Raw genomic sequence first — 57,671 nt, forward strand, 5'->3', positions numbered from 1 at the left:
TGCTGGAGGTGCAGCCGGGCATCGAGGCGATCGGCGAGGCGGGCGACGGCGAGGAGGCGGTGCGCCGGAGTGGTCAGCTCCGTCCCGACGTGGTGCTCATGGACCTGCGGATGCCGGTGCTCGACGGAATCGCGGCTACCGCACGCCTCCGAGCCGAGCAGCCCGACGTGCAGGTGCTCGCCCTGACGACGTTCGACGACGACGAGGACGTCTTCGCCGCGCTGCGGGCGGGGGCGGTCGGGTACCTCCTCAAGGACGTGTCGTCGGCGAGGCTCGTCGAGGCGATCGTCGCCGCAGCACGGGGGGAGTCGGTGCTGCAGCCGTCGGTGGCCGCGAAGGTCGTGGCACGAGTGGCTCGGATGCCGCAGGAGACTCCGCCGCCGGAGCATCCGCTCACCGAACGAGAGGTCGACGTGGTGCGGCTGCTCGGCGAGGGCCGAAGCAACCGCGAGATCGCCGGCGCCCTCTTCCTCGCCGAGGGCACCGTGAAGAACCTCGTCACCAGCGTGCTGTCGAAGCTCGAGGTGCGCGACCGCACGCAGGCGGCGCTCCGCGCGCGGGACTTCGGCATCCTCTGAACCTCTGCCTCTGCCTCTGGCATGCATGAGTCGGTCACCCCCGAACGTGACCCTGCGCATGACCTTCGGCACCTGCCGCAGCCCATGCTCCTCGTCGAGGATTCCTGTGTCCGAACAGTGGAATCGCAAGAGGAGTCGAGATGAACCACGAAGAGACGACCGTGCACCGACCGTCCGCGCTCCGGTTCGCGCTGCACGGGATCGAGATGGTGATCGCGATGGTGGTGGGCATGGTCGTGCTGGGTCCGGTCTGGTCGTGGGCGTGGCCCGGTCTCAGCGAGAACACGACCGCGCAGGCGCTCGTGATGGCCACCGACATGTCGATCGGGATGGCCGTCTGGATGCGGATCCGCGGCCACGGCCTGCCGGCCATCGCCGAGATGTCCGCCGCGATGTACCTGTCGTTCCTCGTGGTGCTGCCGTTGCACTGGACCGGCCTGTTGTCGGCCATGGCGTTCATGACGGCCGGCCACGTGCTCATGTTGCCGGCCATGCTGGTCGCGATGCTGCGACGCCGCCACGAGTACGGGTGGTGAGCCGCATGCGTGCCTTCTTCAGGGTCGTCGTGCTCGTGCTCGCCGCCGCGGCGCTGCCTGTGGCGCTCGGTGCTTCCTCCGTCATCGGCGCGCTGGGCGCTCTCAACGCCCCGCGCACCGACGGCGCCACGGCATCCCCCGCGCCGCTGGAGCACGACCCGGCCAAGCCCACGGCCGTCGTCGTGGTCGGTGAGCGGGGCGCCGTCGTGTCCGACACGCTCGCCCCCTTCGAGATCCTCGCCACGACGGGAGCGTTCAACGTCTACACCGTGGCATCCGAGGCGCACCCGGTGCCGCTGACCGGCGGGCTCGACCTCGTGCCCGACCTCACCTTCGCGGGTCTCGAGGATCTTCTCGGCGGGTCGGCCGACCTCGTCGTGGTTCCCGCCATGCCCGACGTCGGCCGGCCCACGACGAAGCCCGTCACCGACTGGCTCGAGGCCCAGGCGAACGGTGGAGCTCTGCTCCTCAGCGTCTGCAACGGAGCCGCCGTGGTCGCCTCGGCCGGTCTCCTCGACGGCCACGAGGCCACCGCGCACTGGCTGCGCCTCGACGAGTGGGAGCACACCTACCCAGCCGTCGACTGGGTGCGGGGCACGAGGTACGTCGACGACGGCGACGTGGTCAGCACGGCCGGCATCCTGTCGGGCATCGACGGCACGCTGCATATCGTGGAGCGCCTGGCCGGAGCGGATGTCGCGGCTGACGCCGCGAGGGCGATCGAGTGGCCGCACTACGACTCCGACGGTCCGGCTCGCATGGAGCACGCGCGGCTCGCGCCGTCGGATGCCGTCGTGGCGTTCAACACCGCGTTCGGCTGGGACCGACCGCGAATCGGCGTCCAGCTCACCGACGGGGTCGGCGAGCTCGAGCTCGCCTCGGTGTTCGACACCTACGGGCAGTCGCTGGCAGTGGGCACGGTGGCGGTGGGCGACGGGCCCGTGCGGTCCCGCCACGGACTCACCTTCGTGCCCCGCGCCGACACCGGGGCAGGACTCGATCGTCTCGTCGTCCCCGGCACGACCGACCATGACGTCATCCCGGGGATGGAGCCGGTGTATCCCCACCATCAGCCGGGCTTCGCGTTCGACGCCGTGTTGCGGGACCTTGCGCGGACGACCGACGTGGCAACCGCGCGGTGGGCGGCGAAGACCCTCGAGTACCCCATCGACGGCCTGACACTCGACGGTCCGACGTGGCCGTGGGCGGAGACGTTCCGGCCGCTCGCCCTCGCGGTCCTCGGCGTGCTCGTGGCGCTCGGGGTGTTCGCGCTCCTGCGCAACAGGAGTCGCAGGCGCCGGCGGACGGGTGCGTAGCGACGCCGACGGGTGACCCCGATGCGGTGAAGTGGCCGGCCCGACAGGGGGCGGCTACTTCACCGTATGCGTCAGTGGCCCCCGACCGCTTCGGTGACGAGCACCTCGGCGTTCGCCTTGTCATATCGGCCGCGGGCCTCGGCGATGTCCTCCTGGTGCCGCTCGGTCCAGACGACGAGCGATTGCACGGTCGCGTGCAACGAGCGGCCCAGGTCGGTGAGCTCGTAGTCGACGCGCGGCGGCACGACGGGATGCACCGTGCGCCGCACCATGCCGTCGCGCTCGAGCTGGCGCAGCGTGACCGTGAGCATGCGCTGGCTGATGCCGTCGATGAGCCGCTTGAGCTCGGTGAACCGCATCGTGCGGTCGTCGAGCAGGGCGATCACGAGCAGCGACCACTTGTCGGCGATGCGGTCGAGGATCTGCCGCACCTCGCAGTCTTCACGAGCGTCCCACTGGAACGCGTCGTTCCAGTCGGTTCCCTCATGGGTACCGAGTGACTTCGAAGTGCCGTCTTCCCTCATGCCTCCATAGTGACGCAGGATGTGGTCAGGCACAAGAAGTAACCAAGGGAGCACTTGCATGAGCACCGACACGGCACCACTCACCGGGCAATCCGGCGACCACCGAATCCGGGGCCGCGCGCTCGGGCTGCTCGTGGTGCTGTGCGGGGCAGCATTCCTCGAGGGTGTCGACATCGCGATGTTCGGCGTCGCGCTCCCGGTCATCCGAGCCGACCTCGGCCTCGCCACGGGCGAGCTCCAGTGGGTGGTGAGCGCGTACATCCTCGGCTACGGCGGCTTCATGCTGCTCGGCGGGCGCACCGCCGACCTGCTCGGTCGCCGCCGCGTGTTCCTGGTGTCGCTGACGGTGTTCATCGTCTTCTCGGGGCTCGGCGGGCTCGCCACCGAGTCGTGGATGCTGCTCACCGCGCGTGCCGTGACCGGCATCGCGGCGGCCTTCATGATGCCGGCCGGCCTGTCGATCATCACGACGAGCTTCGAGGAAGGGCCGCTGCGCACGAAGGCGCTCCTCATCTATGCCGGCATCGGCGCAGCCGGGTTCTCGATGGGGCTCGTCGCCGGTGGACTGCTCACGATGCTCGGCTGGCGCTGGGGGTGTTCTTCGCGCCGGTGCTGGTGTCCATCGTGCTGCTCCTGCTTGCGGTGCCGTTCGTGCCGCGCGATCGCGTGACATCCGACCGACCGAAGCGGGGGCGAGCGGATGTCGCGGGCGCCGTGACCGTGACGGGCGCGTTCCTCACGCTCATCGCCGCGATCGAGCAGTCCTCGCACGCCGATCCGATCGTGACCGCCTCGCTCGCCATCACGAGTGCCGGGCTCTTCGCGGCATTCGTCGCCATCGAGCGCCGCGCGCAGGAGCCGCTCGTTCGCCTGTCATTCCTGCGCCGGATGCCGCTGCTGCGCGCCTACGCCGGCGCCGCCTCGCTCGCGGCGGGGTTCATGGGGTTCCAGTTCCTCGTGGTGCTGTACCTGCAGGAGCAGCTCGGATGGACCGCGCTGCAGTCGTCGCTCGCGATGCTCGTGCTGGGCATCGACGCGATCCTCGCGCCCACCCTCACCCCTCGGCTCGTCGCCCGGTTCGGGCTGTGGCCGGTGACGCTCGGCGGACTCGCGTTCGCCGCGGCATCCTTCCTGCTGTTCCTCCCGGTCGGTCCCGACTGGACATATGCGGCGATGTTCCCGAGCTTCCTGGCCCTCGGCCTCGCGTTCACGTTCGCGTACGGCCCGCTGACGGTCGCGGCGACCGACGGGGTCGCCGACGAGGACCAGGGGCTCAGCGGCGGACTGCTCTACACGGCGTTCCAGTTCGGGGCGGCGATCGGGCTCGCCGCGACGAGTGCGGTGCTCATGGCCCTGGCGGCCGACGGGACGGCTCCCCTCGAGGCGACTCGCATCGCGCTCGGTGTTCCGCTCGCGGCATCCGCTCTCGGGATCGTCGTCGCGATCGGCGCGGTCGTCGCGTCTCGGCGACGCCGCGCGTGACGGTCGTCCGGTTTCGGTCGCGCCGAAAATTCCGAAAAGGCTTGCGGAGGTCGAGGCGGCCCAGCTAGCGTCGCAGTTCGTGAGTCGCGCTCACCGGTGAGTCGCGACGGGAGAGGTGTGGACGACGTGGTCTGGGCATCGAGGAGACGAGGACGGGTGGCGCGCGGGGCGCTCGCCGCCGCCGCCACTGCAGCAGTGATCGGCAGCACGCTGCTGGCGACACCGGCAGTCGCCGACAATGCCGACATCGGGTATCCGACGTTCGCGGGGAGCGCGAACCCGGTGCCCGCGACGGGCGTGGACTATGAGCCCGGCGGGCAGCTCCAGGCGATTTTCGAGGCCGACGCGGCATCCGGAGCCGGCACGAGTGCCGAAAACGATTTCTGGATCGACGAGATGCTGGCTCGCACCGGCACGGCCGGCAGCCACGGCGACGACAACCAGTGGCTGTTCACCCGTGGGCGGGCCGCCTTCATGAAGGAGCACACGCCCGGCACCCTCGGGTTCGGCGGCCAGCTCGCGTACTGGGAGGCCATCGACGGCCGCGGCGGCTACACGATCACGGCACAGGTGGGCGGCGCGAACGTCGCGCTCACTGAAGACCCGACGTTGCGCAAGCAGACGCCGAGCTACTGGCGGAGCGTGCACCGCAACGCCGGCGTGGGGCTCGAGGTCGTACAGACGAAGTTCATCACCGACGCCAACGTGCTCACCACGAACCTCGAGCTGCGCTCCACCGGCCCCGCGCTCGACGTCACGGTCCGTGCCGTCTCGCCATACGCGGCGGTCGCCCAGGGCGGTGAGCTCACCGGCACGGTCGATGCACTCAACGACCTCACGACCCTGCACCCGCGGTTCTCGGGTGACGGCTTCGCCCCGGCCGACGGGGCGCTCGTGGCATCCGTCGCCGTTCCTGCCGGGGGCAGCGCCACCACCAAGGTGCAGCTCGGTCTCGTGACCGACGAGATCGCGGCATCCCGCACCGAGTACGACGCTGTGCGCGCCGCGACACCGGCCGCCGCGTACACCTCGCACGTCACCGCCTACAACCAGTGGTGGGCCGACAACGTGCCCTACCTCGACACCCCGGAAGACAACATCGACAAGACGCTGTTCTACCGCTGGTGGCTCATGCGCTTCAACTTCCTCGACGCCGACATCCCGGGCAACACGTACCAGTTCCCGACCTCGATGGAGGGCGTGCTCGGCTACAACAACTCGATCGTGCTCACGACCGGCATGTTCATCGACGACCTGAAGTACTTCCGCGACCCGGTGTACTCGTACGGACCGTGGGTCTCCGCCGGTGAGACGTCGAAGAGCTACAAGTTCGTCGACAACCCCGGCGACCCGGCCAACTGGTCGAACAGCTACACCCAGTACATCTCCGAGGCCGCCTGGCGCTCGTACCAGCTGCACGGCGGACCGACCGCGATCGCCGAGAACCTCGCGAAGTACGCCGAGTACGACGTCGAGGGCCTGATCGACGCCTACGACCGCAACGACAACGGCCTCATCGAGTACAACTGGGGCGCGATGACCGGCAACGACGCCGATGCGGTGTCGTTCGACTGGAAGCCCGGCTACATGGACCGGGCCGAGAACGCCTACCTCTACTCGAACGCGATGGCCGCTGCCGCCGCATACCGGGTCGCGGGCGACGACGCGAAGGCCGACGAGATGGACGCCTTCGCCGCGAACGTGAAGTCGCAGGTCATGGACCTGCTCTGGAATGCCGACACGAAGCTCATCGAGCACCTCCACGAGTCGGGCGAGCACGTGCCGTGGAAGGAGATCAACAACTACTACCCGTTCTCGGTCGGCCTCGTGCCGAAGCCGGGCGACCCCGACTACGACGACACCTACGTCGACGCGCTGCGCCTCTTCGCGGATGACTCGGAGTACCCGATCTTCCCGTTCTACACGGCGAACCAGGCCGACAAGGCCGAGGCGGCCGCAGGGGGCGACCCGGGAAGCAACAACTTCTCGGTGATCAACTCGACGGTGACGTTCCGGATGCTCTCCCGCGTGCTGCGCGACTACCCGACCGATGCGATCGACGCCGACTGGTACAAGAAGCTCCTCTACTGGAACGCCTGGGCGCACTACCAGAACGGCGGCGACAACCGCCTGCCCGACCAGAACGAGTTCTGGGCCGACGGGTCGGCCGACCCGCAGTCGATCGGGTACCGCTCGTGGATCCACCACACGATCCTCGGCGCGACGAACTTCACGATGATCGAGGACGCGATGGGCCTGCGCCCGCGCAGCGACGCGAAGATCGAGCTCGACCCCATCGGCATCGGGTGGGACCACTTCACGGCGAACAACATCCGCTACCGCGACCGCGACCTCACGGTCACGTGGGACGAGCCCGGCGGCACCGACCACTACGGCGCATCCGTGCCTGACGGCTACTCGGTCTTCCTCGACGGCGAGCTCGCGTTCTCGGTCGACGACCTCGCGCACGTCGTCTACGACCCCGCCACCGGCGAGGTCGAGGTCGAGGGCGATGCGACCGTCACCACCGCGACCGCCTCGGCCGTGCAGGCGCCCGCCGACGTCCGGTTCGCCGACCGCGCCCGCGTCATCGACCTCTTCGCCAAAGCGGGTGCCGATGTCGCCACCGCGAGCACGGGTTCGGAGAACCTCGCGGCCGGCGGTGAGGCATCCGCCACCTTCTCGGCCGACGGCCGTGCACCGGCCGCGGCCGTGAACGGCACGACCATCAACGAGCCGTTCTGGGGCACTGCGGGCTCGCCGAACGCGAAGGACTCGCTCACGGTCGAGCTCGGCGGTGAGCAGGCCTTCGACGACGCACGCGTGTTCTTCTACGACAGCTCGTCGAGCGCGACGGTCGCCGGGTACCGCGAGCCCTCGCTCTACTCGCTCGAGGTGCGCCAGGGCGGCACGTGGTCGACGATCCCGCTCCAGGCACGCACTCCGGCCCACCCGCGGGCGAACCTCAACCACGTGCAGTTCCCCGAGGTCACGGGCGATGCCGTACGCATCACCGTGACCCACGCCGGGGGCGCGAAGACCGGCATCAAGGAGCTGCAGGTCTTCAGCACCGGCGTCGAGGCTCCGGCGTCGACGAACCAGGCACCGCTCGTGACCGCATGGCAGGATGTCGCCGCCTCGACGGCGGGCGAGGCCGCCCTCGTCGGCACCGCGAAGGACGACGGCCTGCCGGGCGGTGCACTCGCCGTCGACTGGTCGATCGTGAGTGCGCCGGAGGGCGCGACCGTGCTCTTCGACGACGCGCACGCGGCATCCACCGTCGCCCGGTTCTCGAGTGCGGGCACCTACGTGCTGCGACTCACGGCCGACGACGGCGAGAACTCGAGCTTCGTCGACGTGACGGTGCAGGGCGAGGCGGCGACGCGCGGGCTGAACGTCGCCCCCGACGCGACGCCCACGGCCGAGTACACGGCCGGCTGGAACAACGTCAACGCCGTCAATAACGGCACCATCCTGCACACCGGCGGCGCCCAGAGCGAGCTGTGGGGCACGTGGTCGGGCAACCACCCCGCGACGCGCTGGCTGCAATACGAGTGGGCCGAACCCGTGCGCGTGTCGGGCATGGAGCTCAGCTTCTGGCGCGACCAGAGCAACGTGAACTCGACCGCGGGCGTGAACGTGCCGAAGGCGTGGAGGGCGCAGTACTGGGATGGCAGCGCGTGGATCGACGTGCCGAGCCCGACCGGGTACGGCGTGCTTCGCGATGAGCCGAACACGACCGACTTCGGCGCCGTCACCACGACCCGCCTGCGCGTCGTGCTGAGCGCGATGGGCTCGGGCACCACCTTCGCTGCCGTGGGCGTGAGCGAGTGGAAGGTCTTCGCCGACGCGCCCGTCGCGATCGAGCCGATCGATGTGCGTACCGGCGTGGGGGAGGTTCCCACCCTCCCCGCGACCGTCGACGGCACATTCGCCGACGGCAGCCACACCGACCTCGACGTGACCTGGGCGCCGATCACGGCCGAGCAGGTCGCCGGCGAGGGCAGCTTCGCCGTCGCGGGCATCGTGCCGGGTTCGCCGGTACCGGCCGCCGCCACCGTGTGGGTGCGCGCCACGCCGCCCGGCCAGGTGAACGCGGTCGACGAGGTCGACGTGCACACCGCCGCCGGCGTCGCGCCCGACCTGCCGTCTGCCGTGGGCGTGCTCTACAACGACGGCTCTCGCGAAGACCTGCCGGTCGAGTGGGATGCGGTCGATCCGGCCGACTACGCGACCGACGGCGAGTTCTCGATCGACGGCGAGGTGCAGACCGACCTGCCAGGCGTGACGGCGGCCGTGGCATCCGTCACCGTCGGCAGCGGCTCGGGTGGCGCCGACACCCAGGCGCCCACGGTCTCGCTGACGACGGCTCCTGAGCCGCCCGCATCGGGCTGGCACACCGGACCGGTCACCGTGACCGTCGCTGCGAGCGACAACCGCGATCCGGCGCCGGTCGTCGAGGTGCGGGTCGATGGCGGTGGCTGGGTGGCCTACACCGGGCCGGTCGCCGTGTCGTCCGACGGGTCGCACACCGTCGAGGCACGGGCGACGGATGCCGCGGGCAACGTGTCGAGCGTGCCGCAGGCGGAGTTCCGCCTCGACCAGCTCGCCCCGGCGCTCACGATCGTCACCGATGCGGTCGCACGCACCGTGAAGGCGACGGCTGCCGACGCCGGCTCGGGGGTCGCCTCGGTGCAGTACCGCTTCGCCGGCGAGACCGAGTGGCGTCCCGTGGCGGGAACGATCCTCGTCGGCCTCGACGAAGTACGCATCGAGCTGCAGGCGACGGATGCCGCGGGCAACGTGAGCGCCGTCGAGGAGCGCACCGTGCCGGCGAGCGATGGCAACCACCGTCGCAACGTCGCATTGCTCGCCACGCCGACGGCCTCGGTCACGGCGGGCTGGAACCGGGTCACCGGGCTCAACGACGACGTGCAGCCGACCTCGTCGGATGACGTCACGCCCAACGACAACGCGAACGTGTGGGGTGCCTGGCCCGAGATCGGCACGCAGTGGGTGCAGTACGACTGGGCGGAAAGGGTCACGATCGGCGAGCTCGGCGTGTACTTCATCTCCAACCTCGACGGCGCGGGTCTCGGCATCGACGTGCCGAAGAGCTGGAGCGCCGAGTACTGGGACCCCGAGGCCGGTGACGCCGGCGCCTGGGTGCCGGTCGAGGCATCCGGTGCCTACAGGGTCGAGGTCGACGCGTACAACGTCGTCGAGTTCGCCGCGGTGACCACGACGAAGCTGCGCCTGCAGCTCGAGGCGACGGGCACCACGTCGGGTGCCGGCAGCCTCGGCATCAAGGAGTGGCAGGTCTACGAGGCCCCGCCGGTCGAGGTGCCCGACACCGAGGCGCCCGTCGTGACACCCGCGGTCGACCCCGAGACGCCGGCCACCGGTTGGCACACCGGCACGGTCACGGTCTCGGCGACCGCGCTCGACAACCGCGACGAGGCGCCCTCGATCGAGGTGCAGCTCGGCGACGGCGACTGGACGGCCTACTCGGCGCCGCTCCAGATCGACGACGACGGCGTGCACACGGTGCGATTCCGGGCGACGGATGCCGCGGGCAACGTCTCTGAGCCGGTCGAGGTCGAGGTGCCCCCGCGACGCGACGGCCCCTGAGGTCGCGGCTTCGCTCGACGGGAAGAAGCGGATCGTCATCGAGGCGAGCGACGAGCTCTCGGGCGTCGCGCGCGTGGAGTACTCGACGAAGAAGAAGAAGGGAGCAGCGTCCGAGTGGGCCGAGTACACCGGCCCGCTCGAGGTCGATGCGAAGACCGTGGTGTCCATCCGCGCCGTCGACTCCGCCGGGAACGTGAGCGAGGTCGTCGAGGTGACTCGCAAGACGCTCCGCTGACGCCGCGTCGGTGGTGGCGATCGTCCATTCGTCACCGCCGACGCTCGCCCCCGACTCGGGGCGTGACGCGGCGAGGAGCCGCTGACGCTCGAAGCGTCGTGCGAAGTAGGCTGCGAGCATGTCTCGGATTCTCGGCAGTGTTGCCGCCCTCTTCGTCGCATCACTCGCGCTCACGGGATGTACCGATGCGCCGGGCGACGCGTCGATCGATCCGGTCGGCACCTGGGGTGACACCACCGACACCACCGAGCCGTCGCTCACGCTGGATGAAGACGGCTCGCTCAGCGGAACCGACGGCTGCAATCAGTTGAGCGGCTCGTGGCGGGTCGAAAGCGAGGACCTCATCTACTTCGACTCGGTCGCGTCGACCCGGATGGCGTGTCCCGACGTCGACACCTGGCTCGACAAGCTCAGCCAGGCGACGGTCTCGGACGACACCATGACGATCACCGGGAGCGATGGCGCCGAGATCGGTCAGCTCGAGCGCACTTCAGGCGACCAGCGGTGAGGTGGGCGTCGCTCGAGTGACTCGCGCTCCGGCGGTCGGCTACCAACCGCCTCGGGTCGGCGTGTGGCCCTCGCGGGCGTCGTCGGGCATGGGCATCTCGGCTCGCAGGCCGAGCAGCCGAATCGGCCGGTCGGGCTCGATTCGTCCGACGAGGCCGAGCACGCGGGTGAGCACGACCTCGCGTTCGAAGGTCTCGGGGATCTTCTTGGTGAAGACCTTCGTGATGAACGGCGCGTAGCGAACCTTGAGCGTGAGGCCGATCACCGGGCGGCCTTCGGCCGCGACGTCCTCGAGCACGCGGGCGGCGAGCTCGAGCGCCGCCGCCTCGATCTGTGCGGGCTCGGTGAGATCCTGCTGGTAGGTGGTCTCCCGGCTGTGCCCGCGCGCCACCCACGGTGTGTCGTCGACGACGCGTGCGCCGTCGCCCCGGCCGAGCTGGGCGTACCACGGGCCCATCTTGGGGCCGAACTCGGCCACGAGGCCCTCGGGGTCTGCCGCGGCGAGCTCGGCGACCGTGGTGAGGCCGAGCCCGGCCAGGCGACGGGAGATCTTCGATCCGACGCCCCACAACTCGATCGTCGGGCGCTCGCCCATCACCTCGAGCCAGTTGTCGGCCGTGAGCCGGAACACGCCGCGGGGCTTGCCGAACCCCGTGGCGACCTTCGCTCGCACGAGGGTGTCGCCGATGCCGACACTGCAGTGCAGCCGGGTGCGCTCGAGCACCGCCCGCTGCAACCGCCGGGCGTATCCTTCGGGGTCGTCGGTCCGCACGCCGACGAACGCCTCGTCCCAGCCGAGCACCTGCACGACCGCGCCGGGTTGCGCCCGCAGCGTCGCCATGACCTCCTCGGATGCCGCGAGGTACGTGTCGGCGTCGACCGGGAGGATCACCGCATCGGGTGCCTTGCGAGCGGCGATGCGCAGCGGCATCCCCGAACCGACGCCGAACGCACGTGCTTCGTACGATGCGGTCGACACCACGGCCCGCTCGGTCGGGTCTCCGCGGCCGCCGACGATCAGCGGCTTTCCGGCCAGCTCGGGATGCCGCAGCACTTCGACGGCCGCGATGAACTGGTCGAGGTCGACGTGCAGCACCCAGGAGTCCCGGAGTTCGATCACGCGACCAGTCTGCCGCCTCGCACCGCGCGCATGTCGGCGCGAATCGTTTCGATCAGATCTTGACATCGACCTCGGGCGGGCATATCTTCGGGACTGGAAAGCGCATTCCCACGGAATCGGCCGGGCACGGAACCCCGTCACACTTTCGACGAAGAAGGCAGGCATGGTCACGTCCATCTCGCAACCCAGAACCAGCACCACATCACGACGTGCGCGAACCGCGCTGCGCAAAGTCATACCCCTCTCCCTGTCGGTGGCCGTAGGCCTGTCGTTGTTCGGCTTCAGCGCCCCGGCCGTGGCCGCCGGCCCCCAGTCCGACCTGCGCCCGGTGGAGCACCTGACCCGCGGCCTGGTCGCGGCCCAGACCGCCGACGGCGTCTTCCTGAGCTGGCGATTCCTCGGTGACGAGCCCGACGGCCTGTCGTGGAACGTCTACCGCAAGGACGGTGGTGCCGACTTCGCGAAGATCGCGACCATCGCGCCGCGGGACGTGCAGCCGGAGAGCAACTACGAGACGAACCCCGGCATCGTGAAGGAAGACGTCACCCCGTCGAACTACACCGACCCCGACGGCGCTCTCACCTCCGTCTACGAGGTCGCCCCGGTCGTCGACGGCGTCGAGGGGGAGCGGCAGGGCATGAGCGTGGCCATGCTGTCGAGCCTGGCCGGCCAGGCCGGGCAGGCCAACAGGGGCGCCGTGCACTACATCCCGATGAAGCCGGCGCCGGCACCCGTGCCGCTCGCGCACTTCACCTATCGCGGTAACCGGTTCGGCCCCGGCACGAACCTGAGCGCGGCCAACATGGTCGTGCCGAACACGGGCGGCCAGAACTGGTACGTCGTCGACATGGACCTGCTGAAGGCGTTCCGTGTGGCGTACGAGGATCAGGCGACCGTCACTCAGGAGCAGCTCGACGGCTGGGTCGCCGAGCTCAACGAGCACAACACGACCCCCAATGCCCTCGGCGTCGCCACATATGCCTCCGATCGACCGTTGACGAACTCGCTCGTCAACGGCAAGATCACCGATGCGCTGTACAGCGAGCTCGAAGCCGAGTTCATCACGTACGTCGAGAACCTCGACGCGGGCACCTCGCTGCCCTACGCGAAGACGGCTGCGGGCGCCATCCACACCTCGCAGAGCAGCGCCTACTCGACGCACGACATGACGGTGGGCGACTTCGACGGAGACGGCGAGTACGAGATCGTCGTCAAGTGGCGCAGCACCCAGCAGGACCCCATGTACTCCGAGCCGATCTTCGGCGGCGGCAACACCACGACCGCCCCCGAGTACATCGACGCGTACAAGCAGGACGGCACGCTGCTGTTCCGCATCGACATGGGCTACAACGTGCGGGCTGCCAACGACCACGAGACCACCCTGTTCGCCGAGGACTTCGACGGTGACGGCAAGTCGGAGCTGATGCTCAAGACGGCACTCGGCACCCGCATCGGCAACTGGGACGAAGCGTCGCAGTCGGTCGTGTATCCGGAATCGGGCGTCGTGGGCGGTGAAGACGGACTCCAGACCACCACCGACAAGTTCAAGGAGTACTTCGCCACCGGCAACGAGCAGGCGCTGGACACCTACTGGTCGCTCCTGAACAGCTTCAGCATCTCGTACCGCAGCCCCACCGCCGGAGGCGGCAACGACGGACCGAACGATCCGGCCCTCAAGCGCTGGATCAAGACGTACCACGTCGGGCCCATCGGCCCGGCCAAGGACGACCAGGAGTTCTTCTCGGCCTTCGAATGGGACGCAGAGGCAGGGAAGGGCGTGCTCGTGGACAGCGAGAAGTATCCGTTCCCCTACGAAGCGAGCGTCGACGGCGAGAACTGGGCCATGACGCCCGCCACCCAGCGCGGCAACTACTCCTACCTGGCCTTCCCGGGTCCCGGTGCCGGCACCTCGGCGAACGACTACAAGGCGCAGATCATGGCGCAGTCCGAGGCCTACTGGCTCGAGCACCCCTGGAAGGCGGCCTCGTACGGCGACGCGCAGGGCAACCGCCCCAACCGGTACGTCGGTGTCGTGGCAGCGCTTGACGGGGTCAACAAGTACGCGGTCTCCCAGCGGGGCTACTACCACCGGACGACCCTCGCCGCCTTCAACATCGTCGACGGTCAGGTCAACCTCCAGGCGAACTTCGACTCGGCCGACCCGCAGTACTGGTCGTTGGGCGGCACCGCCTACGACTACCAGAACCGCGGCAACCACTTCACCACCTCCGCCGACCTCGACGGTGATGGCTGGGACGAGGTCGTGTTGAAGGCGATGGTCCTCGGCCTGAGCGCCGACAGGACCAAGATCCTGCCGAAGGTGCTGAACGGCGACATCATGCCCACGATCGAGGGGCTGAACAGCGTCCCTCCGGTGCCCGGCGTCTTCCAGTTCGCGACCGACGAGGTCCGGAACAACCCGCTGAACGTGTGGGCGCCGCTCCGCCACGGCGACCGCAGCGCACTGCTGCCGGTCGACAAGGACGACAGCATCAGGGAGTGGTCCGGCATGGAGGAGCACCTGCTCGACGACTTGCACACGGGCGTGCACCACGGCTGGATCCCCGGTCCGGCGGGCTACGACCCGATGAAGGGCAAGCGTCTCGACGAGGAGGGTGAGGTCATCACCGAGAACTCGCTCATCTACGGCGTGTACGCCGCGAGCGACGACGAGGGCAGCGTGGCCGGCAACTTCTCCAACCGCTGGCCGGGCGCGCAGGGCGGATCGGCAGGAGCGACGATGGAGGTGAGGAGCATGGTCACCGGCGAGATCCTGACGACCACCGCCTCGCCCCGCGGCATCGCGCAGGGCCAGAACGCCATCTGGTTCGGGGGCGGCCTGACGCACATGGGCGTCAACGGGGCCACGATCAACACGATCGACGACCTGACCTTCGCGCCCTCCTCGTACCTCGCGACCGGCCTCACGTCGACCGGCAACAAGAGCACCCCCACGCTCAAGGCCGACCTGTTCGGCGACTGGCGCGAGGAACTCGTCCTCCGCGCCAGCGGGAACCGGCTGGGCATCGTCACGACGCTGGCGCCCACGGAGTACGGCATCCGCACGCTGATGCACGACCCGATGTACCGCAACGGCGTGGCCAACAAGAACACCGGCTACGACCAGGTGGGCTTCGCCAGCTTCTACCTCGGCGACGAGGCGGAGCTGCCGGCGATGCGGACCGACATCTCCGTGCCAGACAGGACCGCCCCGACGGTCACGGTCAAGCCGGACTCGAAGGGTGACGACGGGGTCTACACGAAGGTGTCCTTCAAGGCGTTCGACGCGGGCAAGATCGACCGGTTCACACTGAACGGTGTGGAGCAGGATCTGGCCGACCGCACGCACGCGAATCTCAACGGGATCAAGCCGGGCACGTACGGCGGCCAACTCGGCAGCAACGAGCTGAAGGTGTACGACGTGGCGGGCAACGTCACGACCGTGACCTTCACGCTCGTGGAGTGACGGCAGCGGCTCCGGCCGCGGGTTCGAAATAGCGGCTCGGGAGGGTCGGTCCACATGGGGCCGGCCCTCTCGTGCTGCACCACGAGCCACCCCACGGACGCCCCGCGTCAAGGCTCTAGGAGCACACGGCTTCGCCTGCTATCCTCCGTTGCATCGGCTCCCCCGGACCATGGGAACCATCGTTGAAAGCGCAGTACCGGGGGGTACGACAAATGCAGCGAATTCACTACGCAGGTCACGACTTCTTCACCGGCAACGAGCTCGCCGACGCCGTGGTCGAGTACGCGTGCCTGCTCGCCGAAGCGGGCCGATACGCCACGATCGACGTTCCGACCACGGCCGGCGACGGCGGCTCGACCTCGGCCCGGTTGCTGCTCGGCCCGTCGATGCCGGTTGCGACCGAATCGGTGCAGGGGCCGAGTGTCGAACTCGTCGATGAGGCGGCGCTGTCGGGTCTTCGTGATGCCGCGCAGCGGCTGCGCACGCCCACGGCCGTTCGCCTGAACGTCTCACGCCGGCCGCTGACCATGGTCGACGAGTACGACGTGCGGTTGTAGGCGGCGGCTCGATCCTCAGAAGATGATGGCGCGATCGACCAACTGCCGCGCGACCAGTGCGAGCGGCAGCTGGTTCGACCTCGCGTGCGCGCGCAACAGCCTGAACGCCTCATCCATCGAGACGTCGTGGGTGTAGGCGAGGATGCCCTTCGCCTGCTCGATCGTGACCCGTGAGTTCAACGCGTGCTGCAATTGCTCGCGCGCCGCGTCGCTCGCTCGCAGGGTGCGCTCGTGCAGGATGCCGATGGTGGCGACGTCGGCGAGGGCGCGCGCGGCGCGAACGTCGCGATCGGTCAGCCCGCCGCCCTCGCCGAGGAAGAGATTGAGCGCGCCGATCGTCGTCTCGCGAAGGCGAAGGGGGACCGCGTGCACCGCGGTGAATCCCTGCGCACGGGCTGCGCGGCGGAACGGCTCCCAGTCGGGCGGCCCCTGCTCGAGGTCGGTGACCGAGACGACGGCTGCCGTGCGGAAGCTCTCGATGCACGGACCTGCCTGGGCACTCAGCTGCATCACCTCCACGAGCCGGCTCTCCTCACTCGTGGACGCGAGCACGTCGAGGTCGCCGTGCTCGTCGGCGAGGAGGAGCCCCGCCGCCGCGACGTCGAACGTCGACACGCACGTGTCGACGAGCGTCTGCATCAGGTCGACCACGTCGTAGTGGTCGATGAGCGTGTCGGCGAGGGTCGCGAAGACGTCGACGAGCCGTTCTTCACGGGTCAGCTCGCTCATCGCGTGTCCTCGATGGAGCTGTCGGCGAGCTCGTAGGTGAGGCGCCGCTCGATGAGGTCCTCGGCGACCTCGCGCATCGATCGGCCCTGAGAGAATGCCTGCCCCTGGATGAGCAGGTGCGCGTCTTCAGCGGAGATGCCGAGCTGGGCGATGACGAAGCCGGTGGCCTGGTGGATGATGCGGCGGGCGTTCGGGGCGTGATCGTCGGACTCCGTCGTGGCCGCCGAGCCCAGGGCGCGTCGCAGCACGTGACGGCTGACGATCGACGCGAACACCTCGGACCGCTTCGCATCGCGTGCACCGAGCTCCATGGGCTGCACGGCGTAGAGGTCGAGTGCGCCGATGCGCAGCGGGCCGATGATGAGCGGGAACGCGAAGAGCGCCCCGACCCGGTGCGGTGCCATCGCCTCGGAGAAGGCCGGCCAGCGACGCACGTCGGCCAGCTGCGGGGAGAGCACCGGCCTGCCCGTCGACAGCGCCTCCCAGCACGGACCCTCGCCGAGATCGAACTGCACCTCGTCGATGCGTGCGGCGAGGTCGTCGCTCGCCGCGACGGTCTCGGAGCCGAGGAAGTCGCCGAGCGTGGAGATCGCGGCGCCCGTCACCGGGATGACATCGAGGATGGGCAGCGTCAGCGACGAGCCGTCGCCGTCCATCTGCGACAGGGCGCTCGCTGCGGCGGCGAATCGATCGACCATGGCGAAAACGTTACTCCTCGGACCTGAACGACGTGAGGTCGGATGCCGCTCGTCCCACCCGGTCCGGCCGCGTACTGGAGGCACACATCTTCGAAGGTCTACCCTGAAGCGTGACCTCACATGATGTTCCCGTCGAGGCCGAGGCTCCCCGCGAGCCCGCCGCGACCACGTTCGCAGACCTCGGTCTCGACGGTCCGGTGCTGAAGGCGCTCGACGACGTCGGCTACGAGACGCCGTCGGCGATCCAGGCAGCCACGATCCCGACCCTCCTCGCCGGCCGCGACGTCGTCGGCCTCGCGCAGACGGGCACCGGCAAGACGGCGGCGTTCGCGCTGCCCATCCTCGCCCGCCTCGACCTGTCGCAGAAGAGCCCGCAGGCACTCGTGCTCGCGCCCACCCGCGAGCTCGCCCTGCAGGTCTGCGAGGCGTTCGAGCGCTACGCCGCGCACCTCAAGGGCGTGCACATCCTCCCCGTCTACGGCGGACAGGGCTATGGCGTACAGCTCTCAGCGCTGCGCCGCGGCGTGCACATCGTGGTCGGCACTCCCGGCCGCATCATGGACCACCTCGACAAGGGCACCCTCGACCTGTCGGAGCTCAAGTACCTCGTGCTCGACGAGGCCGACGAGATGCTGAAGATGGGCTTCGCCGAAGACGTCGAGACGATCCTCGCCGACACCCCCGACGACAAACAGGTCGCCCTGTTCTCGGCGACCATGCCCGCCACGATCCGCCGCATGTCGAAGCAGTACCTGCACGATCCCGAAGAGATCACGGTCAAGAACAAGACCACGACCTCGGTCAACACCACGCAGCGCTACCTCGTCGTCTCGTACCAGCAGAAGATGGACGCCCTCACGCGCATCCTCGAGGTCGAGAACTTCGAGGGCATGATCATCTTCGTTCGCACGAAGAGCGTGACCGAAGAGATCGCCGAGAAGCTCCGCGCACGTGGATACTCGGCGGCGGCGATCAACGGCGACGTCGCGCAGGTGCAGCGTGAGCGCACCGTCAACCAGTTGAAGTCGGGCAAGCTCGACATCCTGGTGGCAACGGATGTCGCGGCGCGCGGCCTCGACGTCGAGCGCATCAGCCACGTGGTGAACTTCGACATCCCAACCGACACCGAGTCGTACGTGCACCGCATCGGGCGCACGGGCCGGGCCGGCCGGAGCGGCGACGCGATCAGCTTCGTCACCCCGCGCGAGCGCAACCTCGTCTCCTCGATCGAGCGCGCGACCCGCCAGCCGCTCACGCAGATGCAGCTGCCGAGTGTCGACGACGTCAACGTGACGAGGCTCGCACGGTTCGACGACCGCATCACCGCGGCACTCGACCAGGCTTCGCGCATCGAGGGATTCCGCGACATCATCGCGCACTACGTGCGCAACCACGACGTGCCCGAGGTCGACGTGGCCGCGGCGCTCGCGGTCGTCGCACAGGGGGAATCGCCCCTCCTGCTCGAGCCCGAGCCTGAGCGGCCGCGCCGCGCCGAGCGCCCCGAGCGTGACGACCGCGGCAAGGGTCGTGAGAGTCGTGACGGCGACCGGTTCGACCGTGGCGACCGCGGCGACCGGCCCGAACGCCGCATGCGGCCGAGCGGCAAGCCGATGGCCACCTACCGCATCGCGGTCGGCAAGCGCCAGAAGGTCGAGCCGCGACAGATCGTCGGCGCGCTCGCCAACGAGGGCGGCCTCAGTCGCGAAGACTTCGGCGCCATCCAGATCCGGCCCGACTTCTCGCTCGTCGAGCTGCCGGCCGACCTGTCGGGAGAGACACTCTCGAAGCTCGACGGCACCCGCATCTCGGGCCGGCTCATCGAGCTTCGTCCCGACAGCGGCGGTCCCGCCCGTCGCGGCGGTGGCGACGACAAGCCGTACCGCAAGCCGCGACACAAGGGCTGAGAGCGCCCTCACCTTCGGCCGCAGCCGGATGTCGGTTGGAAGTCGCGCGGTGTGTCCGCCTATCCTCGGAGGGTGCCGTGTCCCCCGAATGGGGGGATCATCACGGTGATCGATGAGCGAGGGCAGACGTGGTCGACGGCGAGCACCATGGTGACGGCGGGGTCGGCACACGGCGTCGGCGGGGCCGGCACGCGGCTCCGGCGGTCACCGGCGGTCTCGTGGCCGGTCGTGCCTGGCTGCTCGAGCGTCGCCCGCACGTGCTGATCCTCGCGGTGACGGTGGTCGTCGTCGCCGTGCTCGGCGGCGCGTTCTCGGCCAGGTCCTTCGCTGGTGCACCGCAGGCCCTCGATGAGCTGGCCAGTGACAGCACGACCCGGCCGACGTCGACCGACTCGGCCGGGCCGACGAGCTACGCGCCCATTCTGCCGAGCCCCGGGCCGCCGCCCTCGGTCAGCCCCGCAGGTCCGTCCGCACCCCGGGAGGACTCCGCGGAGCAGGCGGCCGACGTGCCTTCGGGCTCCGAGGCTGAACCGACTGCCGAGCCGGCGCCGATCGCGCAGCCGGAAGGCGAGGCCGCGCCCGGTGCCACGAACCCGCCCGACGCGACGAGTCCGCCCGGAGCGACGACCCCGCCCGACGAAGCGAAGGCCCCGGCCGACCCGAAAGATCAGGAGGATCCGGAGAGCTGCGTCGAGCGCCGCGGATTCCTGGAGCTCCTGCTCCTCGGCCCGTCGTGTCCATGATGTCCGGCTTGCGATGCTCGTCGGGACCCGACCGTGTGGAGGTGAGCGTGCCTGAGTTCGACGAGAAGCAGGGCGAACGCCCGCTCCGCCCGCGCGGTCGGCGTGCTGCCCCCAAGTCACGCGTCGCCCGGGTCGTCGAGCCGCTCGCCCCGACGATGGCGGTCGCGACGGCATGGGCGTCGACGCACCGCCTCGGCGCCATGATGGCCATCTGCGGCATCGCCACCGTGGCGATGCTGGGCGGCGGCATCGCGCTGATCCAACAGCCGGGTGCCGGGATCTCCGAGCCCGAGCCCGACGCCGACTCGTATTCGATGCTCGACGATCCGCGCCCCACGACGACGGCCCCTGCGGCGCCCAGCCCCTTCGGCCCGATCCTGCCTACCCCGGCGCCGCCGCAGGCGGCGCCGGCACCCGAGCAGCCCGACGAGGCCGTCGAACCGCCCGTCGACGAGCCCATCGTCGAACCGGCACCCAGCGTGGAGCCAGGCCGCGGCGACGGTCCCGGCCGGGGCAACGGCCCGAAGAAGCCCAAGGAGTGACGCGCGTCCGCGTGCCGAGCATCGTCGCACTGGCCGGATGCCTCGCGCTCGGCCTCGGCCTGCAACTGCTCGACCGCTCGCCCGTCGTCGATGTCGCAGGCGGCATGCTCTACGTCTGTGCCGCCGGCTTGGTGCTCAGTGCGGTCTGGACGGGGCTCTCGAGCCCGGTTGTCGCCCTCGTCGCGTTCGCGTTCGCCCTCGCGGTCGAGCTGCTTCAGCTCACCGCGGTGCCCCAGACCGTGGTGGCCGCATTCCCGCCGGCACGTCTGCTCTTCGGGAGCTCGTTCGACCCGGTCGACCTGCTCGTCTACGCGGGCGGTGCGGTGCTCCTCCTCGGGATGCGCCTCGCGATCGTCCGGATCACCACGCGACGGAGCTCCGCGCCCGCGACCGACCGCTGAGCTGCGCCGTGCCGTGCCGCCTCAGCCGACGCGGCGCACGCGATCGAGCGCCGCGGCCGCAGTCAGGGCGAGCGAGCGCAGTTGCGGTGCGATCGGGGTCCGCGCCGCAGCGGCGCGAAGTGCTCGCAGGCGCGGGGAGTGGGACAGCCGCCGTTGCACCGCCACGCGGCGAAGCTCCCGCGCCCACAGCCGGGTCACCCGTTCGTCGTCGAAGCGCCGGGCCGACCGGATCGCTCGCCGGCGCATGCGCGCGAGCTGCCGGGGCGGCATCGTCCGCGCCCGGACGAGTGCGGCCGCGAGCGCCTCGACGTCGCCCGCGGGCACGAGCACGCCGTTGCGCCCGTCGCGGATGAGGTCGGCCGGGCCGTAGGCGACGTCGTACGCGATGGGGAGGCATCCGGCCGCCATGCTCTCGATGAGCACGAGCGGGAACCCCTCGGAGCGCGACGTGAGCAGGAGGAACGACGACTCGAGGAGGCGCCGGCGCGCGTCGGGGTCGTAACCGTGCAATTGCACGGCGGCGCTGCCGTCGATGAGCCGCTCGAGTGCGTCGCGGCTCTCGCCGTCACCGTAGACGTCGAGCCGCAGTGGCCTGCCGAGCCGGGCGCTCGCCTGCTGCACCGCCTCGATCGCGTGCGAGACGCGCTTGCGCGGCGTGAGCGCCGCGAGCATGATCACCCGGTCGGGGTCGCGTCGCTGCAGGGACATCCGCGTATCGGCCGACGGCTCGGGCCCCATCAGCGGCCCGCGCGAATTGGGCACCACCACGATCGTGCCGTGGTGCCCGACGAACCGCTCGATCTCGTCGGCCTGGCGCCTCGAGAGCACGGCGACGAGGTCGAAGTCCTCGAGGTGCTCGAAGACCTCACGGCGTGAACGGCGGATCGGATGGCCCTCGTCGGGAGCCGCCCGATGCGAGCCGTGCACGACGTGCGCGGTGATGACGTGCGGGCGCCGGTACGTGAGCATGAACCGCGCGATCGTCTTGCTGTCGACGATCATGAAGCTCGGCCGGCCGTCGGTCAGCGCGTCGAGCCACGCGGTGTAGAGCGGCCAGATGCGCCGCCACGAGCGCACGGGCCGGCCGCCGTCGTCGCACAGCACGACCGAGCGACCGCCCACGGTGCCGCGCTCGCGCGTGTCGCGGCGGTCACTGAGCACGAGGGTGCCGTCGTCGCGGTAGTGGTCGACCTGGAGGATCCGCCCGTCATCGTCGACCCTTGCGCGGCTCATCACGCGGTCGCCGCGACGACGCACGTCAGTCGTGTCGTCGTCGCTGATCGGCGTGAACACGTCGCGGCCGAGCTGCAGCGAGCCGCCGGGCAGCGGATGCTCCCGCAGCCAGTCGTACAGGTTGCGCACGCGCACCCCGTCGGCGAGCACGCCGCGATCGCGCAACGCCTGCTCGAGGCGACCGGTGTCGGGCCGTGCATCGAATGTGAGCACGTCGACGTCGACCCCGCCGAACCGGCTGAACGCCGCCGAACGGCGCAGCATCGAATCGGTCATCCCGCCGAACTCGTCGGGGATCGACCACGTGACGGCGAACTGCCGACCATCGGGCAGACGGACTCGGGTCATTCTCGACTCCGGGATGGCGAACGCCTGACGGGCATCACCCCAGCCTATCCCGAGCGGTGCGAGGCTTCTGGAGGCTCAGCCGGTCACCTCACCGAGGAACTCGAGCGTCTCGACGAGCGCCGCCTGCGCATCCTCGCCGTCGAGGTGGAACTGGTACTCGTGCGGCAGCGCGGGCACGTGCTCGGCCGGCCAGAACAGCGCCGTGACGTCGACCCCCTGTTGCACGAGGCGGTCGCGCATGGGCAGCGACTGGATCCAGGTGAGCGCGTCACCGTTGCCGCCTGAGATGTAGGTCGTGGGGAAGTCGGCGGTGACGAAGTCGATCGTCGACATCGTGGCACCCGATGAGCGCTGGGACCAGTCCTGGTGGCCCGTGTATCCCCAGAGCGCGATCTTGAAGCCCCAGGCGCCGATGCCGGTCAACTCCGACATCGCGTCGAGATCGTAGACGCCGCAGTTCAGCACGACGCCGACGAGCTGGTCGGCGTCGAGCGCCGGGTCGATGCTGAGCAGTTGCGCGTAGTCGGGATTCGTCGACAGTGCGGCGAGCTGGCTCGCCAGCTGGGCACCGGCCGAATCGCCGGCCAGCACGATGCGCTCCGGGTCGATGCGGAACTCCGCCGCGCGGGCATCGAGGGTCGCGAGGGCGTCGTTCAGCTGGTGCACCGCGGTCGGGTAGGTCGCCTCGGGTCCCACCGTGTAGTTCAGTCCGACGGTCGTGTAGCCCTCGGCCGCGAGGATCCGCAGGTAGGGGTCGACGTTGGTCGAGTTGCCCGAGATCCAGGCACCGCCGTGCACCCACACGATCGTGGGCAACTGCTCGTCACCGTCGTCGGGGGAGTAGACGTCGAAGGTCATCCCGTCATCGGCCGCATCGCCGTCGACCGGCACGTCGAGCTGCTCGGTCAGCGGTGCGTCGGTCACGTGCCGGTCCATCTCCGCCGCGGTGTCCGCCCCGCCCTTCTCGAAGACGGAGCGGATCGCGAGCGCCGACGGCCATGGCGTGAGCGTGACGACCCACGTGATCAGGAAGCCGACCACGGCGATGGCCGTGACCGTTCCGATGAAGCGCCGTTGGCGGCGGGTCAGCCAGACCTCATTGCCCCACGACGGCAGTGCGTTGCGCGTGTTCTTCTTCGACGACAATCGTTCCCCCTCGACCTCGGCCTCCGTCATCCTGTCGGAGATCCGCCCCCCAGCGTGCGGGACGCACCGGGTTCATACGCGTTCGGCATCGTCACACCCCGTGTTCATGACCCGTTCAGGGATGCGTGTTCGGCTAGGTTGACCCCGAAGCCCAAGGATGCGCACTCACCGATCGATGGGACGAAACGTGACCACCCGCACGGCCGAGTACCCCAGGCCGCAGCACTTCCTCCTCCACATCAGCGACACCCACCTGCTCGCCGGTGACGGCCTCCTCTACGATCGCGTCGCGAGCGAGCGGCACCTGCGGGCGCTGTTCGACGAGTTCGAGGCATCCGGTGGCCGGCCCGAGGGCGATCGTCTTCACCGGCGACCTCGCCGACAAGGGCGAGCCCGAAGCGTACGCGCGCATCCGCCGCATCGTCGACCCCGTCGCCGAGCGGCTCGGTGCCCAGGTCATCTGGGTCATGGGCAACCACGACGACCGCACCGCCTTCCGGCGCGGCCTCCTCGACGAGCGCATCGTCGCAGGTTCACGCCCGGTCGACCGCGTCGACGACGTCAACGGCCTCCGGGTGATCACCCTCGACTCGACCGTGCCCGGCCATCACCACGGCGAGGTGGCGCCCGAGCAGCTCGACTGGCTCGCCGAGGAGCTCTCGATTCCGGCGCCGCACGGCACCGTGCTCGCGATGCACCACCCGCCGATCCCGAGCGTGCTCGACCTCGCCGCGAGCGTCGAGCTCCGCGACCAGCACGAGCTCGCCGAGGTCGTCGCAGGCAGCGACATCCGCTCGATCATCGCCGGCCACCTGCATTACTCGTCGATGGCGACGTTCGCGGGCGTGCCCGTGTCGGTCGCGTCGGCGAGCTGCTACACGCAAGACCTCAACGTGCCCGTCGGCGGCACCCGCGGCCGCGACGGCGCGCGTGCGTTCAACCTCGTGCACGTGTACCCGACGACCGTGCTGCACTCGGTCGTTCCGCTGGGCTCGTATCCGAGCCTCGACTGGATCGACGCGGGCGAAAGCGCTCGGCGACTCGCCGAGTCGGGCATCAGGGTCACGGATGCCGCGACGCCGACCGTGCCGCAGGAGCCGCCGTTCACCATGCCCATCCCGGTGCTCGCAGGCTGAACGGCCCCGGCCGACGCGGAGGCTTCCGCCCCGGGCCGGCGGAGTGCCATACTCGGACCACTTCTCTCGACCGCCGCGGATGCCGCTTGCGCGAGGGGAGCAGGCGACCAGGGGGGAGGTGGCGCATGAGCACGGAGCTCGCCACGATCATCGGGGTGGTGCTGGTCCTCGCGGACCTGGCCATCCGCATCACGGCGCTCATCATCGTGCCGCGGGGGCGCAAGCCCACCGCGGCGATGGCCTGGCTCCTCGCGATCTTCCTGATCCCGTTCGTCGGCATCCTCTTCTTCCTGCTCATCGGCAGCTCGAAGCTGCCGAAGAAGCGCGTCGAGAAGCAAGCCGAGATCAACCGCATGATCGCCGCGAAGGCCGAGGGCATCGCCGCCCCTTCCGACCGGGCGACCTGGCCCGAATGGTTCTCCTCGCTCTCGGAGCAGAACCGGGTGCTCGGCGCGCTGCCCGCACTGGGCGGCAACACGGCCGAGCTGATCGGCGACTATCGCGGCTCCATCGACGCCATGGCCGCGGACATCGACACCGCCACCCGGTTCGTGCACGTCGAGTTCTTCATCGTCTCGTTCGACGAGACGACCAAGGGGTTCTTCGCCGCGATGGAGCGGGCGGTGCAGCGCGGCGTCACGGTTCGCGTGCTCCTCGACTACATCGCCTCGGGCAAGGCCGCCGGGCACGACGAGACGTATGCCGAACTCGACCGCATCGGCGCGAAGTGGAGCTTCATGCTGCCCGTGCGCCCGCTGAAGGGCGAGTACCAACGGCCCGACCTGCGCAACCACCGCAAGCTCGTCGTGGTCGACGGGCTCGTCGGGTTCATGGGATCGCAGAACCTCATCGACCGCACCTACAACTCCAAGAAGAACCTCAAGCGCGGGCTGCAGTGGCAGGAGCTCGTGGCGCGGGTCACGGGGCCGGTCGTGACGGCGATCAACACGGTCTTCCTCTCCGACTGGTACCTCGAGACCGACGAACTCCTCGGCGACGACGAGAACGTGCCGGTCGCCGCGGTGCCGGCCGACCCCTCGCCCGACGCCCTGGTGTGCCAGGTGGTGCCGAGCGGACCCGGGTACGAGGCCGAGAACAATCTCCGCCTCTTCCTCGCGCTCATCAACTCGGCGCAGCGGCGGGCCATCATCACGAGCCCCTACTTCGTGCCCGACGAGGCGATGCTGTACGCGATCACCTCGGCCTGCTACCGCGGGCTCGACGTGCAGCTCTTCGTCTCGGAGATCGGCGACCAGGGCTCGGTCTGGCACGCGCAGCGCTCGTATTACCGCACCCTCCTGCAGGCGGGCGTCAAGATCTGGCTGTACCCCGGCCCGTACATCCTGCACTCGAAGCACCTGTCGATCGATGACGACGTCGCCGTGATCGGCTCGAGCAACATGGACATCCGCTCGTTCAGCCTCAACTCCGAGATGATGCTGCTCGTGCGCGGCGCCTCGTTCGTCGAGCAGATGCGCGCGGTCGAGCAGGGCTATCGCGACGCCGGCCGCCAGCTCACGCTCGAGGAATGGGACAAGGAGCCGGGCTCGGCGACGTTCCTCGATGGCGTCGCCCGCCTCACCTCGGCGCTGCAGTAGCCGCCGAGCCGCGGGTCAGGCGGTGAGGTCTGAGGGCACGGATGCCGCGGCATCCGTGCGCCCGGAGGCATCGGCCAGGCTCGCGTTCGCGCTCTCGGCCGCGGGCTTCTCCCACGGCGCCGCGAACGGGAAGTACCGCTCGAGGAACTCGATCACGGCGCCGGTGCGCTCCTCGACCGAGATCTCGGGGAAGCTGCCGTCGTTCAGGCAGAACATGTCGTGGTCGCGGCGCTTCAGCAGCTGCTTCATGGCCGGCAGCGCCTGGCGCAGGGTGGTCTCGACGTACTTCACCCGGGCATCGCTCTGCACGACGGCGCGCCCGGTGAGCAGCGCGTAGTAGTGGTAGAGCGAGTTCGTGACCGAGATGTCGGTCGCCGAGCGGAAGCGGCTCGCGGCGGTGCGCCGGAACTCCTCGGGGAAGGCGGCCTCGAGCTCGGCCATCACGCTCTTGCGCAGGGGAGCGGCGCAGTGCTCGAGGTGGCGCGTCGTGACCTTGCCGAAGCGCTCGCGCAGGAGCGCGCGGTTCACCCGTGCGGCGTTCTCGAAGCCGCTGCGACCCGGATGCGTGTTGCCGAGCCCGATGCGGGTCGATGCCTCGACGAACTTGGTGATGCCGCCCGGGCGAGAAGAACAGCGACGGGCTCACCGGACGACCGAAGAACATGTCGTCGTTCGAGTAGAGGAAGTGCTCGGCGAGCCCTTCGATGCGGTGCAGCTGGCTCTCGACGGCGTGGGAGTTGTGCGTCGGGAGCACCGAGGTGTCGGCGAACATCTCTTCACTGCGCACGATGGTGACCTTGGGGTGCTTCGCGAGCCACGACGGCGCGGGAGAGTCGGTGGCGATGAAGATGCGGCGCACCCACGGTGCGAACAGGTACACCGAGCGCAGGGCGTACTTCAGCTCGTCGATCTGCCGGTAGCGCGCCTCGGAGTCGTCACCCTCGCCCACCACGTAGCTCTGCATGCGCTTCGCGCGCTCCCGCACGAACTCGTCGCTCGAGCCGTCGACCCAGGAGAAGACCATGTCGATCTCGAAGTCGATGTCGCTCGCGAGCGGCTCGAACATGTGCTCGATCGTCGGCCAGTCGCGGCCGTGCAGGTGCACGATGTCGTCGGTCGCCTCGGAGCGCTGCAGGGTGCGACGCATGATGGCGTTCTCGGCAGGCGCCTCGATCGTCTCGTCGCCGAACCGCCAGAATTCGAGCTGCACGGCGGTGTCGATGCCGTAACGGAGCCGGCCGATGGGCTCGACCCGGGGCCGGTGCACGCGCAGCACGGTGGGCTTGCGGTGCGCCGAGAGCCGTCCGTCGGCGAGGAGCACCGGGTGGGCGTCGGCTGCGCGCGCGGGTGCGAGGGTCGCCGCGTAGAACGGCTCGTTCGCGAACGCCTCGGCGAAGGCCCGGGCGACCGCCTTGCGCTCGGCTCGGTCGACGGCGATGACCGGGCGGTCGTCGTTGCCGCGGACGAGGAGGAAGGGGATGCCGGCGGCATCCAGCGCATCACCGATGGCGAGCAGGTCTTCGACCATCGATTCCTGCGGCGTCATGTGGCCGTTGCGCAGGGCGTACTGGCCCTTGCGCATGACGAGGTCGTCGCGATCGAACCGGGGTGCACGGTTCGCGGATGCCACGAGCACGAGTTCCGACGCATCCGACAGGCGCATCGGCGGGGCGGGCGTCGCTTCCCGCTTCGCGAAGGCGTGTCCGTCGTGCGGCTGCCGGTCAGGGGTTCGATCGCGGTCGGGTCTCGTCACGGAAGAAGGGCCTCCAGGGGTCTGCAGAGAAGTGGGCGCACACAAGCGCCCGGGATGCTCTGATTGTACGCAGCGTGGCGCCCGGGTCTCGACGGGTTGACACGGGGCGCCCAGCCGACGACGGGCCGGCCGCGAAGCTGTGCGGGCACACATCTGGCGGGCGTACCGTGCGGTCATGAGCATCACTCGAGGATTCGGCCGCGATCTCGACGCGGAGTTGCTCGGGCCGTTCGCCCTCGACCACGTCGTGGACACCGAGCTGCCCGAGTCGCTCGGCACCGTGGATGCGCCCGAGACCTACGTCGTGACGGCGGTGTTCACGCGGCGGCCGGACCCGCTCGAGCTCGAGTTGCTCGCCGCACCCGAGGTCCGCGAGCAGCTCGCGGCCGCGGGATACCCTCGGGTGACGCTCACGGCCGTGGACCGCCGGCTGCTCATCGGCGAGACCGACCTCCACGAGCTCGAGGGCGGCCTCGCGCGCACCATCGGCGTGATCCTCGCTCGCATCGGCGAGCAGGTCGAGGCTCGCCGCATCGCCCGCGACCGCGACGACGACGAGGTGTCGCAACGCGAGGCGAGCCGCACCGCATCGGTCTGGAGCGTCGCGAAGCGCATCAGCTTCGACCCGCACGAGTCGCACTACCGGTAGCAGCGCTCGAGCGCGGCGGCATCCGCCCGTCGCCTGAGAGTTCGGTGAGCGTTCCTCATCGATTCGACGGGTCGGCGTAGCCTCGAAGCATGTGGACAGTGCTGATCACCGGTACCTGCCGCCAACCTGCGCGGAGGCCCTTCGCGTAGCGTCCGTCGCCAGAGTCCGCGTGCCCAGACCCCGCGTGCGGCGACGTAGGGAGTTGGTCGTGATGACCACCGAAATCGCCCCCATCCATCGCACTCGCAGCGCGGCTGCGCGCGCCGCAGGGTCGGCTGCGCCGCCGAGCGAATTCACCGAGCTGGCTCGCCGCGTCAAGGAAGCCGGGCTCATGCGGCGCCGCTACGGCTACTACTGGACGAAGCTCATCGCGGTGCCGGTGGCGTTCGCCGCCGCCATCCTGCTCTTCATCTGGATCGGCGACACGTGGTGGCAGATGTTCACCGCCGTCGGGTTCGCGGTGCTGTTCACGCAGACGGCGTTCCTCGGGCACGACGCCGCCCACCGCCAGATCTTCCGCTCCGGCAAGTGGAACGACTGGACGAGTCTCGTCCTGGGCGGGTTCGTCGGCATGAGCTACGGGTGGTGGCAGCACAAGCACACCCGCCACCACGCGAACCCGAACCAGATCGGGCTCGATCCCGACATCGACCTGCCCGTCGTCGCGTTCACGCCCGAGCAGGCCCGTCGGCCCCGAGGGCCGCTCATGCGGTGGATGATCTCCCACCAGGGCGCCTTCTTCTTCCCGATCCTGCTGCTCGAGGGTCTCTCGCTGCACGCTTCGAGCGTGCACCGGGTGTTCGCCCGGGAGCCCCTCCAGCACCGTCCGGCGGAGATCGCCGCGCTCGCCGTGCGCGTCATCGGCTTCGTCGCCCTCGTGTTCCTCGTGCTCCCGCCCGGCAAGGCGGCGGTGTTCCTCGTGATCCAGCTCGGCGTGTTCGGGTTCTACATGGGCATGTCGTTCGCCCCGAACCACAAGGGGATGCCGCTCGTGCCCAAGGGGATGAAGCTCGACTTCCTCCGCCGCCAGGTGACGATGAGCCGCAACATCCGCGGGAGCCGGGTGCTCGACGTCGCGATGGGCGGCCTCAACTACCAGATCGAGCACCATCTCTTCCCGTCGATGCCGCGCCCGCACCTGCGCCGGGCGGCGGCCATCATCGAGCGGTACTGCCGCGACCATGACGTGCCGTACACCCAGACGACGCTCGGGCAGTCGTACGCGATCGTGTTCCACTACATCAACCGGGTCGGGCTCGGCGAGCGCGATCCGTTCGAGTGCCCGCTCGTGGCGCAGCGCGCGAGCATCTGAGCTGTCGCCGGAGCGTGGTTCGGGTCCGCTCCGGCCGACTTCGGCCCTGCGGCGTGACGCCGCGTGACGCCCGGTTGACGCGTGTGACACGGGGCCTCGCGGCATCCGCTCGCCCCCCATAGCGTCGTGAGCCGGGAGGTCGACTCATGACACGACTCATCATCGGAGCGATGGTCCGCGCGATCGGCGCGTACCCGTCGGGCTGGCGGTACCCCGGCGCGCACCGGGACCCGCGCGCCGATGCCGCGGTGCTGCGACGCGCGGCGCAGGTCGCCGAATCGGCGCGGCTCGACTTCCTCTTCTTCGGCGACTGGCTCGCCACCGGCCACGACCTCGAGTTCCAGGACCCGTACCTCGTCGCCCGCGTCGACCCGCTGAGCGCGATCACCTACCTCGCCGGTGTCACCGAGCGCATCGGGCTGATCGCCACGGCCAACACGAGCTACGCCGACCCGTACACCCTCGCGAGGTCGACCGCGTCAGCCGACCTGCTCTCGGGCGGACGCGCCGGCCTCAACCTCGTGACCGGCTCCGAGCCGCGAGCCGCCGCGAACCACGGCCGCGACTTCCATGCGGCCAACGACGCGCGCTACGACCGCGCCGTCGAGTTCGAGCACGTGCTCCGCCGGCTCTGGGACTCGTTCGAAGACGACGCGATCGTGTCGGATGCCGCGGCCGGCGTGTTCCTCGATCCCAGTCGCCTGCACGCCACGGCGTTCGACGGCACGCACCTCAGCGTCGCGGGACCGCTCAACGTGGTGCGTCCCGTGCAGGGACACCTCCCCATCGTGCACGCGGGAACGTCGCCCCGCTCGAAGCTCTTCGCCGCCCAGAGCGCCGATCTCGCCCTCGTCGCGGTGTCGGGCCTCGAGCAGGCCGCCGCGATCCGCGCTGAGCTGCGAGCGCTCGCCTTCGAGTCGGGTCGCGACGACCGCACTCTGAAGGTCGTCGCGCCGGTGCTGCCGATCGTGGGGGAGACCCGCGAGCACGCGCAGTCGATCGCCGACGAGCTCTCGGAGCTCGTGCAGATCGCCGAGGACTGGCCCGACGGCCCGCCCGAGGCGTTCCCCGCCGGCCGATCCCTCGCGCACGTGTCGGCGCTCGTCGGCCGCGACCTCGCCGGCCTCTCGCCCGACCGTGCCGTGACGCCGCAACTCGTCTCGGGGTTCAGCGCGAGCGGGCAGGAGCTCGTGGAGATCGTGGCGGAGCGCACGGGCCGGAGCCCGTGGGGCGAGCGACCGCCGACGCTGCGGCACCTCGTGGTCGCGGCATCCGTCAACGCCTCGATCATCGTCGGCACCGCGGCCGAGATCGCCACCGAGTTCGAGGCGTGGGGCGACGCCGGCGCGGTCGACGGCTTCAACGTGCTCTCCGCCGTGCAGCCGGCGCAGTTCGAGGCGTTCGCGCGCGGCGTGGTGCCCGAACTGCAGCGCCGCGGGGCCTTCCCGACCGAGTACGAGGGCACGACGCTCCGCGAGCACCTCGGGCTCGAGCGCCCGGGGAACGTGCACGTCGACCGGCAGGACGCGAGCGTGGGCGGCTTCCGGTGACGCTTCGGTGCTCGATCGAACCCTCCGATGTCGGTGTGTGTCGTTGTGTGTCGCATCGTGACCCCGTGCGGCACGCGGTGGTTGAGGCACGCGGCCGGCGGCCGTAGCGTCATCGCACACCGACCGAGGAGCAGCCCCAGTGACCGTCATCGAGCAACGCGCGCCGCAGCTCCTCGCTGAGCCCCGGGACGTCACCGGCCCGCGGCCGCTCGCCGCGCTCGTCGACGCCGGACTCGAGGTGCCCGTGCTGGGCGGTGGGCGCGTTCGACACGTGAACCTCGACCTCGCGGCATCCGCCCCGGCCCTCGCCTCCGTGGCGGAACAGGTCGCCGCGCAGACGCCGTGGTACTCGAGCGTGCACCGCGGCACCGGCTATCCCTCCGAACTCGCGACCGCGCTCGTCGACGACGCGCGCGCCGCCATCGGGCGCCACCTCGGTGCTCGCGACGACGACGTCGTGGTCTTCACGCGCAACACGACCGACGCCCTCAACCTGCTCGCGGGCGCCGTGCCCGGCGAGGTCGTGGTGCTCGACATCGAGCATCACGCGAACCTCCTGCCCTGGCGCGATCGTCGCGTCGTCGTGGCACGGGACACGATCGAGGCGACCATCGCCGACCTCGAGGCCGAGCTCGCCCGCCGGCCGGCGGCGCTGCTCACGATCACGGGCGCGTCGAACGTCACCGGCGAGGTGCTGCCGATCGCCCGGCTCGCCGAGCTCGCGCACGCACACGGGGCGCGCATCGCGGTCGACGCCGCGCAGCTGCTGCCGCACCGGCGCGTCGACCTCGCGGCATCCGACCTCGACTACGTCGCGGCCTCGGGCCACAAGGCGTACGCGCCATACGGGACCGGCGTACTCGTCGGCCGCGCCGACTGGCTCGACCGGGCCACCCCTCACCTCGCCGGGGGCGGCGCCGTCGCCGAGGTCGGCGTCGACGCCGTGCGGTGGCTGGACTCGCCCGCACGACACGAGGCGGGCACGCCGAACGTGCTGGGCATCGCCGCGTTCGCCTCGGCGCTCGCCGAACTCGAGTGGCTCGGCGAACCCGCCCGCCTCGCCCACGAACGCGCCCTCACCGAGCGCCTGCACCGCGGCCTCGCGACGATCGACGGCGTGCACGTCGTGCGCGGTTTTCGCGATGTCCACGACACCGTGGGCATCGCGACGCTCGAACTCGAGCGCGGCTCGGTCGGGCTCGCCGCGGCCGCGCTGTCGGCCGAGCACGGCATCTCGGTGCGTGCGGGCCGGTTCTGCGCGCACCCGTTCTTCGATCGCGTCGCGCGCCGCTCGAACGGGCTCCGGGCGAGCCTCGGCGTCGGATCCCGGGCCGACGACGTCGACCGTTTCGTCGAGGCGCTCGCCAAGCTCGTCGCCGACGGGCCGCGTGCCCGCTACGAGAAGCGGGCGACGGGGTGGCATCCGGTCCCCGACGACCGTCCGAGGCCGGCGCACGGCTTCGATTTCGGCCACCCGCGCTGAGCCTGCCGGCACTCGCCGCCCGCGTCTGCGCGCGCGCCGGTTCGCTAACATGGCGGGCATGCGCTCGCGATCCGTCCGACCCACGATCGTCGCGGTCGCGATGACGGCGGCACTGCTGAGCGGATGCGCCGTGAACGAGCAGGGCGACACCGAGAGCGCACTGTCGGGCACGCTCGATGCGGCCGGATCCTCGGCGCAGGGCGCGGCGCAAGACGCGTGGGTCGCCGGATTCCAGCGCGCGAACGGCAGCGTGACGATCAACTACGACCCGGCCGGCTCCGGCGCCGGGCGCGAGCAGTTCATCGTCGGCGCGGTCGGGTACGCGGGCAGCGACTCCGCGCTCAGCCGTGAGGAGGTCGACGGCCCGCTCGCGCGCTGCACCGAGGAGTCGGGTGCGATCGACCTGCCGGTGTACCTCTCGCCGATCGTGCTGGCGTACAACATCGAGGGCGTCGACCGGCTGCAGCTCGACGCCGACACGATCGCCGGCATCTTCGCGGGCACGATCGAGCGCTGGAACGACCCGAGCATCACGAGCCTGAATCCGGGCGCGCCCCTGCCCGACGCCCGCATCGCGCCGGTCCACCGTTCCGACGACTCGGGCACCACCGAGAACTTCACCGACTACCTCGCCGAGGCGGCACCCGAGGCCTGGCCGTTCGAGCCCGACGACGCCTTCCCGGTCGAGGGTGAGGCCGCGCAGGGCAACTCCGGCATCGCCGCGGTCATCCGTGACGGCGTGAACGTCATCGGGTACCTCGACGCCTCGCGGGCCGACGGACTCGACGTGGCGAGCCTCGCCGTCGGCGACGCGTTCGTCGCGCCGAGCGCCGAGGCCGCCGCCGCGGTCGTCGACGTCTCGCCGATGGAGCCGGGCCGCGCCGACGACGATCTCGTCATCGACATCGACCGGGCGACCACCGAGCCCGGCGTGTACCCGCTCGTGCTCGTCAGCTACGTCATCGCCTGCCGTCAATACGCCCAGGCGAACGAGGGGCAGCTCGTGGGTGCGTATCTCGAGTGGGTCGCGAGCGCCGTGGGGCAGGATGCCGCAGCCGACGACGCGGGCTCGGCGCCGATCTCGCCCGCACTGCGCGAGCGCGTCGAGGCGGCGATCGCCGGCATCAGCTGAGCCGCTCCCATTCCGCTGGCGCCTCGCATGCGCCACACTGAGCGCATGGGATCAGCGTTGACCACCATCGGATTGCCCGTCGCCCTCGGCATCATCATGTTCGGGCTCGGGCTCACCCTCACGCCGCGCGACTTCGCGCGCGTCGCGAAGTCGCCGAAGGCGGTGCTCGTCGCCCTCGCCTGCCAGCTCGTCGTGCTGCCGGCGCTCTGCTTCGGGCTGGTGCTGCTCTTCCAGCTGCCGCCGGTGCTCGCGGTCGGCATGATGCTGCTCGCTGCCTCGCCCGGCGGCACCACGGCGAACCTCTACAGCCACCTGTTCCGCGGCGACGTCGCCCTCAACATCTCGCTGACCGCCGTGAACTCCGTGCTCGCCGTGTTCACGCTGCCGCTCATCACGAACCTCGCGATCGCGTACTTCCTGCCCGAGGGCAACGAGCTGGGACTGCAGTTCGCGAAGACCGTCGAGGTCTTCGCGATCGTCCTCGGACCGGTCGTGCTGGGCATGCTCGTGCGGTGGTGGAGGCCCGGCTTCGCCGACCGCATGGACGGACCCGTGCGCGTCGCCTCGGTCGTCATCCTCGTCATCGTCATCGCGGGCGCCATCGTGTCGAACCTCGATCTGCTCCTCGAGAACGCGGGGCGGCTCGCCGGCATCACGGTGCTCTTCTGCGTGCTGAGCCTCACCATCGGCTACTTCGTGCCGAGGCTGTTCGCGGTCACGCGCGGCCAGTCGATCGCAAGCTCGTTCGAGATCGGCATCCACAACGCCACGCTCGCGATCGTCATCGCCCAGACCGTCATCGGCAGCGTCGAGATGAGCCTGCCCGCGGCGGTCTACGGCGTGCTGATGTTCTTCGTGGCGCTCGCCTTCGGCTTCCTGATCCGAGGCCGAACGCGCGTCGGCGCTGCATCCGGAGCGGAGGATGCGACCGTGCACGCGAGAATTCCGGATGCCGCAGGGCACGGAGATGGACGCCGAGGCTGAGGACCCGCTCGAACGCCGCCGCGACGAGCTGCGGCGGATCGTCTACGGCACGCCGGGAGAACCGTCGCCCGGCGCGGTGGCCGAACTCGTTGCGATCGAGCGCCGGCTCGGCGGGCGCGCGGACGGCGGCACAGGTGCTCCGCCGCCGGGATTGTCGGCTCCGCGATCCGGCTCTGAGACCCCGTCCGCGGAGTCGGTGCCCAACGCCGAGGTGCCGCGGCCCGATGAGCGACCGACGCGGCGGTGGAGGTTCGCGACGGCGGTGACCGTGCTCGCGTCGGCCGTCGGCGCCATCGCACTGCTGGGACCGGTACGCGAGCTCCTCCTGCCGCCGCGCGGACTCGAGGTGTTCGAACGAGCCCCATCGGTCGCGGAGCTCGACCGCGCCCGTGACGTGACCGAGGCCACGCACCTCGATCCGGCCGCCGCGTCGTCGCTGCGACCCCTCGGATCCGCCGTGGGGTACGAGGTGTGGACGTATCGCGACGGCGAACGCGTGTGCCTCCTCACGCAGCGCGACTTCTGGTTCGCCTGGATCAGTTCCTGTGTGACGCTCGAGGAGTTCCGCGAGCGCGGGCTCGTGCGGCGCATTCCGGCCGCTGAGATCAGCGACCTCACGCGGCCGAGCCCGGTGGCGCCCGATGACGTCGTGCTGCTGGAGTGGGGTCCGCGCTCGACCGGCGTGGAGTGGCGTGCGGTGCCGGCCGGCGAGCCGCCGGCAGGGTCCGCCCCGATGACGTACGAGGAGTGGGCGTCCACCCGCGTCGCCGCCCGCCTCGGTGGTTCATAGACTGGAGGAGTCGGCACGGAAGGGGACGCATGCAGGCGCTCGTCGAGAGCGACATCCGCACGTCGCTCGGCAACGCGAGCGAAGCGGAGCTCGCCACGCTTTCGCTGCCGGTGCGCTTCTTCGTCGCCGAGTGGGCCCACCTCGACGCCTTCGCGTGGCGTGACCCCCGCATCCCCGCGCGCGGCTACCTCGTGACCGAACTCGACGGATCGGCCGCCGGCGTCGTGCTGCGAGCGACCGACCACGCCGGCTCCCAGCATCGCGCGGCCATCTGCAACCTCTGCCACACCCAGCAGCCCGCCGACCAGGTCGTGCTGTTCTCGGCACGGCGTGCCGGGCCGGCCGGCGAGCGCGGCGACAGTGTCGGCACCTACATCTGCAGTGACCTGGCGTGCCAGGAGACGGTGCGGCTCGGGCGCCCGGCAGCGCCCTCCGAGGTGCAGCCGAGCGTCTCGGAGCTCGAGCGCATCGAAGGCCTCGCCCGGCGCACCCGTGCGTTCGTCGCCGACGTGCTCGGCGCGCGCTGAGCGCTCGCGCTGAGCGGAGTGCAGGGGGGCGTACGGCGCGGCGCTGTGGTCAGGCGTCAAGCCGCGGCATCCGGAGCCACCGGCTCGAGCGTCGGACGCTTCGCCGTGCGGCGGTCGCCCGAGGAGCGGCCCGTGAGGCGTCGGCCGATCCATGGCAGGACGTGCTGGCGGTAGTAGGCGGCAGTGCGGCGGCTGCGGGGACCCGGCGGTGCGGTGGCCACCTCGGCGACGCCCCACTCCGCGGGCACCGGCAGCTCGAGCGCGGTGAGCACGTTGCTCGCGACCCGGGCGTGCCCCAGCGCGTTCAGGTGCAGCTTGTCGGCCGACCAGTAGCGGATGTCGCGCAGGCCCACGTCGGAGAAGTTGTCGACGAAGGTCACGCCGTCGAGCTCGGCGAGGTCGTTCAGCTGCGCCGTGAGCCGCGCCCCGCGCGCGTCGAACACCCGGCCGAGGGGCAGGTGCTCGGTCGGATTCGCCCCGCTCAGCATGAGCACGTGGATGCCGGCGTCGCGGATGCGGTGCACCGCCTGCCGGAACCGGCCGGCCACGAGCTCTTCGGGCATGCGCGGGCGGAGCATGTCGTTGCCGCCGCCGTTGAAGCTGATCACCTCTGGCTGCAGGGCGATGGCCGCCTCGAGCTGCTCGTCGACGATCGGCCCGAGCTTGCGGCCGCGGATCGCGAGGTTCGCGTAGCCGATGGGCTCGCGCGCCGCGGCAGCGAGGCCGAGTGCGACGAAGTCCGCCCAGCCGCGCACGCTGCCGTCGGGCAGCTCGTCGCCGACTCCCTCGGTGAAGCTGTCGCCGATGGCCGCGTAGGAGTGGAACATCCCTCAACGCTAGCGCGACGAGCGCACTTGTTCTCGGGACAGCCCGCTGCAAGAGTGAGCCGAGAACGTCGACATTGGGGGAAACATGTCCGATCAGAGCCGTGCAGGACTCAGCGCAGACGAGCTGGCTGAGGCGGTGGCGTCGCTCAGTACTCCCGACACGGTGTCCTCGCCGTTCGGCGACCTGCGATTCTTCGACGGGCTGCCGCTGCCCGAGACGGTCGACGCGGCCTATGACGCGCTCGATCTCATGCGAGGCATCGAGGTGTTCCTGAACGCGGTTCCCGGTGCGTCGCTCGTGGCGTTCCGCACGGGCCTTCGTGCCGCGGGCGTCACGTCTCCTCGGCAGATCGGCATCACCCAGCCGCGTGCGACGTCGAAGGCGTTGTTCCTCACGCCGAACACGGAGACGACCTACGGAACGACGATGCTCGACTTGAACGCGTGGGGTCCGACGGTCATCGAGGCGCCGCCGCAGTCGCTCTGCGTGGTCGACGACTTCTGGTTCCGGTACGTGACCGACATGGGCATCGCCGGACCCGACCGAGGGGCGGGCGGCAAGTACCTCTTCCTCCCGCCCGGCTATGAGGGCGAGGTGCCCGACGGCTACTTCGTGTACCGGACCCCGACGTTCACGAATTTCGTCGTGCTCCGCGCGCTCGGCGGCGTGACCGCAATGAAGCAGACCCGCATCTACCCGCTCGCAGAGGCGGAGAACCCCGAACCGAACGAGTTCGTCGACCTCGCCGAACTCTCCTTCAACACGGTGCACGCCAACGACTTCTCGTTCTACGAAGAGGTGGCCGAACTGGTGCAGGAAGAACCGGCCGAGGCGCTCGACGTCGAGCGCGCCGGACAGCTCGCCGCCATCGGCATCGTGCACGGCCAGCCGTTCGCGCCCGATGCGCGAGTGAAGGCGATCCTCGAGCAGGCCGCCCCCATCGCCGCGGGCATCGCCCGCGTGATCGCCTACGCGCCACGTGATCCCGATGCGGTCATCTACGGCTCCTGGCGCACCCCGTTCGTCGGCGGAAGCTACGAGTTCCTGCGCAACGGTGCACGGCTGCTCGACGCTCGTACGCAGTTCCACTACCTCGCCACGGTCATCACCCCGGCGATGGCGCACGCCCAGGTCGGTGCGGGCTCGGCCTATGCCTACACGGTGCACGATGCGAACGGCGACCTGCTCGATGGCGCTCGCAGCTACCGCCTCCACGTCGACGCCAATCCGCCGGCGAAGAACTTCTGGGCAGTCGACCTGTACGACACCCAGACCCGATCATTGCTGGTCGTCCCGTCGACCCCGTATCCCGCGCTCGCGAGCAACGACGGCAAGCTCCAGGCCAACGATGACGGCTCGTACGATCTCTACTTCGGGCCGACCGCGCCCGAGGGCAAGGAGTCGAACTGGGTCGAGACGATCCCGGGCAAGGCGTGGTTCCAGCTCTTCCGCATCTACGGCCCCCTCGAGCCGTGGTTCGACCAGACCTGGCGGCTCAACGAGTTCGAGCCGATCGACTGAGGCGCGAGTGCCCTCAGCGCTCAGTGCGCCTGGCGCTCATGCTCGAGCTCGCAGTCGGTACCCGGGTAGAGGAGCGTCTCGTGGCCGTCGTCGAAGCGCACGAAATAGGGCGGGCCGCCCTGCTCGCCCCGTACCTCGAGGATCTCTCCGTGCCGGTCGGCCTGGCCGACCTGCTTGCCATGGATGACGAGGCGTTCGCCGACGTTCGCGTGCATCGCGTCCTCCTCCCGCTCGTTCCAGCGTACGCCGGGCGGTCGCGGTGCGGAAGGTGGTGGACGATCGGTGCGATACGCCTTCCGAAGCGCGGACGTGCGTCCTTGACGCCGGTGGAACCGGTTCCGTACGCTCCAAAGCACGTCCACGGGAAAGCCCATTCCAGGCAGTCTCGCGGACGAGTGCCGTCTACAGCGGCACGTCGATCTCAATGGGGAGTACCAGATGACCACTGTCTCGAAGCCGCCGAATCGCCGCCGTCGCACGACCATGCTCGCTGCCGCGGCGGCGTTCGCCGTGGCCGCCCCGCTGGCGGCGAGTGCGCCGGCGCTGGCCGACGCGAATTTCCCGTCGCCGAATGGCAACACCAGCATCGCGAGCATCGTCACGTACGACGACCTCGTCGCGGAGCTGAACCGCATCGAGAAGACCTCGCGCTTCGGCGTCGACGTCACGACGCTCGCCGAGGTCGGCACCGAGGTCGCCACGTCCGAGCAGGGCCGCGACCTCTACGTCGCCACGGTCGGCGACGGGCCCGAGGCGGTCTGGCTGCAGGGCCGGATCCACGGGAACGAGCCGTACGGCACCGAATCGCTGCTCGCGGTGCTGAAGGAGCTCGGAACGAACGGCTCGCCCGACTGGACCCTATTGCGGGAGACGTACACGTTCCACGTCATCCCGATGTACAACCCCGACGGGTCGGAGGCGAACATCCGCCAGACGATCCTGCAGGACGGCACCGAGCGCCGCATCGACCTGAACCGCGACTGGGGCGCCGGCAAGTTCGTCGCCGCCGAGTCCGAGGCGTTCTACGAGTACTGGACGATGGTCGACCCGGCATTCGCCGTCGACATCCACCACCAGGGGCTCAAGGCGGAGTACGGCACCGGCGACGACGTGACGCTCTCGCTCGGCATCTCGCTCGCTCCCGGCGGACCCACGCTCCCGGGCATCGAGGGCGGCGCGTACGACACGCTGACCCGCCAGATGCACGTGCACGTGTACGACGAGCTCGCCAAGTACGGCAGCATCAACATGGATCGCTACCAGGTGGGCGGCAGCCTCGAGATCGACATCAAGGGCGGCGTGGTCTCGGCCATGATGCTCGGGTTCGACTACAAGGGCCTCAACCCCGAGGGTCACAGCAACCCGGCGATCTTCTTCGAGACGAGCGGCAACACGAGCGACGGCAGCCTCGGTCAGAAGGCCCGCGGCAAGTCGATCCACCAGAATGTGCTCGCGCTGACGGAATTGCTGGTGGGCATGGCCACCGGTGAAGTGCAGCAGGAGGACGCGGCGCGCTGGGACGAGATCCCGCACGCACCCGTCACCGGGTACCAGACCGACGACGGCGTGATCCCGGCGACTTTCTGACGCCGGTCACCGCGAGTCACGAGCGGCGGCAGGTCCCCGGTTCGCCGGGTGCGCCTGCCGCCGCTTCGCGCGCGCCCCTTCCGGCCGCCGCGCGCCGCGGCTAGGGTGGCGGGAGTGGGTCAAGCGTCCCACTCAGTGCCCCCGGGCGCCGGCGGCATCCGACCGCCGACCGATGAACAGCGAGGTTCACGATGGATGACGCCACCACTGCCGATCGCCCCGCCTTCCCGCCCGGCTTCCGGTGGGGCGCCGCGACCGCCGCCTTCCAGATCGAGGGATCGACGGATGCCGATGGCCGAGGCCCCTCCGTCTGGGATGTCTTCTCGCACACACCCGGCCGGGTCCTCGAGGGCGCGAACGCCGACGTCGCCGCCGACAGCTACCGCCGATACCGAGACGATGTCGCCCTGCTCGGCGAGCTCGGCGCCACCGACTACCGCTTCTCGATCTCGTGGAGCCGCGTGCAGCCGGGCGGTACGGGCCCGGCCAACGAGCCCGGACTCGACTACTACGAGCGCGTCGTCGATGCACTTCTCGACGCGGGCATCGCCCCGCTGCCGACGCTCTTCCACTGGGACCTGCCGCAGCCGCTCGAAGAGGCCGGCGGCTGGCTCGCCCGTGACACCGCGACCCGCTTCGGCGACTTCGTCGAGCTCGTGCTCGCCCGCCTCGGCGACCGCGTGCCTCGGTGGATCACCCTGAACGAGCCGTCGATGATGACGCTGCAGGGCTACGCGCTCGGCACGCAGGCGCCCGGGCACGCGCTCATGCTCGGCGCGCTGCCCACGGCGCACCACCAGCTGCTCGCGCACGGGCTCGCCGTCGCGGCGATCCGCGCTGCCGGCGAGGCCGAGGTCGGCATCACGAACAACCACACCCTGGTGGTGCCGGCGACGGATGCCCCGGCCGACGTGGCGGCCGCGGGCGCCTTCGACGCGGTGGTCAACCGCGTCTTCGCCGGCCCCGTGCTCACGGGCGCCTACCCGGACCTCAGCGGATTCGGCCTCGACACCTTCCCGGGGCTGCAGCACGGGGACCTCGACGTGATCGGTGCGCCGCTCGACTTCTACGGGGTGAACTTCTACAACCCGACGCGCGTGGCCGCGGCATCCGCCGGATCGGTGTTCGCGGCGGCCGGGCTGCCGTTCGAGCCGGTCGACTTCGACGACGTGCCCGTGACGGGCTTCGGCTGGCCGATCGTGCCGGCCGCGTTCACCGACGTGCTCGTCGCCCTGCAAGACGACTACGGCGACCGGCTCCCGCCGATCGTCATCACCGAGAACGGCGCCTCGTTCCCCGACGAGGTCGTCGGGGGCCGCGTGCACGACGTCCGCCGCATCGCCTATTTCGACGCGCACATCGGCGCCGTGCGCCGCGCGATCGAGCTCGGCGTCGACGTGCACGGCTACCTCGCCTGGTCGCTCATCGACAACTTCGAGTGGGCCGAGGGCTACACGCAGCGGTTCGGGCTCGTGCACGTCGACTTCGAGACCGGCGTGCGCACACCGAAGGACTCGTTCACTTGGTACCGCGAACTCATCGCGCGGGAGCGCGCCGCGCACCCCCGCTGAGCGCGTCAGCTGACGGCGAGCAGCGCCGCCCACAGGTCGGCGCGCGCGTGGAACCCCGAGAGGTCGCGTCCGAGCAGCCGTTCGGCAAGCGCGATACGGCTGCGCACCGTGTGCCGGTGCACCCCGAGGGCGTGCGCGGTGGCGTCGAACTGTCCGCCGTGCTCGAGCCACGTGCGCGCCGTCGTGAGCAGCGCCGTGCCGTTCGCCTCGTCGTGCTCGCTGAGCGGGGCGAGGGTGGCGAGCGCCACGGCCCGGGCGTCGGTTCGGGCGAGGAAGGCGAGCACCCCCTGCCGGCTGATCTCGTCGAAGGCGACGACGCCCGCGCCGGATTCGCGAGCACGTTCGACCGCGCGCAGCGCCTGTTCGTGGGCGAGCGCGATGCCGCCGGGGCCGACCGGGTCGGACACGCCGACCGGGAGCTCGAACTCGGTCGCGAGCTCCTCGGCGAGCCCCGTGTCGGCCTCCTCGAGGAGGAGCACGAGCTGCTCGTCGTCGCGGCCGAAGAAGAGCCGGCCGCCGCGCTCGGCGACCCGCACCTCGAGCAGCTCGGTGAGGCGATCGACGTGCAACGCCGGGGCATCCGTCACCGCGACCCGCACCGGCGTCGCTGGGAGCGGACCCCACATCTCGGTGGCGACCCGTTCGGCGAGCGCGGTGTCGCCGGCGAGGATGCCGCGGAGGAGCCCCGACCGCAGGTGACCCCGCGCGCGGTCGAGGTCGCGGTTCTGCTCGAGCGCGAGCCCTGCGAGCGCGATCACCGAGGTGACGACCTCGCGGCCGGCCTGGTCGAGCTCGGCGGAGTCGCCGATCGCGAGCACACCGCGCAGCGCCCCGCCACTGCCGAGGGTCTGCAGTGTCATGCGCTGCGGCGCGCTCGTCGACTCGCCCGCGAGCAACGTGCGGCTCGCGCGCTGGCCGCGCCGCAGCATCGACCGCGCCTCACCCACCACCTCGCCGAGCGCGGGCTGGCCGAGCGCACCGGCGGGCGCCTCCCGGTCGAGCGAACCCGTGGCGTCGATGAGGCCGACCCAGGCGCCGATGCGGTGCGAGAGCTCGGCGAGGGTCGCCGAGAGTCCGTCGGGCCGAAGTGCGGCGAGCGAGATCGACCGCTGCGCCGCGAGCGCCCACGTGTGGCGGGCGTACGCGTCTTCGGCGATGAGGTCGGCCACCGTGCGGGCGATAGCGATGAACGGCACGCGGTATGGCACCTCGAAGAGCGGCAGCCCCTGGACCGTGCACGCCTCGACGAGCGCCTCAGGGGTGCCGGCGCGGATCACCTCGGTGCCGAATCCCAGTGCGGCGACCCCACGCTCGCGAAGGCGCGCCACGTAATCGGCCGCGAAGCCCGGGTCGTCGGCACCGTCACCGAACTGCGTGCCGGTCGTGAGCAGCACGTGCCCGGCATCGAGGAACGGGGTCGGGTCGGCGAGGTCGGAGCTGTGCGCCCACGACACCTGCGTGGCGAGCGCCACGGCCGGCAGGCTCGCCGACGGGTTCCGCAGCGTGAGGGCGAGGTCTGAGCGGGCGAGCAGGGTCTGCACGGTCGGCTGCACGGTGGCTCCCGGAATGGTTCGAGGCGACGGATGCCGCCGCACGGCGGTGTACGTGGTGTCCAACAAGCTGCCACCGAGTGTACACGGGGGCGCTGGGGGCATCCGTCGAGGCCGACCTAGCATTGGCGGCATCCGCCACCGCCGTCACCTCGCATCGGAGCAGCCATGACCCTCGTCGACACCCAGGTCACCGTCACCGGAGGACCGGCGCTCGCCCAGGAGCGCCGCCTCGTCACCGCCATCCCGGGCCCGCGTTCCCAGGAGCTCATGGCACGCAAGGCCGACGCGGTCGCCGCCGGCGTGGGCACCACCATTCCCGTCGCGGTGGTCGCGGCGGGCGGTGGGGTCATCGTCGACGCCGACGGCAACTCGCTCATCGACCTCGGCTCGGGCATCGCGGTCACCGGAGTCGGCAACGCCAACCCGCGTGTCGTCGAGGCCGTGACCGCGCAGCTCAACGCCTTCACGCACACGTGCTTCACCGTCGCACCGTACGACTCGTACGTCGACGTCGCCGAGGCGCTGAACCGCCTGACGCCGGGCGATCACGTGAAGCGCTCGGCCCTCTTCAACTCCGGCGCCGAGGCCGTCGAGAACGCCGTGAAGATCGCCCGCCACTTCACGAAGAAGCAGGCGGTCGTCGCCTTCGACCACGCCTACCACGGCCGCACGAACCTCACGATGGGCCTCACCGCGAAGAACATCCCGTACAAGAGCGGGTTCGGGCCGTTCGCCTCCGAGGTGTACCGCGCGCCGCTCTCGTACCCGTTCCGCGACGGCGGCCTGTCGGGCGCCGAGGCCGCGGCCCGCGCCATCACGCAGATCGAGAAGCAGGTCGGCGCCGAGAACCTCGCCGCCGTCATCATCGAGCCCATCCAGGGCGAGGGCGGCTTCATCGTGCCCGCCCCCGGCTTCCTCCCCGCGATCGTCGACTGGTGCCGCGCCAACGGCGTCGTGTTCATCGCCGACGAGGTGCAGACCGGCTTCGGCCGCACGGGTGCCTGGTTCGCGAGCGAGCACGACGGCATCGTGCCCGACCTCGTCGTCACCGCGAAGGGCATCGCCGGCGGCCTGCCGCTCTCGGCCGTCACCGGCCGCGCCGACATCATGGACTCCGCGATGCCCGGCGGCCTCGGCGGCACCTACGGCGGCAACCCGCTCGCGTGCGTCGCCGCGCTCGCCGCGATCGAGGCCTACGAGCAGGACGGCCTCATCGAGCGCGCCCGCGAGATCGGCGCCGTGCTCATCGGCCGGCTGAACGCCCTGCGCACCGTCGACCCCCGCATCGGCGATGTCCGCGGCCGCGGCGCGATGGTGGCGATCGAGCTCGTCGACCCCGACACCGGGGCGCCCGACGCGGCGCTCACCTCGGCGGTCGCGAAGCACGCCCACGCGAGCGGCGTGCTCGTGCTCACGTGCGGCACGTACGGCAACGTGATCCGCTTCCTGCCCCCGCTCACCATCACCGATGAACTGCTCGTCGACGGCCTCTCGGTCGTCGCGGAAGGACTGAAGAACGCATGACCGACCTCTTGGCGGCGACGACGATGTCGACCGCACCGGATGCCGCAGCATCCGTCGACCACGTCGCCACGCCGCTCACCGACGCGCGCTCGCAGCTCGCCGAGGCGATCTCGCTGCTCGGCCTCAGCGACGGCCTGCACCAGATGCTCGCGACCCCGCGCCGCGAGCTCAGCGTCGCCGTGCCGCTGCGCATGGACTCGGGCGAGAGCCGCCTGTACCTCGGCTACCGCGTGCAGCACAACTTCTCACGGGGCCCCGCCAAGGGCGGCCTGCGCTACGCGCCGAACGTCAACATCGACGAAGTGCGGGCCCTCGCGATGTGGATGACCTGGAAGTGCGCCCTCCTCGACGTGCCCTACGGCGGCGCCAAGGGCGGCATCGCGATCGACCCGCGTGAGCACTCCATGGCCGAGCTCGAGCGCGTGACCCGACGGTACACGAGCGAGATCCTCCCGATCATCGGCCCCGAGCGCGACATCCCCGCGCCCGACATCGGCACCGACGAGCAGACAATGGCCTGGATCATGGACACCTACTCGGTGAACAGCGGCTACACCGTGCCCGGCATCGTGACGGGCAAGCCCATCGCGCTCGGCGGCTCGCTCGGGCGCGCCAGTGCCACGAGCCGTGGCGTCACGCATATCGCGCTCGCCGCGCTGCGGCACGTGGGCCTCGATCCGGCGCGATCGACGGCGGCCGTGCAGGGCTTCGGAAAGGTCGGTGCGGATGCCGCGCGGTTCCTCTCCGAAGCGGGCGTGCGGGTGACCGCGATCAGCGACCAGTACGGGGCGGTCTCGAACGACGGCGGCCTCGACATCGGGGCGCTCTCCGACCACGTGCGGGCGACCGGCTCCGTCATCGGCTTCGCCGGGGCAGAGCCGCTCGACGGCGCCGACCTGCTCACGCACGACGTCGACCTCCTCGTGCCCGCCGCCGTCGAGGGCGTGCTCCACGACGGCAACGCGACCGAGGTGCGCGCGAGCGTCATCGTCGAGGGCGCGAACGGCCCAACGACTCCGGCCGCCGACCGCATCCTGCGCGAGCGCGGCATTCTCGTCGTCCCCGACATCCTCGCCAACGCGGGCGGCGTCATCGTCTCCTACTTCGAGTGGGTGCAGGCCAACCAGGCGTACTGGTGGCGTGCCGACGAGGTGGAGTCCAGACTGGAGGAGCGGATGCTCAGCGCGTGGAAGCACGTGCTCGGCTACGCCGACGCGCGGGGGCTCTCGCTCCGCACGGCGGCCACGGCGCTCGCCGTCGAGCGGGTCGCGGAGGCACACCGCCTGCGTGGCCTCTATCCCTGACATCCATGCCGAGTCGCCCGAATCCGATCGAAGTCGGACGACTCGTGACGACCCACGAACACCAGTGAACGGAACGGACGCATGACGAACGCAACCACTGAAGCCACCGTCCTCGACCAGCTCGACGGCGGGCTCTTCATCGGCGGCGAATGGGTCGCCGCCGAGGGCGGCAAGACCCTCACGGTCACCGACCCGGCGACCGGCAAGACGATCAAGGAGATCGCGGATGCCTCCGTCGCCGACGGCATTCGTGCCCTCGACGCGGCCGTTGCCGCGCAAGACGCGTGGGCGGCCACCGCGCCCCGCGAGCGCGGGGAGCTCCTCCGTCGCGCGTTCGACCTCCTCCAGGAGCGGAAGGAGGAGTTCGCACTCCTCATGACCCTCGAGATGGGCAAGCCCCTCGCCGAGGCCCGCGGAGAGGTCGCGTACGGCGGCGAGTTCCTCCGCTGGTTCAGCGAGGAGGCCGTGCGCATCAGCGGTCGATACGGGCTGAACCCCGAGGGCACCGGGCGCATGATCGTGTCGCAGCGACCGGTCGGCCCGTCGTTCTTCATCACGCCGTGGAACTTCCCGCTCGCGATGGCGACTCGCAAGATCGCCCCCGCCCTCGCCGCGGGCTGCACCGTCGTGATCAAGCCGCCGGCGCTCACCCCGCTCACGACGCTCGCGTTCGTGCAGCTCCTCGAGGAGGTGGGCCTGCCCGCCGGCGTGGTGAACGTCATCGCGACGAGCACCTCGTCGAAGGTGTCGGGCCCGATCATCGCCGACCCGCGCCTGCGCAAGCTGAGCTTCACCGGCTCGACCGAGGTCGGTCGCAGCCTCATGCAGCAGGCCGCGCAGGGCATCCTCCGCACGAGCATGGAGCTCGGCGGCAACGCCCCGTTCGTCGTCTTCCAGGACGCCGACCTCGACAAGGCGGTCGACGGCGCGATGATGGCGAAGTTCCGCAACATCGGCCAGGCCTGCACGGCGGCCAACCGCTTCATCGTGCACGAATCGGTCGCCGAGGAGTTCGCCGACCGCGTCGCCGAGCGCGTGAAGGCCATGAAGGTCGGCCGCGGCACCGAAGAGGGCGTGAACATCGGCCCGCTCATCGACGCGAAGGCGGTCGACTCCGCCGACGCGCTCGTGCAGGATGCCGTCGGCCGCGGCGCAACCGTGCTGACGGGCGGCAACCGCATCGACGGCGACGGCACGTTCTACGCGCCGACCGTGCTCGCAGGCGTCGCCGCCGGCAGCCGCATGCTCTCGGAGGAGATCTTCGGCCCCGTGCTCGGCATCTCCACGTTCGCCGATGAAGACGAGGCGGTGCGCCTCGCGAACGCGACCGAGTACGGCCTCGTCTCCTATGTGTTCACGCAAGACCTCGCGCGCGGCCACCGCATGATCGACCGCCTCGCCACGGGGATGATGGGCCTGAACACCGGACTCGTCTCGAACGCGGCCGCGCCGTTCGGCGGCGTCAAGCAGTCGGGCATCGGCCGCGAGGGCGGCCTCGAGGGCATCCACGAATACCTCGACACGAAGTACACGCTCATCCCCGTGAGCTGAAGGAACAGGAACATGGAACGCATCGACTGCGACGTCGTCATCGTGGGAGCCGGGGCATCCGGCCTCACCGCCGCCACCCGCCTGAAAGACGCCGGCCGCTCGGTCGTCGTGCTCGAGGCGCGTGACCGCGCCGGCGGGCGGCTCTGGACCGACGACATCGACGGCGCGATGCTCGAGATCGGCGGCCAGTGGGTCTCGCCCGATCAGGACGCGCTCATCGAGACGCTCGACGAGCTCGGCCTCGAGACCTACCCCCGCTACCGCGAGGGCGAGAACATCTACATCGGGCCCGACGGCGAGCTGAAGAAGTTCGAGGGCGAGATCTTCCCGGTGCCGCGCGAGACCGAGGAGCAGATCGTCTCGCTCATCGACGAGCTCGACGCACTCGTCGCCGAGATCGACCCCGACCGTCCGTGGGCGCACCCGCGGGCCAAGGAGCTCGACGAGATCTCGTTCGCGCACTGGCTCGAGACGCAGACCGACGACCTCGAGGCGCGCGAGAACATCGGCATGTTCATCGCCGGCGCGATGCTCACGAAGCCCGCGCACGCGTTCTCGGCGTTGCAGGCACTGCTCATGGCGGCATCGGCCGGCTCCTTCTCGAACCTCGTCGACGCCGACTTCATCCTCGACCGTCGCGTCGTCGGCGGACTGCAGCAGGTGCCGTTGCTGCTCGCCGAGCGACTGGGTGAGGCGGTGCGCCTCGGCCAGCCGGTGCGCACGGTGCGCTGGGCTCCGGATGCCCCGGAGTCGGGCGTCATCGCGGTGACCGACTCGCTCGAGGTGCACGCGAAGCACGTCGTGCTCGCGCTGCCGCCGATCCTGATCAGCCGCATCTCCTACGAGCCGCCGCTGCCGCGCCGCCAGCAGCAGTTGCACCAGCACCTCTCGATGGGCTTCGTCATCAAGGTGCACGCCGTCTACGAGACGCCGTTCTGGCGGGATGCCGGGCTCTCGGGCACCGCGTTCAGCCCCTACGAGCTCGTGCACGAGGCCTACGACAACACCAACCACGAGGACCCGCGCGGCACCCTCGTCGGCTTCGTGTCCGACGAAGAGGCCGACGGCGTCTTCTCGCTCACGCCCGAGCAGCGCAAGCGCCGCATCCTCGAGTCGCTCTCGCACTACTTCGGCGAGCAGGCGCTGGCCCCCGTCGTCTACTACGAGAGCGACTGGGGTTCAGAGGAGTGGACCCGTGGCGCGTACGCCGCGAGCTTCGACATGGGCGGGCTCGCGCGGTACGGCGCCGACCTGCGCACGCCCGTCGGGCCGATCCACTTCTCGTGCTCCGACATGGCGGGCAAGGGCTACCAGCACGTCGACGGCGCCATCCGCGTCGGCCGCGACGTCGCCGACGAGATCCTCGCGAGCCGTTGATGGGCGGCACGCGAATCGTCGTCGGCTACACCGCCAACGACAGCGGCGCCGACGCGCTCGCCCTCGCCACACGGCTCGCCTCGGCGAGTGAGGCACTCCTCGACGTCGTGATGGTGCTCCCGAGCGAAGCACGCAACAGCGTGGTGCCGGCAGATGCCGGGTACGAACGACACCTCAAGGAGCGTTCGCGCAGGTGGCTCGCCGAGGCCTCCGCCTCGCTCGGCGACGACGTGGCCCAGTCGCTCCACGTGCGCTACGCCGAGTCGTTCGCCGAGGGGCTCATCGCCGCTGCACACGAGTTCGGCGCGTCGCTCATCGTCGTGGGTGCCGCCCGCGGCGGCATCCTGGGGCGCTCGCGCATCGGGTCGGTCGCGGGGGAGCTGCTGCACTCGTCCGACGTGCCGGTGGCCCTCGCCCCGGCGGGCTCGCGCGAGGTTCCTGCCGCGCAGGGCGTGTCGCGCATCACCACCGCGATCGGCACGAGACCCGGAGCCGACGCGCTGCTCGAGGCATCCGTCGCGCTCGCGCGCGCGACCCTCGCACCCCTGCGACTGCTCTCGCTCGTCTCCATCGACCTGCCGGCCGGCATGGACGAGGGGCTCGCCGAGCTCACCAGCACCGTGCACGCCGACGAAGTGCTCCTCACCGCGCGGCGCGCCCTGCCCACCGGCATCGAGGCGACCGCCGAGGTCGCGGAAGGCCCCACCATCGAAGACGCGGTGCGCGGGCTCGAGTGGCACGCCGGCGAGATCGTGCTTGTCGGCTCCAGTCGCCTGGCGACGCCGCACCACCTGTTCCTCGGTTCGACGGCGGCGAAGATGCTCCGCGAACTGCCGGTCCCGATGATCGTGGTGCCGCGCACCGCCGCGTCGGGCGCAACGAGCTGAAAGAGACGGCAATGACGCACCAACCAGTACCCGCCGCACCACTGACCGAGGCGACGCGCGCCGTCGACGGAGCCGACCACGGCATCTCGAAGAAGGGGCTCTCGGCCGGTTCGGTCGGCCTCATCGGCGCGATCGTCATCGGCATCTCGTGCATCGCCCCCGCGTACACGTTGACGGCCGCGCTCGGCCCGACCGTGTCGGAGGTCGGGGTGCAGGTGCCCGCGATCATCCTCGTCGGGTTCATCCCGATGCTGCTCGTCGCGTTCGGCTACCGCGAGCTCAACCGCCGCATGCCCGACTCGGGCACCTCGTTCACGTGGGCGACGCGTGCGTTCGGGCCGTGGGTCGGCTGGCTCGCCGGCTGGGGGCTCGTCGCCGCGACGATCCTCGTCCTCTCGAACCTCGCAGGCATCGCGGTGGACTTCCTGTTCCTGCTGATCTCGCAGATCGCCGGGGATCCGGCGATCGCCGAGCTCTCCACGAACCCGTTCATCAACGTCGTGGTGTGCCTGCTGTTCATGGTCGGCGCGACCTGGATCTCGTACCGCGACATGCAGACCACGCAGAAGCTGCAGTACTGGCTCGTGGGGTTCCAGGTGCTCGTGCTCATCATCTTCTCGGTTGCCGCGCTCGTCGAGGTGGCCAACGGCAACGCCTTCGACGCCACGGCGATCGAGCTGTCGTGGTTCAACCCGTTCGCCGTCGAGTCGTTCTCGGCGTTCGCAGCGGGCTTGTCGCTCTCCATCTTCATCTTCTGGGGCTGGGACGTCACGCTCACGATGAACGAGGAGACGAAGGGCTCGGAGAAGACCCCGGGGCGCGCCGCGACGATCACCGTCGTCACGATCGTGGTGCTGTACCTGCTCATCGCCGTCTCGCTCATCGCCTACGCGGGCGTCGGCACCGGTGAGTTCGGTCTCGGCAACCCCGACATCCAAGACAACGTGTTCTTCCACCTCGCGGGCCCGATCCTCGGCCCGCTCGCGGTGCTCGTCTCGCTCGCCGTGCTCACGAGCTCGGCGTCGTCGCTGCAGTCGACGTTCGTCTCGCCCGCGCGCACGCTCCTCGCGATGGGGCACTACGGCGCCCTGCCAGAGAAGTTCGCGAAGGTCAGCCCCCGCTTCTTCACGCCCGGGTACGCGACGGTCGTCTCGGCGATCGTGGCATCCGTCTTCTACGCCGTCATGCGCTTCCTCAGCGAGAACGTGCTCTGGGACACGATCACCGCCCTCGGCATGATGATCTGCTTCTACTACGGCATCACCGCGTTCGCGTGCGTGTGGTTCTTCCGCTCGGTGTGGTTCCGCTCGGTGCGGAACGTGTTCTTCACCCTGCTCTTCCCGCTCATCGGCGGAGTGATCCTCGCGGTGCTGTTCTTCACGACGCTCATCGACAGCATGGACCCCGACTACGGCAGCGGCTCGAACATCTTCGGGGTCGGCCTCGTCTTCGTGCTCGGCATGGTGGTGCTGCTCTCAGGCGTCGCCATCATGCTCTGGCAATGGCGAAAGCGACCCGCGTTCTTCCGTGGGGAGACCCTCTCGCGCGCGGTCGCCGAGGGCTGAGCGCCCGAGCCGCCGGGCCCCGAGCCCGGTCGCATCGTTCGGCGGCGGATCAGGCGACGGACGCCTCTGCGGCCTCGAACACCGCGTTGCCCGCGACGACCGTTCGCACCACGCGCGCCTCGAGCAGCGCATCGGGGCCTTCCGCGAAGGGATCCCGATCGATCACCGCGAAGTCCGCGGCGAGCCCGACGGCGATCCGGCCGCGCTCGCCCTCCTCGAGGCAGCTCGCGGCGGCGTCGCGCGTGGCGTGCATCACGGCGTCGGCAAGGGGGACGGCGTACTCGGGGTGGTTGGCCGGATACGAGCCGTCGAGCGCCGACCGGCGCGTGGTGGCGATGTAGAGGTTCGGCAGCGCCTCATGCGGCGCGGTCGGGGCATCCGTCGAGAACGCCAGCAGGGCTCCCGCATCGCGGTACTCGGTCCAGGCGAAGCCGCGGTCGGCGCGTTCGTCGCCGAGCATCGCCGCCCAGTTCGCCCAGATCGCGGGGTCGGCGTGCACGGGCTGCATCGACGCGGTGACGCCGAGCACTGCCATCCGGCCGGCGGTCTCGGCGGCGGCGTACTCGAGATGCTCGATGCGATGCCGGCGGGGGCGTTCACCGTTCACGGAGTGCGCGTGCTCGAGCGCGTCGAGGGCGATGTCGCTCGCGAGGTCGCCGATCGCGTGCATCGCGATCTGCAGGCCGGCCGCGTCGGCGACCGCCACCACGGGGCGCAGCCGCTCGAGCGGCCAGATCGGCTCGGCGTTCGAGCCGTCGGCGTACGGATGCCGCATCGCGGCCGTGCACGCGTCGATCACCCCGTCGAGCACGAGCTTGATGCCGACGACCCTGAGCCACGGGCGGTGCACGCCGGCGAGCTCGACGGCGCGAGCGACCTGCGCGAGGTTCTGCTCGTCGTCACCGGTGTTCGCGATGAACCAGTGCGCCAGCACGTGGATCGGCAGCGCGCCGCCGCGGCGCTCGGCCGCTCGATCGAACGCCGCGAGCCCGAGCTCGTCGAAGGCCATGTCGACCACGCCCGTGACGCCCGACTCGAGGTAGGCGGCGATCGTTCGCTCGACGGCCGCGTCGCGGTCGGCATCGGTCGCAACGTCCGCGAGCAGCGTCCACGCGTGCTGCTGCGCGGCGGTCTCGTAGAGCATTCCGTCGGGCTCGCCGTCGGCGTCGCGACCGATGCGCCCACCGATGGGGTCGGGCGTGCGACGGTCGATGCCGAGCTCGCGCAGCGCGGCCGAGTTGACCCAGACCGAGTGGTAGTCGTTGGCATCGAGGTACACGGGCACGTCGGCGACCACCGCATCGAGCATCGCGGCCGTGGGCGCGCCGCCCGGCACGGAGTCGAACAGCCACCCGCGCCCGAGGACTCGCGGCGCCGCGACGTCGGCCTCACGCGCGGCGCGCAGCCGTTCCTGGATCTCGGGCAGGGTGCGGGCGTCGGTGAGCCCGACCTTGCCGAGCGCCTCGCCCATCATCACGAGGTGCGTGTGGGCGTCGATGAAGCCGGGCACGACCACCTTCCCGCCGAGGTCGACGACCTGCGCATCGGGCCCGGCGACATGGGCGGCCTCGGCGTCGGAGCCGACGAACGCGATGCGCCCGCCGTCGACGACGATCGCCTCGGCCCAGCCGGGCTCGTCGGCGGTGAAGACCCGGGCGTGCGCGTAGACGGTGCAGGTCATGCGGCCACCTCCTCGACGACGGCGGGCGTCGCTTCCTCGGTGCGCTGGAGCCGGCTCGAGATGCGGGCGACGAGGAAGGCCGGGACGACCAGGATGAAGCTCGCGACGCCGAGCGCCACGACGAAGCCCTGGTAGCCGAACGACTCGACGAGGGCCGCGCCGATCACGGGGGTCAGGCTCGAGCCCACGAGGTAGACCGCGAGCAGCGGACCCGACCAGCGGCCGTCGGCGTCGAGCGCCGCGGCCGTCGCCACGAAGTAGAAGAACGCGATCGCGTAGATGGTGTTCCACACGATGAAGACCACGATGAACACGGTCGGATCGGTCACGAAGCCCTCGACGATCTTCAGGGCACCACCCGCGATGAGCAGGGTCGCGAGCGGCATGGCACGGCCGAGCCGGTTGCCGACGATCATGAGCAGGACGGCGCCGACGATCCCGCCGGCGGTCGCGCCGCTGAGTGCGATGCCGAGGCCCTCGGGCGTCAGGCCAGCTTGTTCGGCGCCCATGACGCCGGCCATGGCCCAGAGCGAGTCCTCGCTCACGGCCCAGAGCGCGAACGTCACGAGGAGCGAGAACCCGGCGATCGTCTCGGCCTGCGCGGGGCGGCGACCGACGAGCCCGGATGCCGCGGCATCCGCTGCCGGTGCGGCAGCATGATCGACGACGGGTGCCGACGGCAGCCATGCCGACGTGAACAGCACCGCCGCCGAGAACAGCGCGAGGGTTCCGAACACGCTGATCGGCACGAGCGGCAGCAACGGCACCAGCGCCAGGATCACCGTGATGACCGCGCGATTCGCTAGCCCACTGAACCCCGACACCCGATCGGGGTCGATGAAGGCGGCGAGCGCGGCGCCCGCCGATGAGACCGCCCCGCCGGCGCCGACGCCGCCGACGAGGAGGCCCGCGACGACGACCCCGGGCGCGGGCACGAGGGCCGCCGCGCCGAAGCCTGCGGCCGCCATGATCAGGCCGACGCGTGCGACGAGCAGTCGGTGCGGCCCTGCGCTGAGCTTCGCGGTGGCGAGGCCGGTCACGGCGGTGAGGAGCAGCGTGCCGGTCACGAGCCAGCTGGCGGTGAGCACGTCGACGCCGAGCGCCGATTGCGCTGCGGCGATCATGTACGGCGAGAGGTTCACGCCGAGGTAGCCGGCGATGCCGATCCCGAATGTCGCGACGGCGCTGGGCAACCGCAGTGGGATCCGGACGGACGGGAGGGGGTGGGACACGGGGGACCTCCGGGGTAGGCACGACGATGTGCACGAGGTAAACGAATGGTGTTCGTTTATTATGCATACGTGAGCCCGATTCGGGAAGAGGGAAAATCCCGGCGCGTAGGCTGACGTGGACGAAGGAGGCGCCGATGCCCAGGCCGAGGACCCCATTGCTCTCGACCGACCGCATCGCCGACGCCGCCATGGAGCTCGTCGACGAGGGCGCCCCATTCGGCGTCAACGCGATCGCGCGTCGGCTCGGAGTCACGCCGTCGTCCCTCTACAACCACATCGCAGGGCGCGACGAGATCGTCGAGCTGATGCGCGGCCGGCTGGTGCAGCGGTACACCCCGGCGTCGCTCGACGGAACCTGGGACGAGGTCGTCGAGCGGATGCTCCGCGCGCAGCGCCGCATGTACGCCGAGCATCCGTTCCTCATCCCGCTCATCGTCGGGAAGACGATCACCGACCCGTCGGTCATCTCGACCTACGATCGACTCGCCTCCGCACTCGCCGCGGCGGGGTTTCCCGAGGACGACGTGCTCGAGGTCATCGGCATCATCGACGCCTTCTCGATCGGGTTCGGACTCGACCTCGCGTCGCCCGACGACGTGTGGCGACCTGAGACGCCGACCGAGATCCTCGGCCGGCTCGTCGAAGCGGGAGCCCGGGGCACCACCCGCAGCGATCGAGCCTTCGACGGGGGACTCGAGCTGCTCCTCGACGGCCTTCGGCTCCGCCTCGCCCGGTACGAGAACGACTGAGCCCGCTTCCGCGCCCGGCATCAGTGCCGATACCTCCCTCGGGCCCGCTCGTCGGTCTCATTCGGTAGGGTCTCTCCAGGTCTCATCGATCGAGAGCCGACCGTCAACTCGAAGAGGAGTCCGAGATGCACGTCCGCGCGATCCGCACCCGCCTGAAGGCCGGCATGCAGGAGGCCTACGAGGAGGCGCACCGGGTCGTTCCGGCCGAGGTCGCCGAGAACCTCGCCGAGCGCGGCTACGTCGAGTGGCTGATCTTCCGTCACGGTCAGGACCTCTTCCACGTGATCACCACGACGGGCGACGAGCCGCCCCGCTCCGAGCGTACGCAGGAGATCGGCGAGCGCTGGCACGCCATCATGGGCCCGCATCTCGAGCCCGTCGAGGGCGACGTGGGAAGCGTCGACCTGCGGCTGGTCTGGAGCCTCTCGGAGAACGGCGGCGCGTAGTCGCGCCGGCCGAGCGCTGGTCACGGGATGCGCAGCGGATGCCCCTTCCGCGCGAGGCATCCGTGTCGATACCGTGAGACCGGGGCGCCCGGTCACGGGCGCGAGAATGGGGAATCCGCATGTCAGGACTCGACGAGCTCATGGCCAACCTCCCGATCGGCGACATCGCCAAGAAGCTCGGGGTCGACGAAGCGACCGCGAGAACGGCGATCGACGACGCGCTGCCTGCGCTCGTCGCCGGCATGGGCGCCAACGCCAACGACCCTGCCGGGGCGGCGTCGCTCGAGAAGGCGGTCACGTCCCACGACCCGTCGCTCGTCGAGGGCGGCGTGAATCTCGATGACGTCGATGAAGACGACGGCCGCAAGATCGTGCGGAACGTGTTCGGGGGCAACACCGACCAGGTCGTGAAGGCGCTCGATGCGAAGGAGAGCAAAGAAGGCACGGGCTCGAACCTCATCGGCCAGCTGCTGCCGATCCTCGCCCCCATCGTCCTGGCCTTCATCGCCAAGCAGTTCCAGAAGAAGCAGGCGCCGAAGCCCTCCGCGACGCCGACCGAGGTTCCCGCGTCGGGCGGCATCGGCGACGTGCTCGGCCGTCTCATCGGGGGTGACGGCCTCGGCGACCTGCTCGGCGGACTCTTGGGCGGCGGCAAGCGCTGACCGGCCCCGGCGGTTCGTGAGCCGGGCGAGCGCAGGTCGCGGGCCACTCGACCATCCCGCCCGAACGCACTGCATAGACTGGCTGGGTGCCAGTGAATCCCGAGCTGATGGGGCGCGTCTTCCCGCCCACAGAGCCCTATCTCGTCGGTCGTGAGAAGGTGCGCGAGTTCGCTCGCGCCGTCTTCGCGACGAATCCGATCAACCTCGACCCCGAGGCCGCCCGCGCGGCCGGCTACGACGACGTCGTCGCACCGCCGACCTTCCCGATCGTCGTGCAGGAGCGCACCCTCGCCCAGCTGCTGTCCGAGCCCGACGTGGGCATCGACTTCTCCCGAATCGTGCACGGCGACCAGCGTTTCAGCTACACGCGTCCGGTGGTCGCGGGCGACCAGCTCACTGCGACGCTCACGGTGTCGAGCGTGAAGACGCTCGGGGGGCACTCGATCGTCGTGGCGGAGTCCGAGATCGTCGACGCCGACGGTGCTCACGTGGTCACCGCGCTGTCGCAGCTCGTGGTGCGAGGAGACGAGTGATGCCCGCTCCTGAGTTCACTTCCCTCACCGTGGGCGACGTCGTCGCCGAACGCTCCTTCCCGCTCACTCGCGACTCGCTCGTGCGCTACGCGGGGGCATCCGGTGACTTCAACCCGATCCACTACCGCGACGACATCGCCGCCGCCGTCGGCCTGCCGGGCGTGCTCGCGCACGGAATGCTCACCATGGGACTCGCGGTGCAGCCCGTCGTCGACTGGGCCGGCGACCCCGGTCGCGTCACCGACTACCAGGTGCGGTTCACCCGCCCGGTCGTGGTCGACCCCGAGGTGGGCGCCGTCATCGCGGTCACCGCGAAGGTCGGCCAGCTCGACGAAGCGGCCACGGTCGCCCGCATCGACCTCACGGTCAAGCTCGGCGACGACACCGTGCTCGGCAAGGCGCAAGTGCGCGTCGCGCTCGCCTGACATGAGCGGCGACGTCCGGTTCTCCGAGCTCACGACGCTGCAGGTCGGCGGCGCCATCGAGCGAC

At 70.5% G+C, this 57,671-nt stretch carries 49 protein-coding genes and 2 pseudogenes (2 of these 51 only partly in view); 39 read left to right on the forward strand and 12 right to left on the reverse strand.

The genetic code is table 11. The features are described from left to right. From QFZ26_RS11150 to QFZ26_RS11160, 3 genes are all read left to right on the forward strand, one after another. Positions 1 to 578: the 3' portion of a response regulator transcription factor gene (locus tag QFZ26_RS11150; protein ID WP_307042072.1), read on the forward strand. It extends 61 nt beyond the left edge of the window; the window shows 578 of its 639 coding nt (coding positions 62-639); its start codon lies beyond the left edge, outside the window; the stop codon is at positions 576 to 578. Positions 579 to 718: 140 nt separating this feature from the next. Continuing rightward, positions 719 to 1,114, forward strand: coding sequence for a hypothetical protein (locus QFZ26_RS11155; protein ID WP_307042074.1), 396 nt, complete (start codon positions 719 to 721; stop codon positions 1,112 to 1,114). A 5-nt stretch (positions 1,115 to 1,119) separates the two neighbouring features. Then, complete coding sequence (locus QFZ26_RS11160) at positions 1,120 to 2,430, forward strand: DJ-1/PfpI family protein (protein ID WP_307042076.1); 1,311 nt, start codon at positions 1,120 to 1,122, stop codon at positions 2,428 to 2,430. 71 nt (positions 2,431 to 2,501) lie between these two features. On the opposite strand, the gene QFZ26_RS11165 is transcribed toward QFZ26_RS11160, so the two are convergent. After that, positions 2,502 to 2,954: a winged helix-turn-helix transcriptional regulator gene (locus QFZ26_RS11165; protein WP_307042078.1), complete on the reverse strand. Its 453-nt coding sequence runs from the start codon at positions 2,952 to 2,954 to the stop codon at positions 2,502 to 2,504. A gap of 58 nt (positions 2,955 to 3,012) precedes the next feature. Between QFZ26_RS11165 and QFZ26_RS11170 the strand changes: the two genes are divergently transcribed. The 5 genes from QFZ26_RS11170 (at position 3,013) to QFZ26_RS11190 (ending at position 10,810) form a co-directional block, all read left to right on the forward strand. Next, positions 3,013 to 3,624 carry an MFS transporter gene (locus tag QFZ26_RS11170; RefSeq protein WP_307042080.1) on the forward strand — a complete coding sequence of 204 codons (612 nt, stop codon included), beginning with the start codon at positions 3,013 to 3,015 and terminating at the stop codon, positions 3,622 to 3,624. Then, on the forward strand, positions 3,564 to 4,436 hold the full coding sequence (locus tag QFZ26_RS11175) for an MFS transporter (protein WP_307042082.1): 873 nt from the start codon (positions 3,564 to 3,566) through the stop codon (positions 4,434 to 4,436). The genes QFZ26_RS11170 and QFZ26_RS11175 overlap by 61 nt, the downstream gene beginning before the upstream one ends. A gap of 156 nt (positions 4,437 to 4,592) precedes the next feature. After that, on the forward strand, positions 4,593 to 10,067 hold the full coding sequence (locus QFZ26_RS11180; RefSeq protein ID WP_307042084.1) for an OmpL47-type beta-barrel domain-containing protein: 5,475 nt from the start codon (positions 4,593 to 4,595) through the stop codon (positions 10,065 to 10,067). 73 nt (positions 10,068 to 10,140) lie between these two features. After that, positions 10,141 to 10,302: a chitobiase/beta-hexosaminidase C-terminal domain-containing protein gene (locus tag QFZ26_RS11185; RefSeq protein ID WP_307042086.1), complete on the forward strand. Its 162-nt coding sequence runs from the start codon at positions 10,141 to 10,143 to the stop codon at positions 10,300 to 10,302. A gap of 118 nt (positions 10,303 to 10,420) precedes the next feature. Continuing rightward, positions 10,421 to 10,810, forward strand: coding sequence for an META domain-containing protein (locus QFZ26_RS11190; protein ID WP_307042088.1), 390 nt, complete (start codon positions 10,421 to 10,423; stop codon positions 10,808 to 10,810). 39 nt (positions 10,811 to 10,849) lie between these two features. Here QFZ26_RS11190 and QFZ26_RS11195 read toward each other — a convergent pair whose 3' ends face one another. Next, on the reverse strand, positions 10,850 to 11,929 hold the full coding sequence (locus tag QFZ26_RS11195) for a DNA polymerase IV (RefSeq protein ID WP_444876239.1): 1,080 nt from the start codon (positions 11,927 to 11,929) through the stop codon (positions 10,850 to 10,852). Positions 11,930 to 12,200: 271 nt separating this feature from the next. Here QFZ26_RS11195 and QFZ26_RS11200 point away from each other — a divergent pair, with 271 nt between their 5' ends. After that, on the forward strand, positions 12,201 to 15,395 hold the full coding sequence (locus tag QFZ26_RS11200) for a rhamnogalacturonan lyase family protein (RefSeq protein ID WP_307042090.1): 3,195 nt from the start codon (positions 12,201 to 12,203) through the stop codon (positions 15,393 to 15,395). A 212-nt stretch (positions 15,396 to 15,607) separates the two neighbouring features. Further along, positions 15,608 to 15,952 carry a hypothetical protein gene (locus tag QFZ26_RS11205; protein ID WP_307042091.1) on the forward strand — a complete coding sequence of 115 codons (345 nt, stop codon included), beginning with the start codon at positions 15,608 to 15,610 and terminating at the stop codon, positions 15,950 to 15,952. 15 nt (positions 15,953 to 15,967) lie between these two features. Here the strand turns inward: QFZ26_RS11205 and QFZ26_RS11210 are convergent, their stop codons facing one another. After that, positions 15,968 to 16,681 (reverse strand): GAF and ANTAR domain-containing protein, encoded by a 714-nt coding sequence (locus tag QFZ26_RS11210; RefSeq protein WP_307042093.1) that lies wholly within the window; start codon positions 16,679 to 16,681, stop codon positions 15,968 to 15,970. Continuing rightward, positions 16,678 to 17,379: a GAF and ANTAR domain-containing protein gene (locus QFZ26_RS11215; RefSeq protein ID WP_307042095.1), complete on the reverse strand. Its 702-nt coding sequence runs from the start codon at positions 17,377 to 17,379 to the stop codon at positions 16,678 to 16,680. Before QFZ26_RS11215 ends, QFZ26_RS11210 begins: the two co-directional genes overlap by 4 nt. A gap of 110 nt (positions 17,380 to 17,489) precedes the next feature. Here QFZ26_RS11215 and QFZ26_RS11220 point away from each other — a divergent pair, with 110 nt between their 5' ends. From QFZ26_RS11220 to QFZ26_RS11235, 4 genes are all read left to right on the forward strand, one after another. Beyond that, a complete protein-coding gene (locus tag QFZ26_RS11220; protein ID WP_307042097.1) occupies positions 17,490 to 19,283 on the forward strand; it encodes a DEAD/DEAH box helicase in 1,794 nt (597 codons plus the stop codon). Positions 19,284 to 19,411: 128 nt separating this feature from the next. Next, positions 19,412 to 20,026, forward strand: a complete 615-nt coding sequence (locus QFZ26_RS11225; protein ID WP_307042099.1) for a hypothetical protein — start codon at positions 19,412 to 19,414, stop codon at positions 20,024 to 20,026. Between the two features lie 47 nt (positions 20,027 to 20,073). Next, entirely contained in the window at positions 20,074 to 20,568 is a 495-nt protein-coding gene (locus QFZ26_RS11230; RefSeq protein WP_307042101.1) for a hypothetical protein, read from the forward strand. Continuing rightward, positions 20,565 to 20,969, forward strand: a complete 405-nt coding sequence (locus tag QFZ26_RS11235) for a DUF2809 domain-containing protein (RefSeq protein WP_307042102.1) — start codon at positions 20,565 to 20,567, stop codon at positions 20,967 to 20,969. The genes QFZ26_RS11230 and QFZ26_RS11235 overlap by 4 nt, the downstream gene beginning before the upstream one ends. Positions 20,970 to 20,990: 21 nt before the next feature. Here QFZ26_RS11235 and QFZ26_RS11240 read toward each other — a convergent pair whose 3' ends face one another. Together QFZ26_RS11240 and QFZ26_RS11245 are read right to left on the reverse strand one after the other, a co-directional pair. After that, a complete protein-coding gene (locus QFZ26_RS11240; RefSeq protein WP_307042104.1) occupies positions 20,991 to 22,550 on the reverse strand; it encodes a glycosyltransferase in 1,560 nt (519 codons plus the stop codon). Positions 22,551 to 22,625: 75 nt separating this feature from the next. Next, positions 22,626 to 23,726 carry an alpha/beta hydrolase gene (locus QFZ26_RS11245; RefSeq protein WP_307042106.1) on the reverse strand — a complete coding sequence of 367 codons (1,101 nt, stop codon included), beginning with the start codon at positions 23,724 to 23,726 and terminating at the stop codon, positions 22,626 to 22,628. 145 nt (positions 23,727 to 23,871) lie between these two features. Between QFZ26_RS11245 and QFZ26_RS11250 the strand changes: the two are divergent. Together QFZ26_RS11250 and cls are read left to right on the forward strand one after the other, a co-directional pair. After that, positions 23,872 to 24,832: pseudogene (locus QFZ26_RS11250) on the forward strand (phosphodiesterase). 125 nt (positions 24,833 to 24,957) lie between these two features. After that, complete coding sequence (gene cls, locus QFZ26_RS11255) at positions 24,958 to 26,430, forward strand: cardiolipin synthase (protein ID WP_307042108.1); 1,473 nt, start codon at positions 24,958 to 24,960, stop codon at positions 26,428 to 26,430. A 15-nt stretch (positions 26,431 to 26,445) separates the two neighbouring features. On the opposite strand, the pseudogene QFZ26_RS11260 reads toward cls, so the two are convergent. Beyond that, positions 26,446 to 28,093 (reverse strand): annotated as a pseudogene (locus tag QFZ26_RS11260) (stealth family protein). Positions 28,094 to 28,358: 265 nt separating this feature from the next. On the opposite strand from QFZ26_RS11260, the gene QFZ26_RS11265 reads away from it, so the two are divergent. The 8 genes from QFZ26_RS11265 (at position 28,359) to QFZ26_RS11300 (ending at position 36,610) form a co-directional block, all read left to right on the forward strand. Then, the gene (locus QFZ26_RS11265) at positions 28,359 to 28,832 is read left to right on the forward strand and encodes a hypothetical protein (protein ID WP_307042110.1); all 474 of its coding nucleotides are present in this window, start codon (positions 28,359 to 28,361) and stop codon (positions 28,830 to 28,832) included. Positions 28,833 to 29,043: 211 nt separating this feature from the next. Then, the gene (locus QFZ26_RS11270; protein WP_307045049.1) at positions 29,044 to 30,144 is read left to right on the forward strand and encodes a fatty acid desaturase family protein; all 1,101 of its coding nucleotides are present in this window, start codon (positions 29,044 to 29,046) and stop codon (positions 30,142 to 30,144) included. A 146-nt stretch (positions 30,145 to 30,290) separates the two neighbouring features. Beyond that, entirely contained in the window at positions 30,291 to 31,694 is a 1,404-nt protein-coding gene (locus QFZ26_RS11275) for an NtaA/DmoA family FMN-dependent monooxygenase (RefSeq protein WP_307042112.1), read from the forward strand. Positions 31,695 to 31,833: 139 nt separating this feature from the next. Then, positions 31,834 to 33,177: an aminotransferase class V-fold PLP-dependent enzyme gene (locus QFZ26_RS11280; protein WP_307042114.1), complete on the forward strand. Its 1,344-nt coding sequence runs from the start codon at positions 31,834 to 31,836 to the stop codon at positions 33,175 to 33,177. Positions 33,178 to 33,235: 58 nt separating this feature from the next. Next, entirely contained in the window at positions 33,236 to 34,309 is a 1,074-nt protein-coding gene (gene pstS / locus QFZ26_RS11285) for a phosphate ABC transporter substrate-binding protein PstS (protein ID WP_307042116.1), read from the forward strand. 45 nt (positions 34,310 to 34,354) lie between these two features. Further along, positions 34,355 to 35,293 (forward strand): bile acid:sodium symporter family protein, encoded by a 939-nt coding sequence (locus QFZ26_RS11290; protein ID WP_307042118.1) that lies wholly within the window; start codon positions 34,355 to 34,357, stop codon positions 35,291 to 35,293. Then, positions 35,259 to 36,083 (forward strand): hypothetical protein, encoded by an 825-nt coding sequence (locus tag QFZ26_RS11295; RefSeq protein WP_307042120.1) that lies wholly within the window; start codon positions 35,259 to 35,261, stop codon positions 36,081 to 36,083. The genes QFZ26_RS11290 and QFZ26_RS11295 overlap by 35 nt, the downstream gene beginning before the upstream one ends. 29 nt (positions 36,084 to 36,112) lie before the next feature. After that, on the forward strand, positions 36,113 to 36,610 hold the full coding sequence (locus QFZ26_RS11300) for an FBP domain-containing protein (protein WP_307042121.1): 498 nt from the start codon (positions 36,113 to 36,115) through the stop codon (positions 36,608 to 36,610). A gap of 56 nt (positions 36,611 to 36,666) precedes the next feature. Here QFZ26_RS11300 and QFZ26_RS11305 read toward each other — a convergent pair whose 3' ends face one another. Next, positions 36,667 to 37,437 (reverse strand): SGNH/GDSL hydrolase family protein, encoded by a 771-nt coding sequence (locus tag QFZ26_RS11305; protein ID WP_307042124.1) that lies wholly within the window; start codon positions 37,435 to 37,437, stop codon positions 36,667 to 36,669. Positions 37,438 to 37,522: 85 nt separating this feature from the next. Here QFZ26_RS11305 and QFZ26_RS11310 point away from each other — a divergent pair, with 85 nt between their 5' ends. Further along, entirely contained in the window at positions 37,523 to 38,959 is a 1,437-nt protein-coding gene (locus QFZ26_RS11310; protein WP_307042126.1) for a DUF1254 domain-containing protein, read from the forward strand. A 20-nt stretch (positions 38,960 to 38,979) separates the two neighbouring features. Here QFZ26_RS11310 and QFZ26_RS11315 read toward each other — a convergent pair whose 3' ends face one another. Further along, on the reverse strand, positions 38,980 to 39,174 hold the full coding sequence (locus tag QFZ26_RS11315) for a DUF1918 domain-containing protein (protein WP_307042128.1): 195 nt from the start codon (positions 39,172 to 39,174) through the stop codon (positions 38,980 to 38,982). 223 nt (positions 39,175 to 39,397) lie between these two features. On the opposite strand from QFZ26_RS11315, the gene QFZ26_RS11320 reads away from it, so the two are divergent. Together QFZ26_RS11320 and QFZ26_RS11325 are read left to right on the forward strand one after the other, a co-directional pair. Next, positions 39,398 to 40,546, forward strand: coding sequence for a M14 family zinc carboxypeptidase (locus QFZ26_RS11320; protein ID WP_307042130.1), 1,149 nt, complete (start codon positions 39,398 to 39,400; stop codon positions 40,544 to 40,546). Between the two features lie 191 nt (positions 40,547 to 40,737). Beyond that, on the forward strand, positions 40,738 to 42,117 hold the full coding sequence (locus QFZ26_RS11325; RefSeq protein ID WP_307042132.1) for a GH1 family beta-glucosidase: 1,380 nt from the start codon (positions 40,738 to 40,740) through the stop codon (positions 42,115 to 42,117). A 5-nt stretch (positions 42,118 to 42,122) separates the two neighbouring features. Here QFZ26_RS11325 and QFZ26_RS11330 read toward each other — a convergent pair whose 3' ends face one another. Next, on the reverse strand, positions 42,123 to 43,736 hold the full coding sequence (locus QFZ26_RS11330) for a PucR family transcriptional regulator (RefSeq protein ID WP_307042134.1): 1,614 nt from the start codon (positions 43,734 to 43,736) through the stop codon (positions 42,123 to 42,125). Between the two features lie 99 nt (positions 43,737 to 43,835). On the opposite strand from QFZ26_RS11330, the gene gabT reads away from it, so the two are divergent. From gabT to QFZ26_RS11360, 6 genes are all read left to right on the forward strand, one after another. Then, positions 43,836 to 45,194, forward strand: coding sequence for a 4-aminobutyrate--2-oxoglutarate transaminase (gene gabT, locus QFZ26_RS11335; protein ID WP_307042136.1), 1,359 nt, complete (start codon positions 43,836 to 43,838; stop codon positions 45,192 to 45,194). Positions 45,195 to 45,217: 23 nt separating this feature from the next. Then, positions 45,218 to 46,498 (forward strand): Glu/Leu/Phe/Val family dehydrogenase, encoded by a 1,281-nt coding sequence (locus QFZ26_RS11340; protein ID WP_307045051.1) that lies wholly within the window; start codon positions 45,218 to 45,220, stop codon positions 46,496 to 46,498. 81 nt (positions 46,499 to 46,579) lie between these two features. Beyond that, entirely contained in the window at positions 46,580 to 48,049 is a 1,470-nt protein-coding gene (locus QFZ26_RS11345) for an NAD-dependent succinate-semialdehyde dehydrogenase (protein WP_307042138.1), read from the forward strand. Positions 48,050 to 48,061: 12 nt separating this feature from the next. Next, positions 48,062 to 49,426, forward strand: a complete 1,365-nt coding sequence (locus QFZ26_RS11350) for a flavin monoamine oxidase family protein (protein WP_307042141.1) — start codon at positions 48,062 to 48,064, stop codon at positions 49,424 to 49,426. Next, the gene (locus QFZ26_RS11355; protein ID WP_307042143.1) at positions 49,426 to 50,313 is read left to right on the forward strand and encodes a universal stress protein; all 888 of its coding nucleotides are present in this window, start codon (positions 49,426 to 49,428) and stop codon (positions 50,311 to 50,313) included. The genes QFZ26_RS11350 and QFZ26_RS11355 overlap by 1 nt, the downstream gene beginning before the upstream one ends. Before the next feature lie 11 nt (positions 50,314 to 50,324). Continuing rightward, entirely contained in the window at positions 50,325 to 51,878 is a 1,554-nt protein-coding gene (locus QFZ26_RS11360; protein WP_307042145.1) for an APC family permease, read from the forward strand. 49 nt (positions 51,879 to 51,927) lie between these two features. On the opposite strand, the gene QFZ26_RS11365 is transcribed toward QFZ26_RS11360, so the two are convergent. Together QFZ26_RS11365 and QFZ26_RS11370 are read right to left on the reverse strand one after the other, a co-directional pair. Continuing rightward, on the reverse strand, positions 51,928 to 53,559 hold the full coding sequence (locus tag QFZ26_RS11365; RefSeq protein WP_307042147.1) for an amidohydrolase: 1,632 nt from the start codon (positions 53,557 to 53,559) through the stop codon (positions 51,928 to 51,930). After that, positions 53,556 to 54,752, reverse strand: a complete 1,197-nt coding sequence (locus QFZ26_RS11370) for an MFS transporter (protein WP_307042149.1) — start codon at positions 54,750 to 54,752, stop codon at positions 53,556 to 53,558. Before QFZ26_RS11370 ends, QFZ26_RS11365 begins: the two co-directional genes overlap by 4 nt. 173 nt (positions 54,753 to 54,925) lie before the next feature. On the opposite strand from QFZ26_RS11370, the gene QFZ26_RS11375 reads away from it, so the two are divergent. The 6 genes from QFZ26_RS11375 to QFZ26_RS11400 form a co-directional block, all read left to right on the forward strand. Continuing rightward, positions 54,926 to 55,540: a TetR/AcrR family transcriptional regulator gene (locus QFZ26_RS11375; RefSeq protein WP_307042151.1), complete on the forward strand. Its 615-nt coding sequence runs from the start codon at positions 54,926 to 54,928 to the stop codon at positions 55,538 to 55,540. Between the two features lie 125 nt (positions 55,541 to 55,665). Next, complete coding sequence (locus QFZ26_RS11380) at positions 55,666 to 55,986, forward strand: L-rhamnose mutarotase (protein WP_307042153.1); 321 nt, start codon at positions 55,666 to 55,668, stop codon at positions 55,984 to 55,986. 119 nt (positions 55,987 to 56,105) lie between these two features. Then, positions 56,106 to 56,648 carry a DUF937 domain-containing protein gene (locus tag QFZ26_RS11385; RefSeq protein WP_307042155.1) on the forward strand — a complete coding sequence of 181 codons (543 nt, stop codon included), beginning with the start codon at positions 56,106 to 56,108 and terminating at the stop codon, positions 56,646 to 56,648. Between the two features lie 86 nt (positions 56,649 to 56,734). Next, positions 56,735 to 57,181, forward strand: coding sequence for a MaoC family dehydratase N-terminal domain-containing protein (locus QFZ26_RS11390; protein WP_307042157.1), 447 nt, complete (start codon positions 56,735 to 56,737; stop codon positions 57,179 to 57,181). Further along, on the forward strand, positions 57,181 to 57,606 hold the full coding sequence (locus tag QFZ26_RS11395; RefSeq protein WP_307042159.1) for a MaoC family dehydratase: 426 nt from the start codon (positions 57,181 to 57,183) through the stop codon (positions 57,604 to 57,606). Before QFZ26_RS11390 ends, QFZ26_RS11395 begins: the two co-directional genes overlap by 1 nt. Before the next feature lies 1 nt (position 57,607). Further along, positions 57,608 to 57,671, forward strand: the beginning of a protein-coding gene (locus QFZ26_RS11400) for a UDP-N-acetylmuramate dehydrogenase (protein WP_307042161.1). The gene runs 1,127 nt beyond the window's last position; only the first 64 of its 1,191 coding nucleotides appear in the window; it begins with the start codon at positions 57,608 to 57,610; the stop codon falls past the right edge of the window.

This window comes from Agromyces ramosus, assembly GCF_030817175.1.
Taxonomy (GTDB): domain Bacteria; phylum Actinomycetota; class Actinomycetes; order Actinomycetales; family Microbacteriaceae; genus Agromyces; species Agromyces ramosus_A.

Bases quoted from the DNA above. Each gene is read 5' to 3' on its own strand.
- QFZ26_RS11305 (WP_307042124.1), bottom strand. From the start codon at position 37,437: ATGTTCCACTCCTACGCGGCCATCGGCGACAGCTTCACCGAGGGAGTC.
- QFZ26_RS11365 (WP_307042147.1), bottom strand. From the start codon at position 53,559: ATGACCTGCACCGTCTACGCGCACGCCCGGGTCTTCACCGCCGACGAG.
- QFZ26_RS11275 (WP_307042112.1), top strand. From the start codon at position 30,291: ATGACACGACTCATCATCGGAGCGATGGTCCGCGCGATCGGCGCGTAC.
- pstS (WP_307042116.1), top strand. From the start codon at position 33,236: ATGCGCTCGCGATCCGTCCGACCCACGATCGTCGCGGTCGCGATGACG.
- QFZ26_RS11190 (WP_307042088.1), top strand. From the start codon at position 10,421: ATGTCTCGGATTCTCGGCAGTGTTGCCGCCCTCTTCGTCGCATCACTC.
- QFZ26_RS11165 (WP_307042078.1), bottom strand. From the start codon at position 2,954: ATGAGGGAAGACGGCACTTCGAAGTCACTCGGTACCCATGAGGGAACC.
- QFZ26_RS11380 (WP_307042153.1), top strand. From the start codon at position 55,666: ATGCACGTCCGCGCGATCCGCACCCGCCTGAAGGCCGGCATGCAGGAG.
- QFZ26_RS11300 (WP_307042121.1), top strand. From the start codon at position 36,113: ATGCAGGCGCTCGTCGAGAGCGACATCCGCACGTCGCTCGGCAACGCG.
- gabT (WP_307042136.1), top strand. From the start codon at position 43,836: ATGACCCTCGTCGACACCCAGGTCACCGTCACCGGAGGACCGGCGCTC.
- QFZ26_RS11245 (WP_307042106.1), bottom strand. From the start codon at position 23,726: ATGACGGAGGCCGAGGTCGAGGGGGAACGATTGTCGTCGAAGAAGAAC.
- QFZ26_RS11160 (WP_307042076.1), top strand. From the start codon at position 1,120: ATGCGTGCCTTCTTCAGGGTCGTCGTGCTCGTGCTCGCCGCCGCGGCG.
- QFZ26_RS11295 (WP_307042120.1), top strand. From the start codon at position 35,259: ATGCCGCAGGGCACGGAGATGGACGCCGAGGCTGAGGACCCGCTCGAA.
- QFZ26_RS11375 (WP_307042151.1), top strand. From the start codon at position 54,926: ATGCCCAGGCCGAGGACCCCATTGCTCTCGACCGACCGCATCGCCGAC.
- QFZ26_RS11385 (WP_307042155.1), top strand. From the start codon at position 56,106: ATGTCAGGACTCGACGAGCTCATGGCCAACCTCCCGATCGGCGACATC.
- QFZ26_RS11215 (WP_307042095.1), bottom strand. From the start codon at position 17,379: ATGGTCGATCGATTCGCCGCCGCAGCGAGCGCCCTGTCGCAGATGGAC.
- cls (WP_307042108.1), top strand. From the start codon at position 24,958: ATGAGCACGGAGCTCGCCACGATCATCGGGGTGGTGCTGGTCCTCGCG.
- QFZ26_RS11395 (WP_307042159.1), top strand. From the start codon at position 57,181: ATGCCCGCTCCTGAGTTCACTTCCCTCACCGTGGGCGACGTCGTCGCC.
- QFZ26_RS11315 (WP_307042128.1), bottom strand. From the start codon at position 39,174: ATGCACGCGAACGTCGGCGAACGCCTCGTCATCCATGGCAAGCAGGTC.
- QFZ26_RS11310 (WP_307042126.1), top strand. From the start codon at position 37,523: ATGTCCGATCAGAGCCGTGCAGGACTCAGCGCAGACGAGCTGGCTGAG.
- QFZ26_RS11155 (WP_307042074.1), top strand. From the start codon at position 719: ATGAACCACGAAGAGACGACCGTGCACCGACCGTCCGCGCTCCGGTTC.
- QFZ26_RS11350 (WP_307042141.1), top strand. From the start codon at position 48,062: ATGGAACGCATCGACTGCGACGTCGTCATCGTGGGAGCCGGGGCATCC.
- QFZ26_RS11320 (WP_307042130.1), top strand. From the start codon at position 39,398: ATGACCACTGTCTCGAAGCCGCCGAATCGCCGCCGTCGCACGACCATG.
- QFZ26_RS11170 (WP_307042080.1), top strand. From the start codon at position 3,013: ATGAGCACCGACACGGCACCACTCACCGGGCAATCCGGCGACCACCGA.
- QFZ26_RS11290 (WP_307042118.1), top strand. From the start codon at position 34,355: ATGGGATCAGCGTTGACCACCATCGGATTGCCCGTCGCCCTCGGCATC.
- QFZ26_RS11355 (WP_307042143.1), top strand. From the start codon at position 49,426: ATGGGCGGCACGCGAATCGTCGTCGGCTACACCGCCAACGACAGCGGC.
- QFZ26_RS11325 (WP_307042132.1), top strand. From the start codon at position 40,738: ATGGATGACGCCACCACTGCCGATCGCCCCGCCTTCCCGCCCGGCTTC.
- QFZ26_RS11360 (WP_307042145.1), top strand. From the start codon at position 50,325: ATGACGCACCAACCAGTACCCGCCGCACCACTGACCGAGGCGACGCGC.
- QFZ26_RS11210 (WP_307042093.1), bottom strand. From the start codon at position 16,681: ATGAGCGAGCTGACCCGTGAAGAACGGCTCGTCGACGTCTTCGCGACC.
- QFZ26_RS11340 (WP_307045051.1), top strand. From the start codon at position 45,218: ATGTCGACCGCACCGGATGCCGCAGCATCCGTCGACCACGTCGCCACG.
- QFZ26_RS11240 (WP_307042104.1), bottom strand. From the start codon at position 22,550: ATGACCCGAGTCCGTCTGCCCGATGGTCGGCAGTTCGCCGTCACGTGG.
- QFZ26_RS11265 (WP_307042110.1), top strand. From the start codon at position 28,359: ATGAGCATCACTCGAGGATTCGGCCGCGATCTCGACGCGGAGTTGCTC.
- QFZ26_RS11205 (WP_307042091.1), top strand. From the start codon at position 15,608: ATGCAGCGAATTCACTACGCAGGTCACGACTTCTTCACCGGCAACGAG.
- QFZ26_RS11345 (WP_307042138.1), top strand. From the start codon at position 46,580: ATGACGAACGCAACCACTGAAGCCACCGTCCTCGACCAGCTCGACGGC.
- QFZ26_RS11270 (WP_307045049.1), top strand. From the start codon at position 29,044: ATGACCACCGAAATCGCCCCCATCCATCGCACTCGCAGCGCGGCTGCG.